General features: G+C 37.8%; 55 protein-coding genes (2 of these 55 running past the window's edge). 3 read left to right on the forward strand and 52 right to left on the reverse strand.

All coding sequences use genetic code 11. The annotated features are described in order from the left end of the window. The 3 genes from lysS to mrdA form a co-directional block, all read right to left on the reverse strand. A protein-coding gene (gene lysS / locus WCW66_01265) for a lysine--tRNA ligase (protein MFA6391369.1) crosses the window boundary here: on the reverse strand, positions 1 to 786 show its 5' portion. The gene continues 687 nt to the left of window position 1, outside the view; the window shows 786 of its 1,473 coding nt (coding positions 1-786); it begins with the start codon at positions 784 to 786; its stop codon lies beyond the left edge, outside the window. A gap of 106 nt (positions 787 to 892) precedes the next feature. Beyond that, positions 893 to 1,357, reverse strand: coding sequence for a transcription elongation factor GreA (gene greA, locus WCW66_01270; protein ID MFA6391370.1), 465 nt, complete (start codon positions 1,355 to 1,357; stop codon positions 893 to 895). A gap of 94 nt (positions 1,358 to 1,451) precedes the next feature. Next, the gene (mrdA, locus tag WCW66_01275; protein ID MFA6391371.1) at positions 1,452 to 3,377 is read right to left on the reverse strand and encodes a penicillin-binding protein 2; all 1,926 of its coding nucleotides are present in this window, start codon (positions 3,375 to 3,377) and stop codon (positions 1,452 to 1,454) included. Positions 3,378 to 3,580: 203 nt separating this feature from the next. Here mrdA and WCW66_01280 point away from each other — a divergent pair, with 203 nt between their 5' ends. Beyond that, complete coding sequence (locus tag WCW66_01280) at positions 3,581 to 3,856, forward strand: hypothetical protein (protein MFA6391372.1); 276 nt, start codon at positions 3,581 to 3,583, stop codon at positions 3,854 to 3,856. Positions 3,857 to 3,907: 51 nt separating this feature from the next. On the opposite strand, the gene mreC is transcribed toward WCW66_01280, so the two are convergent. The 22 genes from mreC to WCW66_01390 all read right to left on the reverse strand — a co-directional run bounded on the left by mreC (position 3,908) and on the right by WCW66_01390 (position 28,418). Further along, the gene (gene mreC, locus WCW66_01285) at positions 3,908 to 4,714 is read right to left on the reverse strand and encodes a rod shape-determining protein MreC (GenBank protein MFA6391373.1); all 807 of its coding nucleotides are present in this window, start codon (positions 4,712 to 4,714) and stop codon (positions 3,908 to 3,910) included. 11 nt (positions 4,715 to 4,725) lie between these two features. Then, positions 4,726 to 5,781, reverse strand: coding sequence for a rod shape-determining protein (locus WCW66_01290; GenBank protein MFA6391374.1), 1,056 nt, complete (start codon positions 5,779 to 5,781; stop codon positions 4,726 to 4,728). Further along, positions 5,774 to 7,003 carry an aminoacyl--tRNA ligase-related protein gene (locus tag WCW66_01295; GenBank protein ID MFA6391375.1) on the reverse strand — a complete coding sequence of 410 codons (1,230 nt, stop codon included), beginning with the start codon at positions 7,001 to 7,003 and terminating at the stop codon, positions 5,774 to 5,776. The genes WCW66_01290 and WCW66_01295 overlap by 8 nt, the downstream gene beginning before the upstream one ends. A gap of 4 nt (positions 7,004 to 7,007) precedes the next feature. After that, a complete protein-coding gene (gene rseP, locus WCW66_01300) occupies positions 7,008 to 8,117 on the reverse strand; it encodes an RIP metalloprotease RseP (protein ID MFA6391376.1) in 1,110 nt (369 codons plus the stop codon). Between the two features lie 3 nt (positions 8,118 to 8,120). Next, positions 8,121 to 8,672, reverse strand: a complete 552-nt coding sequence (gene frr / locus WCW66_01305; protein MFA6391377.1) for a ribosome recycling factor — start codon at positions 8,670 to 8,672, stop codon at positions 8,121 to 8,123. A 20-nt stretch (positions 8,673 to 8,692) separates the two neighbouring features. After that, positions 8,693 to 9,760: a hypothetical protein gene (locus WCW66_01310; GenBank protein MFA6391378.1), complete on the reverse strand. Its 1,068-nt coding sequence runs from the start codon at positions 9,758 to 9,760 to the stop codon at positions 8,693 to 8,695. Then, a complete protein-coding gene (locus WCW66_01315; GenBank protein MFA6391379.1) occupies positions 9,753 to 10,766 on the reverse strand; it encodes a DNA polymerase III subunit delta' C-terminal domain-containing protein in 1,014 nt (337 codons plus the stop codon). The genes WCW66_01310 and WCW66_01315 overlap by 8 nt, the downstream gene beginning before the upstream one ends. 101 nt (positions 10,767 to 10,867) lie before the next feature. Then, complete coding sequence (locus WCW66_01320) at positions 10,868 to 12,076, reverse strand: glycosyltransferase family 1 protein (GenBank protein ID MFA6391380.1); 1,209 nt, start codon at positions 12,074 to 12,076, stop codon at positions 10,868 to 10,870. Positions 12,077 to 12,092: 16 nt separating this feature from the next. Then, on the reverse strand, positions 12,093 to 13,097 hold the full coding sequence (locus WCW66_01325) for a rod shape-determining protein (protein ID MFA6391381.1): 1,005 nt from the start codon (positions 13,095 to 13,097) through the stop codon (positions 12,093 to 12,095). Next, positions 13,097 to 15,070 carry a DUF4012 domain-containing protein gene (locus tag WCW66_01330; protein ID MFA6391382.1) on the reverse strand — a complete coding sequence of 658 codons (1,974 nt, stop codon included), beginning with the start codon at positions 15,068 to 15,070 and terminating at the stop codon, positions 13,097 to 13,099. The genes WCW66_01325 and WCW66_01330 overlap by 1 nt, the downstream gene beginning before the upstream one ends. Position 15,071: 1 nt before the next feature. Continuing rightward, positions 15,072 to 15,878: a glycosyltransferase family 2 protein gene (locus WCW66_01335; GenBank protein ID MFA6391383.1), complete on the reverse strand. Its 807-nt coding sequence runs from the start codon at positions 15,876 to 15,878 to the stop codon at positions 15,072 to 15,074. After that, positions 15,875 to 16,885: a glycosyltransferase family 2 protein gene (locus WCW66_01340; protein MFA6391384.1), complete on the reverse strand. Its 1,011-nt coding sequence runs from the start codon at positions 16,883 to 16,885 to the stop codon at positions 15,875 to 15,877. The genes WCW66_01335 and WCW66_01340 overlap by 4 nt, the downstream gene beginning before the upstream one ends. Beyond that, complete coding sequence (locus WCW66_01345; GenBank protein ID MFA6391385.1) at positions 16,875 to 18,404, reverse strand: hypothetical protein; 1,530 nt, start codon at positions 18,402 to 18,404, stop codon at positions 16,875 to 16,877. Before WCW66_01345 ends, WCW66_01340 begins: the two co-directional genes overlap by 11 nt. After that, a complete protein-coding gene (locus WCW66_01350; GenBank protein MFA6391386.1) occupies positions 18,401 to 19,285 on the reverse strand; it encodes a glycosyltransferase family 2 protein in 885 nt (294 codons plus the stop codon). Before WCW66_01350 ends, WCW66_01345 begins: the two co-directional genes overlap by 4 nt. 117 nt (positions 19,286 to 19,402) lie before the next feature. Next, positions 19,403 to 21,118 carry a DUF2207 domain-containing protein gene (locus WCW66_01355; GenBank protein ID MFA6391387.1) on the reverse strand — a complete coding sequence of 572 codons (1,716 nt, stop codon included), beginning with the start codon at positions 21,116 to 21,118 and terminating at the stop codon, positions 19,403 to 19,405. 12 nt (positions 21,119 to 21,130) lie between these two features. Then, complete coding sequence (locus WCW66_01360; GenBank protein ID MFA6391388.1) at positions 21,131 to 21,400, reverse strand: hypothetical protein; 270 nt, start codon at positions 21,398 to 21,400, stop codon at positions 21,131 to 21,133. A gap of 8 nt (positions 21,401 to 21,408) precedes the next feature. Then, positions 21,409 to 22,149: a hypothetical protein gene (locus WCW66_01365; GenBank protein MFA6391389.1), complete on the reverse strand. Its 741-nt coding sequence runs from the start codon at positions 22,147 to 22,149 to the stop codon at positions 21,409 to 21,411. A gap of 20 nt (positions 22,150 to 22,169) precedes the next feature. Beyond that, entirely contained in the window at positions 22,170 to 22,973 is an 804-nt protein-coding gene (locus tag WCW66_01370) for an ABC transporter permease subunit (protein ID MFA6391390.1), read from the reverse strand. 1 nt (position 22,974) lies between these two features. After that, on the reverse strand, positions 22,975 to 23,844 hold the full coding sequence (locus WCW66_01375; GenBank protein MFA6391391.1) for an ABC transporter ATP-binding protein: 870 nt from the start codon (positions 23,842 to 23,844) through the stop codon (positions 22,975 to 22,977). A gap of 10 nt (positions 23,845 to 23,854) precedes the next feature. Beyond that, complete coding sequence (locus tag WCW66_01380; protein ID MFA6391392.1) at positions 23,855 to 24,739, reverse strand: hypothetical protein; 885 nt, start codon at positions 24,737 to 24,739, stop codon at positions 23,855 to 23,857. A gap of 78 nt (positions 24,740 to 24,817) precedes the next feature. Beyond that, positions 24,818 to 25,648, reverse strand: a complete 831-nt coding sequence (locus WCW66_01385) for a PD-(D/E)XK nuclease family protein (GenBank protein MFA6391393.1) — start codon at positions 25,646 to 25,648, stop codon at positions 24,818 to 24,820. Between the two features lies 1 nt (position 25,649). Continuing rightward, positions 25,650 to 28,418 (reverse strand): UPF0182 family protein, encoded by a 2,769-nt coding sequence (locus WCW66_01390; protein MFA6391394.1) that lies wholly within the window; start codon positions 28,416 to 28,418, stop codon positions 25,650 to 25,652. A gap of 283 nt (positions 28,419 to 28,701) precedes the next feature. Between WCW66_01390 and WCW66_01395 the strand changes: the two genes are divergently transcribed. Further along, entirely contained in the window at positions 28,702 to 29,676 is a 975-nt protein-coding gene (locus WCW66_01395) for a tRNA-dihydrouridine synthase (GenBank protein ID MFA6391395.1), read from the forward strand. Here the strand turns inward: WCW66_01395 and WCW66_01400 are convergent. From WCW66_01400 to WCW66_01510, 23 genes are all read right to left on the reverse strand, one after another. After that, the gene (locus tag WCW66_01400) at positions 29,665 to 30,360 is read right to left on the reverse strand and encodes a glycosyltransferase family A protein (protein ID MFA6391396.1); all 696 of its coding nucleotides are present in this window, start codon (positions 30,358 to 30,360) and stop codon (positions 29,665 to 29,667) included. The two genes, WCW66_01395 and WCW66_01400, sit on opposite strands and share 12 nt — an antisense overlap. Before the next feature lie 97 nt (positions 30,361 to 30,457). After that, on the reverse strand, positions 30,458 to 31,588 hold the full coding sequence (locus WCW66_01405) for a glycosyltransferase family 4 protein (GenBank protein MFA6391397.1): 1,131 nt from the start codon (positions 31,586 to 31,588) through the stop codon (positions 30,458 to 30,460). Continuing rightward, on the reverse strand, positions 31,560 to 33,035 hold the full coding sequence (locus WCW66_01410) for a flippase (GenBank protein ID MFA6391398.1): 1,476 nt from the start codon (positions 33,033 to 33,035) through the stop codon (positions 31,560 to 31,562). The genes WCW66_01405 and WCW66_01410 overlap by 29 nt, the downstream gene beginning before the upstream one ends. Positions 33,036 to 33,045: 10 nt before the next feature. Next, entirely contained in the window at positions 33,046 to 33,438 is a 393-nt protein-coding gene (gene rpsI / locus WCW66_01415; protein MFA6391399.1) for a 30S ribosomal protein S9, read from the reverse strand. Between the two features lie 116 nt (positions 33,439 to 33,554). Continuing rightward, entirely contained in the window at positions 33,555 to 33,932 is a 378-nt protein-coding gene (gene rplM, locus WCW66_01420; GenBank protein MFA6391400.1) for a 50S ribosomal protein L13, read from the reverse strand. After that, complete coding sequence (gene rplQ / locus WCW66_01425; protein MFA6391401.1) at positions 33,916 to 34,284, reverse strand: 50S ribosomal protein L17; 369 nt, start codon at positions 34,282 to 34,284, stop codon at positions 33,916 to 33,918. Before rplQ ends, rplM begins: the two co-directional genes overlap by 17 nt. Before the next feature lie 8 nt (positions 34,285 to 34,292). Beyond that, a complete protein-coding gene (locus WCW66_01430) occupies positions 34,293 to 35,063 on the reverse strand; it encodes a DNA-directed RNA polymerase subunit alpha (GenBank protein ID MFA6391402.1) in 771 nt (256 codons plus the stop codon). A 27-nt stretch (positions 35,064 to 35,090) separates the two neighbouring features. Next, positions 35,091 to 35,717 carry a 30S ribosomal protein S4 gene (gene rpsD / locus WCW66_01435; GenBank protein MFA6391403.1) on the reverse strand — a complete coding sequence of 209 codons (627 nt, stop codon included), beginning with the start codon at positions 35,715 to 35,717 and terminating at the stop codon, positions 35,091 to 35,093. A gap of 3 nt (positions 35,718 to 35,720) precedes the next feature. Then, positions 35,721 to 36,110 (reverse strand): 30S ribosomal protein S11, encoded by a 390-nt coding sequence (gene rpsK / locus WCW66_01440; GenBank protein MFA6391404.1) that lies wholly within the window; start codon positions 36,108 to 36,110, stop codon positions 35,721 to 35,723. Positions 36,111 to 36,120: 10 nt separating this feature from the next. Continuing rightward, positions 36,121 to 36,510 (reverse strand): 30S ribosomal protein S13, encoded by a 390-nt coding sequence (rpsM, locus tag WCW66_01445; protein MFA6391405.1) that lies wholly within the window; start codon positions 36,508 to 36,510, stop codon positions 36,121 to 36,123. A gap of 4 nt (positions 36,511 to 36,514) precedes the next feature. Further along, positions 36,515 to 36,628 carry a 50S ribosomal protein L36 gene (gene rpmJ / locus WCW66_01450; GenBank protein ID MFA6391406.1) on the reverse strand — a complete coding sequence of 38 codons (114 nt, stop codon included), beginning with the start codon at positions 36,626 to 36,628 and terminating at the stop codon, positions 36,515 to 36,517. Positions 36,629 to 36,637: 9 nt separating this feature from the next. Then, positions 36,638 to 36,901: a translation initiation factor IF-1 gene (gene infA / locus WCW66_01455; GenBank protein MFA6391407.1), complete on the reverse strand. Its 264-nt coding sequence runs from the start codon at positions 36,899 to 36,901 to the stop codon at positions 36,638 to 36,640. Positions 36,902 to 37,097: 196 nt separating this feature from the next. Beyond that, complete coding sequence (locus tag WCW66_01460; GenBank protein ID MFA6391408.1) at positions 37,098 to 38,861, reverse strand: alanine--tRNA ligase; 1,764 nt, start codon at positions 38,859 to 38,861, stop codon at positions 37,098 to 37,100. Positions 38,862 to 38,892: 31 nt separating this feature from the next. Beyond that, a complete protein-coding gene (mnmA, locus tag WCW66_01465) occupies positions 38,893 to 40,005 on the reverse strand; it encodes a tRNA 2-thiouridine(34) synthase MnmA (protein ID MFA6391409.1) in 1,113 nt (370 codons plus the stop codon). A 76-nt stretch (positions 40,006 to 40,081) separates the two neighbouring features. Beyond that, on the reverse strand, positions 40,082 to 41,836 hold the full coding sequence (locus WCW66_01470; GenBank protein MFA6391410.1) for a type IV secretion system DNA-binding domain-containing protein: 1,755 nt from the start codon (positions 41,834 to 41,836) through the stop codon (positions 40,082 to 40,084). Beyond that, positions 41,820 to 43,283, reverse strand: a complete 1,464-nt coding sequence (locus WCW66_01475; protein MFA6391411.1) for a hypothetical protein — start codon at positions 43,281 to 43,283, stop codon at positions 41,820 to 41,822. Before WCW66_01475 ends, WCW66_01470 begins: the two co-directional genes overlap by 17 nt. 6 nt (positions 43,284 to 43,289) lie before the next feature. Further along, positions 43,290 to 44,447, reverse strand: a complete 1,158-nt coding sequence (locus WCW66_01480) for a sigma factor-like helix-turn-helix DNA-binding protein (protein MFA6391412.1) — start codon at positions 44,445 to 44,447, stop codon at positions 43,290 to 43,292. A gap of 121 nt (positions 44,448 to 44,568) precedes the next feature. After that, the gene (gene secF, locus WCW66_01485) at positions 44,569 to 45,468 is read right to left on the reverse strand and encodes a protein translocase subunit SecF (GenBank protein ID MFA6391413.1); all 900 of its coding nucleotides are present in this window, start codon (positions 45,466 to 45,468) and stop codon (positions 44,569 to 44,571) included. Between the two features lies 1 nt (position 45,469). Continuing rightward, positions 45,470 to 47,137 (reverse strand): protein translocase subunit SecD, encoded by a 1,668-nt coding sequence (gene secD, locus WCW66_01490; protein ID MFA6391414.1) that lies wholly within the window; start codon positions 47,135 to 47,137, stop codon positions 45,470 to 45,472. 74 nt (positions 47,138 to 47,211) lie between these two features. Then, positions 47,212 to 48,621 (reverse strand): L,D-transpeptidase family protein, encoded by a 1,410-nt coding sequence (locus WCW66_01495; protein ID MFA6391415.1) that lies wholly within the window; start codon positions 48,619 to 48,621, stop codon positions 47,212 to 47,214. 68 nt (positions 48,622 to 48,689) lie between these two features. Then, a complete protein-coding gene (locus WCW66_01500; GenBank protein MFA6391416.1) occupies positions 48,690 to 49,028 on the reverse strand; it encodes a hypothetical protein in 339 nt (112 codons plus the stop codon). A 64-nt stretch (positions 49,029 to 49,092) separates the two neighbouring features. Further along, positions 49,093 to 50,520, reverse strand: a complete 1,428-nt coding sequence (locus WCW66_01505; protein MFA6391417.1) for a L,D-transpeptidase family protein — start codon at positions 50,518 to 50,520, stop codon at positions 49,093 to 49,095. Between the two features lie 179 nt (positions 50,521 to 50,699). Then, positions 50,700 to 51,443 (reverse strand): class I SAM-dependent methyltransferase, encoded by a 744-nt coding sequence (locus WCW66_01510; GenBank protein MFA6391418.1) that lies wholly within the window; start codon positions 51,441 to 51,443, stop codon positions 50,700 to 50,702. Between WCW66_01510 and WCW66_01515 the strand changes: the two genes are divergently transcribed. Next, positions 51,444 to 53,105 (forward strand): tRNA uridine(34) 5-carboxymethylaminomethyl modification radical SAM/GNAT enzyme Elp3, encoded by a 1,662-nt coding sequence (locus WCW66_01515; GenBank protein ID MFA6391419.1) that lies wholly within the window; start codon positions 51,444 to 51,446, stop codon positions 53,103 to 53,105. A gap of 53 nt (positions 53,106 to 53,158) precedes the next feature. Here the strand turns inward: WCW66_01515 and WCW66_01520 are convergent, their stop codons facing one another. The 4 genes in view from WCW66_01520 to secA are tightly spaced (at most 4 nt apart) and all read right to left on the reverse strand, a layout consistent with a single transcriptional unit that may run on beyond the window. After that, positions 53,159 to 53,740: a M15 family metallopeptidase gene (locus WCW66_01520; protein ID MFA6391420.1), complete on the reverse strand. Its 582-nt coding sequence runs from the start codon at positions 53,738 to 53,740 to the stop codon at positions 53,159 to 53,161. Then, positions 53,727 to 54,455 (reverse strand): queuosine precursor transporter, encoded by a 729-nt coding sequence (locus tag WCW66_01525; protein ID MFA6391421.1) that lies wholly within the window; start codon positions 54,453 to 54,455, stop codon positions 53,727 to 53,729. Before WCW66_01525 ends, WCW66_01520 begins: the two co-directional genes overlap by 14 nt. Positions 54,456 to 54,459: 4 nt before the next feature. After that, positions 54,460 to 54,936: an NADAR family protein gene (locus WCW66_01530; protein MFA6391422.1), complete on the reverse strand. Its 477-nt coding sequence runs from the start codon at positions 54,934 to 54,936 to the stop codon at positions 54,460 to 54,462. A gap of 3 nt (positions 54,937 to 54,939) precedes the next feature. After that, on the reverse strand, positions 54,940 to 57,671 hold the 3' portion of the coding sequence (secA, locus tag WCW66_01535) for a preprotein translocase subunit SecA (GenBank protein ID MFA6391423.1). Its footprint extends 28 nt past the window's final position; only the last 2,732 of its 2,760 coding nucleotides appear in the window; its start codon lies beyond the right edge, outside the window; it ends in the stop codon at positions 54,940 to 54,942.

Below are 57,671 nucleotides of genomic sequence, written 5' to 3' on the forward strand. Positions count from 1 at the left end.
GAATTCAGGGTTATGTGAATAGTCAATCCCCTCATTGCGGAAACATCGCGCAATTTCAAAAACTTTTTCAAATCCGCCCACAATCAATTCTTTCAAATATATCTCCGGCGCAATCCTTAAATACAAATCAGTGTTCAGGGCGTTGTGATGTGTTTTGAATGGTTTTGCAATTGCGCCTGACGCAACCTGCTGAAGTATCGGAGTATCAACTTCAACAAACCCTTCATTCGTAAAATAATTTCGAATAAACTGAACAACCTTGCTTCTGATTACAAAAATCTTTTTTACTTCGTCGTTAGATAATAAATCCAGATATCTTTTTCGGTATCTTGTCTCAATATCTTTCAGGCCGTGCCATTTTTCCGGTAATGGCATTAGTGCTTTCGAAATTAATTCAAAACTGGAAACAAGTATAGTACTTTCTCCTTTTTTTGTGACAAATGCTGTACCGGTTGCGACAATAAAGTCACCAACATCAACAATGTCTCCAAAAAATGAATAAGGTTTATCACCAACAATATCTTTTCTTAGATAAATTTGAATTTTTCCTGATTCATCTTCCAAATGGGCGAAAGTTGACCCGCCATGCTTTCGTATACTTCTTAAACGTCCGCTGATTACAATCTCCTGTTTTGCTTCTTCAAGCGACTTAAAATCATTCAATACCGACTTAATGATATGTGATCTGTGCACTACCGATGGATAGGGAGTTTCGGTCAGCTCGCGCAGTTTTTCCAGCTTTTGTTTTCTGGTGGTCTCTTCGTCCAGATAATCAATATTTTCCATAAAATCGTGTATTTAATTAGATTATTTGTCCAAACTATTATAACATTGTACACGTGTTTTTTCAAATAAAAAACCCCACAAATGTGGGGTATTTATCAATACGTAATTAGTCTATGGATATTATCTGGAATTTCCTTATTCCCTGGGGTATTTTTACATCAATCAAATCTCCACTTTTTCTGCCTAAGAATGCTTTTCCCATTGGTGACTCATTCGATATCCTGCCGTTTGCCGGATCCGCTTCATTTGATCCGACGATTGTGTATGAAAACTCTTTATCATCAGCGGAAATTTTTATCTTAGAACCAACAGTCACAGTGTCAGAAATCTTGTCAGATTCAATAACCTGGCAATTTTTTATAACATGTTCAATCTCAATTATCTTTCCTTCGGCAAAAGCCTGCTCCTCTTTTGCTTCTGTATACTCTGCGTTTTCAGACAAATCACCCAACTCTTTTGCCTCTCGAATTCGTTCTGCAATCTGCTTTCTTTTGATTGTTTTTAAGTTCTGCAGTTCGAGTTTAAGTCTTTCCAGCCCTTCTTTCGTTATGAATGTATTGTTGTCTTCCATTATATTTCGCTAAAACAGGTTAAATTTGCACTTCTTTTTAAACGTAGTGTTAAAGATACGCAAAATGACTCAGTTTGTCAAGTGAATTCATTATCTACTTTCTAAAGTACCAGTTTAGAGCATCACGAGCGACAGGAAGCGCAACTGAACTGCCCTCCCCGCCCTCTTCAATCAATACAGCAATAACAATTTCAGGAGTTTCGTAAGGTGCAAAACCAACATACCAAGCATGGGTTTTATTACTTACCCCAAACTCAGCTGTTCCGGTTTTACCTGCGGATGATACCGGTAAACTTTGCATTCCGGCCGCACTTCCGCTGGTGACTGCCTGTCGTAAACCCTCTCTGACTATTTTAAGGTTTTGCGGTTTAACAAAGTTGTTTCTTATAATACTCGGCTGGATTTTTGAAGATATATTTGAATCGCTGCTCGTTACGTATTGCAAAAGATATGGTTTGTATAATGTTCCGCCGTTGGCAATGGCTGCCATATAGTTAGCAACCTGCAGGGGGGTTACAAGAATATCTCCCTGACCAATCGCCAAATGGTATGTATCTCCAAGATACCAGCGTTCCCCTTTTGTTTCCAGCTTCCATTCCTCAGTTGGTAGAAATCCGGTCGACTCACCAGGAAGATCAATATTGCTTTTTTCTCCAACTCCAAATAGCTTCGCATAATTGACAATTCTCTCAAGCCCCAATCCATCAATTTCTTCATTCCCACCACCGATAAGATAAAAAAATGTGTTTACAGATTCAGCAATTGCTTTTCTGACATCAGTTTGTCCATGTCCACCCGCCTTCCAATCTGGAAAAAATTGCGGTCCTGCCTCAAACCCACCAACACTTAACACGGATGTTGATCCATCTATAATGCCCTCCTCAAGTGCTGCCGCAGCAATTACCGGCTTAATAGTCGATCCCGAAGGGTATTGACCCGTTATTGTCCTGGTAAATAATGGTCTTGACGGATCATTCAGTAAATTATTGAATTCTTCCGGCAGTAATCCTCTTATAAACGCATTTGAATCATAACTTGGGACGTTAACCAGCGCTAATACTTCTCCGGTACGCGGATCAAGTGCCACCGCCGATCCACCCGGTGCGCCAATGCGGGTGGTAATTTCAGTTATGCTATCAAAAAGAACTTTTTGTAGTCCAATGTCAATAGTTAATGTTAAATTTTCACCTGAATTTGCTTCCTGGCTTGCAACAATCTTTTTTTCTTTACCAAGCGAATCAACCTCAATTCTTTTTTTGCCGTCTATTCCTTTTAATAATTCTTCATAGTAAGTTTCGATACCTGTCTTCCCGACATAATCGGTCAGCAAATATTCTCCCGTTAATGATCCGGCGTATTGCTCTTCAGAAATTTTTCCGGTATATCCGATCAAATGTGCCGCAATTTCAGGGTATGTATATTCTCTGCTATCACGCATCGTTAATGAAATTCCGGCCTTTGATTTACTGATAATTTGAAGCTGCAGTGCTATATTATAATCAATATATTCCTTTAAAGTAACCGGTTCATAAGAAAATGAAGGCGCTTTTTCAACCGCAGTTTGGATTTCATTTACCGGAATATCCAGAACTTGAGCTAAATATTCATACGTCTGCTGTCTTTCTATTTTATCATCCGGAAGATCCGCAGGTATAATATTTAAAGCAAAATTAGGTATGTTTCTAACTAGTAATTCTCCGTTACGGTCATAAATTACTCCCCTCCTAGCTTTAATCGTTTCAATGCGGATACGATTTCCGTCTGATACTTCTCGGTAATATGATCCTCTGAAAATCTGGAACCAGACACTTCTTAAAAGTAAAATAATTATTCCTACAAGAAGAATCAGAAAAAAGACCCGTAATTTGGATAATTCAACGGATACCTTTAATGCAGTTGAACTGTATTTAGAATCGGGTAAGTCATTGCCGAGGGAAGAATTACGGCTGTAGTTGCCGACATGACTGTCCCTTATGTTTTCCGAACTGCCATATATATCAAATGGGTTAAAACGTTTCATTCTATTTTCTTACTAAGAATTGATTTTGAAATCGCTTCGTAAATGAACGGAGTGTTAAAAATAAAATCAAAGCCGAAAGACCGTTTATTACCGACTGGAGAATAATACCTGTCCAGACTCGTGGTATTTGATAAAGTGAGATGCCTTCATAGCCCAAAGAATAGAGAATATATGACGCAAGTAATATTAGCGAGTTGAAGATAATGGTTCCTGCAACAGACATTAGAATAAATGGGAATAATGATTTGTTAGTAAGAAGATTCTTCAATAAAAAATATAGAGTTATTACAGTAATTATAGTAATAACAGAGAATGTTCCAAAAGGAAGAATTGAATTGAGATCCTGCAGAGCTCCGGCCATTAAAGACCACCATAATAGTGGAACTAGATTTAGCCTGAATGCCAATAGAGTTAAAAATAACAGGTTCAAGTTTATTGGAGGAATTCCATTCGTAAATGGATCGATAAAACTGGACTGAATAATTTGTACTGAAACAATTACAAAAAATATAAAAAAGTTTTTCGACATATTATTCAATTATAATTGAAACAATTTGAAGTCGATCCAAGGTCGTTGGAGACTGGATTGTTGCAGTTTGGAATAATTCTTCTGTTTTATTCACAATCGAACTGACCTGACCAACCACCAGTCCCTCCGGTATGTTTTCTTCAATTCCGGATGTTACGACAATCTGATCGACCTCAACTATTTCCGACTGTGGTATCAATTGCATCTCCAAAGATAAACCAAGTTTTCCGACCACGACACCGGGACTGTTCGTACTGTTCTGGACATATCCCCCGATAATACTGTTTGAATCCGTTATTAAGAGCATCTTTGATGAGATGTCACCGACTTCAATAATTTTACCAACCAGAATCCCATCCTTATAGACCACCGGCATACCAATAGAAATATTATCATTAGATCCCCTGTCAAGAATGTATATTTGCGTTCCTTGATGAGGTGACTTACCTATAATCTGAGCTACGCTGAACTTGTGATCATTTTTCTTTAGATACTCTATCTCCTGCTGAAGCATTTCGCTTTTGATAATCAAAGAATGAAGCCGCGCGTTTTCAATAAGAGAGTCACTCAATTTATTCTGTAACTGCTGATTATTACTGCCCAACTGCTCGATTGATTTTATGTTTTCTGATGCAAAAAACCTGAGCCCGGCATTATAGGCTGTTTTTTCCAAAGGTCGTAAGACATAAAAAATTGCATTTTCCACCGGACGTAGGATTCCAACGGAATGCAAAAAAACTAGTAGCACAATGGCTACCGCAATCAGAATAAATATATTTATCCGTATATTAAATATTTTCTGCCTCATTTTTAAAAGTTTTACTTTAGATAAGTATCTGCCTGTGTAGAAAGAACAAACAAGTCTTTAACAGAATCTATATCTTCAAGTATAAGGCCGGTGCCACGGACAACTGCCGTTAAAGGATCGTCAATAATATGCACAGGAATTTTGACTTCTTCTTGTATTGCTTTATCGAGACCTCTTAACAATGCCCCGCCGCCGGAAAGCACAATTCCTCTTTCATAAATGTCCGCTACTAATTCCGGAGGAGTCAGCTCAATAGTTGATTTGATGTTTTCCACGAATAGACGGACAGTTCTGGCCAGCGCTTCCTGTATTTGTGCTGAGTTAACTATTACTTCCTTCGGTAATCCGGTAATTAAATCCCTTCCGCGCATCTTAGCTTCCTTTATTTCTTTATCAGGATATGCTGAACCAATTTCAATTTTAATCTGTTCTGCCGTTCTGTCACCAAGCAGTAAGTTAAACTTGTCTCTTGCGTACTGAATTATATTACTATCAAGCTCGTTTCCGGCAACTCTCAATGATTTCCAGGAGACTATTCCTCCTAATGAGATAACGGCTATTTCTGTAGTACCACCGCCAATATCGACAATAAAATTTCCGGTGGATGTTTGAATCGGCAGTCTTGCTCCTACTGCGGCGGCCATTGGCTCTTCAATCAGAAAAACCTGGCGAGCCCCGGCATTAAGCGCTGCGTCTTCAACTGCCTTTCTTTCCACTTCAGTAACGCTCATTGGAATTCCAATCACAACGCGAGGTCTTGGTAAAATTGAGAATGATTCTCTGTGTACTTTTTCAATAAAGTGCTTCAGCATTTTTTCAGTTACTTCGAAATCGGAGATTACACCGTCGGCCAGTGGCCTGGTCGCGACAATGTGCGCAGGTGTTTTACCGATCATATTTTTTGCCTCATTACCGACCGCTAAAATTTGATCTGTACGGATGTTAATGGCAACTATAGACGGCTCATTAATTACAATTCCTTTATCTTTAACATAAACTAAAGTATTGGCCGTGCCGAGGTCAATCCCGATATCCTGTGAAAACCTGCCAAAAAATGAATTAAACATTACCTTGTTTTATTATATCTATCGCTTTTTTTAATTCGCAGATAACTGTTTCTCCGCCTTTTCTTAACTTAATCTCTACTTGATTTCCTGTTTTTTGACCCACAATCATCCGCGCAGGAATACCAATTAAATCAGCGTCTTTAAGCTTAGAACCCGCTGTTTCTTTACGGTCATCATATAATACTTCAAGTCCATTTTTCTGTAAAGAAGTGTAAATATGGTCCCCTTCAGCGTTATTATTCAGACTGACAAGATGAACGTCAAAGGGGGCGATTTCCTTCGGCCAAATTATACCATTTGAGTCATTATTGATCTCCACAACCGTTCCTAGCGCTCTCCCGAGGCCGATACCATAGCAGCCCATTATAATCTCTTTTCTAATCCCCTTCTCATCTGTATACATTAAGTTAAAAGCTTTTGAGAATTTTGTTTTTAAAGGAAAAATATTTCCAACTTCAATTGATTTTTTTTCAACAAGGTCTTTGTTGTTGCAATTTGGACAAGTTTTCTGTTCAGCTAAAATTTCCCTGTTTACCGCAATTTTGCATTTTTCACATAAGTAAATTAAATCCTCCCCCGAAGGTGTGACAGTCTGGAACTCGTGGGAATATTTTGAAAAAGTTCCGCCGGAGGCAAAGGTAATATAGGTATGTTCTCCGATACCAAGCCTCGTAAAAATATTTCTATAAGCAATCTTTGATTTCTCGTAATATTCCATAAAATCTTTTTCATCCCGATGGAAAGAATACAAATCTTTCATCATAAACTCTCTTCCGCGCAAAATGCCGGACTTTGCTCGAAGCTCATTTCTGAATTTGGTTTGAATCTGATAAAGATAGAGCGGAAGATCTTTATATGAATTTATGTATTGCTTAACCAAGGGAACAACAATTTCTTCATGACTCATACCCAGTACATATTTCTTTCCAGTAGCGGATTCCAGATGAAATAAAATATCAATATTTTCACGACCGGTTGTTACATAATTCTCATACGGGTGTAGTGCCGGCATATAGATTTCCTGGCCTCCAATATTGTTTATTTCCTCGCGGATCACTTTCTCAATTTTTTTCAGGACTCTTAAACCTAAAGGAAGGTATGTGTATACACCCGCTGTCAGTTTGTTGATAAATCCGGCGCGCACCAACAGTTGCGCGTTGGTGCTTATCTCTTCCTTTGGGGCATTTTTAATTGTTTTTGGAAACAATATCGACTGTTTCATAGTTTTATCCTGTTAAATTTCTCATGAATCCGAAAATGTTTTCTTTAAACCTGGAAACATCCCTGATACTTACGAGTAGCACTAATCCGATTAATATGAAGAATCCTATAGTATGGATCATCGATTCAACCTTTTGTGAGATCGGTTTACGCCGGATTTTTTCAATTAGAAGAAAGAATACTCTGCCTCCGTCCAGCGCCGGAAATGGCAAAAAGTTGAGGATCATCAGATTGACTGAAAGCAGCGCGGTAAATTGCAGAAGATAAATGAATCCCATTTTTGCAACTTTAGACGTCATAACTGCTATCCCAATCGGTCCCGAAATATCTGCGGGGACGGTTTGTTTCACGATCAGATTCTTCAGCAATTCATAAAAGGCAACAATGATTTGCCAGGTTACAGAAAACGTAGCTTTAATGCCCTCATAGATTGCCTCATACCAGGGATATGACACAATCGCCGTTTCCACTAAACCGGCGCCCATTTTACCTAATCCTGAATCGTCCAGATCTTTTAACACAATATCTGATGTTTTAGACTCACTCCCCCGAATATATTCAATTTTTACCGTATCATTCAGTTTTGGTGATGTATATTCTATCAGATCATCAACATTTTCGAACGTTTTTCCGTCGATAGTAATAATATTGTCCCCAACCTCAAGTCCTGCTTCAAAAGCAGGTGAACCATCCAAAATAGACAATACCTGGATTTTCTCGTCACTCATTCTATCTTTTGGAAGATTATCCGTTACAACTGAAGGCAGACCAATAAAAAATCCGACGCTAAGCAAAATGAAGGCTAAAACAAAATTCATAAATACACCACTGGAAAGAATTACTGCTCTTTTCCAAATTTTTAAATTTGAGAAACTGTCCGCATCATTTTTGAAATCCCCTCCTTCTCCTTTAATTTTTACGAATCCTCCGAAGGGTATCCAGTTGATGGAATAGATTGTCCCTTTTTTTTTGATACCAAATATTCTGGGTGGAAAACCAAATCCGAATTCTTCTACGGCAGCACCAAGCTTCTTTGCCGCAAAATAATGTCCGGCTTCATGGACAAAAATTATCAAACCCAGTACTACAACTAAAATAAGAATTGTAATTATCATAAATTATACGGTCATTATTTCTTTTTCTTTTTTTTCTGAGATTTCTTTTATTCTTTCAATAAAAGAATCTGTTTCCTGTTGCAATCCCTTTTGAGTTGCGAATAACTCGTCCTCGGATATTGTTTTTTCCTTTTCCTGCGCACGCAGAATTTTTATGGAAGCCTCTCTTGATGCACGTATAGCAATTCGCGCGTCTTCAACTTTTACATTAATTAGTTTCACGAGTTCAAGCCTCTTTTCCTCTGTTAACGTGGGGATACTGACCCTAATATGCGGGCCCTCATTTACCGGTGATAATCCGATTTCTGATGCGTAGATTGCCTTCTCAATTTCCTTCATTACTGATTTATCCCACGGCTGAATAAGAAGCGACCCCTGGTCGGGCGCAGTAATTGTTGCGAGCTGTACGAGTGGTGATTTATTTCCATAGCATTCAACCTGAATGTTTTCTACGAGATTTGGCGTTGCCCGTCCCGATCTTATTTTAGATAATTCTAACCTTAGATGATCTACTGCTTTTTCGGAATTAATTTTAAATTCACTGATTTGATCCATTATAATAGTATTAATGATTATTATTTCCTCGGCGCGTATGTGCCCGTATAGATTGTTCCGGGGTTTTCCGGATCAACTAATATATGTGTAATTGTTCTACCTGATGGAAATGTTTCAATAGTTTTCCAGGTTGAACTGTTGTCAGTTGTTTTGTGAATAACCTTTCCAATAGTAAAATAAATTTCACTCAAGTTTTCGGGATTAACATCAACTGTGCTAATTGGCACTGACCCAAATGGAAAAAGTGTTGTAATCGGCTGCCATGTAACTCCGCCGTCAGGACTTTTTAGTATTCCGTAATTAGTCGCAATGTATAATGTATTGGGGTCTTTTTCAGTGAAAGTAAACCAATTAATGACAGTTGAACCGGGATACGCCAATAAGCCTTCAGCGGTTACTAATGTCCAATTGCTGCCCTTATCAACAGATTTGTAGATTCCTTGATTTACAGAAACAGCATATACGATCCTTGTATCAATTGGATTGATGTACAATCTATTAACAATGACATTTAATGGTGATTCTGAATTCAGAGTTGTCCATGTTTCTCCATAATCGATGCTTTCAATAATCTGACCATCCAGTGTCGATGCAATTAGGCGCGACGGTTCATAATAGTCTACATTAACGGACGCGATGGCTTGACCTCTCGGTTCAAGATATATTGTTTCCCAATTGAGTCCATCATCACTGGTCTTAATTATACTTGAAGCTGTCGCAGTATATACTATTTCAGGTGTTAATGGATCAATACTGATTGTAGAATAGTTTCCTGTAGAAACTCCGAATACCTGCCAGCTTTCCCCTTTATCTTTTGATCTCCAAATCCCGTTACTTTCAGTACCAATATATATCGTATTCTTATCTTTTGGATGAAACATCATTGTTTTCACATTAACATTGCTGATTGTAACTGTTTTCTTAGCATCTTGGCTGACAAAAGTTTTTTGAAGCCATGTTTCAGCACTATCATCAGATCTAAAAATTCCTCCGTCAAAAGATTTTTGAGATGAAATTTTTATACATCCCGCGCCGATTGTAGTAAATGAAACTAATAGTATAAAAATATATAAAAGCGATTTACGCATTGAATTTCATTGTTAAAAAATAATTTTCTAATGCTAATTGCGGGTTAATCCCGTTATTAAATTTTGTCATAATCAGATTGATCATTTTTTGGTGTTTAACCAGCTCGGAGTTACGGAAATTTGATGCCAGTTTTCTAAGAGAAGATACTTCCTGCGTATTAACGATGTATTTTTCAAAATTATTTTTAATTAATACGCAATCATGCAAAACAATATTGATATGATGTAATAGCTGCCTGGCATTGTCTAAGCGTTCCTGGTACTTTTTTGATGAAAGATACTGCTGGACATAATTAAACGCATCCGGAATATTTTTAGAGTAAATATTTATCACATTGCTAATGTCATTAGTATAATCATCCAGTAGAGATGGATTTTCAAATAACTCGACAGCAACCCCGGGTTTTCCCATCGATAAGGATGAAATAATTGACGCATCGGTATTTGCGCATTTATTTCGTAACAGCATTTCTTTTATTTCTGATTTTTGCACCAAAGAAAACGGAATAATCTGACAGCGGGAAATTACTGTTAAGGGAAGTGATTCTGTACTGCTGGAAATAAGTATTATTATGGAATCCCCCGGTGGCTCTTCCAATGTTTTCAAAAGTGCGTTTGATCCTTCAATATTCAGTGCATCTGCCGTGTTAATGATCCCTACCTTTCGATTGCTTACAAAAGTGGTTTTATTAAATTGTCTTTGAAATATTCGAAGTGCTTCAACTGGAATAGTTATTTTATCATCACTCTTTTCTAATACATGAAAGTCGGCATGAACATGTTTATCGAACTGAATGCATGAATTACAATCATTACACGGACCAATAGCTGATTTAATTGATGGATTCAAGCAAAGTGCCGATTTTGCAAATTGGTATGCTAATGTAGATTTTCCTATTTTTTCGGGACCGACAAATAGGTAGGCATGTGAAAAATTCTGTGAATCAATAGCTCTGTTTAAATACTCAACAACTGCCTTATTTCCAATATAATCAACTTTACTCATTTATGAGAATTACCTTATGAATGATTTTAAAATAGCCTCATAATTGAGGATAAGTGTAGTATAACACAATTTAGAACACCATTCAAGCAGTAATTTGTCAACTAATGACTAATTCTTACAATCTCCTTTAATGTTTCAAGCGCCGTTTTCTCCCAACTGAACTGTTTTGCTCTCACATATCCTTTTTTGATTAAATTATCTCGTATAACACCATCATTTAATACGGAATCAATTGATTCTGCAATTATTTCCGGGTTATGCGGATCAACAAGTAATGCGGCATCACCCACTACTTCAGGGATTGCTGAAGTATTAGATGCTACAACAGGGACACCGACAGACATTGCTTCGAGTGGTGGGATGCCAAAACCTTCATAAAAACTCGGGAAAACAAACAGGTCAGCAGATTTAAGCAGGATTATTCTCTCTTGTTCTGTAATCCATCCGGTCTGAATAACGGAATTCTGTAATCCATATTCAATTATTTTAATTTTTGCATTTTCAAATCGGTACCCTTCTTTTCCGATCAGAACTAGCTGGCCTTCATATTTGTATCTGTTTTTTAAAATATAAAAAGCTTCAATCAGGCCGGATATATTTTTCTTCTCTTCCAATCTTCCGGTAAAAAGTAGGTACGATTCATGAACTCGATACTTCTTCATCGTCTGATCAATGTCATAATCTGAACAAACCTTGTTCATCCTTGAATCGTCAAAGCCATTCAGTATAACTCGCAGTTTTTGCTCAAATTTCTTGCCGAATAATTCAATAATCTCACTTTTTGAAAAATTTGAAATTGTTAGTATCCTTTTTGCGTGTTTTAATGCAAACCTTGCTGAAAAACGGTGGTAATCATACTCGTTACTTCCGTATTTGCCGAGAGTGAATGCCTTTATAAATATATTAATTAACCATCTTGAAAACGGAATTTTATGTCCGATTGAACTTTTCGAGTAAAGTTCATGAAACCTCTCAAAACCAACATCATGAAGAGTAGTTATTGTGTTTTTTGGATGGATAAAAGGGATGGTATGGGCAGGTACGAATAATACATCGGGTTTCCGAAAGAACATTTCCCAGGAAAGTCGTAATTGCGTCCATAATAAATTTGGCTTCCAACCAAGCACTTTGCTAACGAAATTTGCCGGTAATTCCGCAAGCTCACCCCTGAGAGGCTCCTTTGAATACAAAATATACTGATCATTAGGATCAGCAATTTTTTTGAATTCTTGAATCAAATAATATGCATACCACTCAGTCCCTGTCTTTCTAATTTCGTTTGCACGAGAAGCGTCAATGCCTATCACCATAGGATTCTGATTGAATTTATTTTGTCTCTAATATACTTCTTTTGTAAGATTCCAGATTTTCCAGCGCGATTCCGGTTCCTCTGACAACAGACAATAACGGTTCATCAGCAATATAAGAAGGTACGCCGGTTGTTCGTGTCAGCAATTTATCAATATTTCTAAGTAGCCCTCCTCCTCCGCTAATTACAATTCCCCGATCAATAATATCAGCAGCAAGCTCCGGTGGAGTATCCTGAAGAACATCTTTTACAGCTAAAACAATTCCGCGCAATTCATCCTGAATAGCTTCCGTCACATCGTCACTTGTTGCTGTTATGGTTCTTGGCAGTCCGGTAACCATATCCCTTCCCCGGATGTCACTGGTTAGCTTGTCTGAAAGCGGAAGTGCTGATCCAATATTAATTTTTAACAGTTCTGCGGTTTTTTCTCCGATCGCCAGGTTATATTTTTTACGAATATATTCCTGGATAGCATAGTCAAAACGATTTCCACCGATCCTGGCCGATGTGTTAGTTACCATTCCGCCTAAGGATATTACGGCAACTTCCGACGTACCGCCACCGATATCAATTATCATATGTCCGGATGCTGATCCAATCGGAATATTTGATCCGATTGCAGCGGCAATCGGCTCTTTAATAATGTACGCTGCTTTTGCGCCTGCCTGCAGTGTGGCATCAATAACTGCTCTGCGTTCAGTTGAAGTGATACCGGCAGGGACAGCGATCATGACTTCTGGTCTAAACATTCTAACACCACCAAGAGCCTTGTTTACAAAGTATCTCAGCATACTCTCGGTTGTTTTATAATCTGCAATTACGCCGTCTTTTAACGGCCTGGAAGCAACTATACTGTCAGGAGTCCGACCTAGCATCTCGTTCGCCTCATTCCCTACCGCCAAGACGCGTTTATCGGATATTGAAATAGCAACAACTGACGGCTCGTTAATTACAATACCGCGCTTTGGTACATATACCAGCGTATTTGCTGTGCCTAGATCTATTCCAATTTTTCTTGACATTACTTAAAGTTTACATTAAATTCCCGATCTTGCCCAAGGTCAGTTGAGAAGGTCACTATATTTTGCCCATCTTGCTCTGCTTTGTCAATAGGCGCATACGATGCAATTTTCTGTCCCAAATCCAATTTTACGTTCAACATGTACGCCGCTGTACCCGCCTGCTTCTGGGCGAATAATGTGTATTCATTATTTTCAATTTTTTCGGATATAGCTTTTGGTAGTTTATAAGTGTAAATAAGCTCCCCCTGCTCCTGCGGTTCTATAGAAATAAATCCGCCGAAAACAGTCTTACCATTTTCTTCTGTTATTTCAACTTCACCGGGTCTACCACCTTTCAGTTTATCATTTTCCATTACACCTTCTGAACTCAATAATTCACTTCCAAGTGGAACATAAACCCGTGTATATGTTCGATACCTTGTTGATTTCCAATCGAAAGTACCCTGGTTGTCGTAATGAATTTTTAGTTTTGCGATATAATCATCCGCTTCATTTTTTTCTACTAAATAATCGACCGTTCTAACTACCCCCGGATCAGATTTGAGACTTGCCATATTTGCATCAATTACGGAGAAATAATCGCCATCAGTCTGCTTAATACTACCGCCCCAGCCTTGTTCAATAATTAAATTTTGAACCACTTTATCTTTTAGATAAAGAAGAATATGCTTGGCGGTAATGTCTTTTTGGAATGTTTCCCACATATCAGGCCATCGATCGGATGGGAGTTCGAGGACTTTGTCCAATAGTTTTGATGACAATACACCGATAATCTCTTTTCTTTCTGATTCGGTTATCCCCTGTCTATAAAATCCCTGTTCCACCTGATATTGCAGTGTTTCGATAAAATTGTCAGCTGTAAATGTTACTCCATTTGCTTCTATATCTCCGGTTAAGGCAATCAGGGATTCAATGAATGTCGGGGTTACAGCAATAACTCCGTCGATTGTATTTTCAGACCCGCCTTCTTTATGATAAAACCACTCTGCTTTTTCAGCTGATGTCGGAAAATCAGGAGACCAGTTGGAGTCACGCATAAACCATTTGTCCGCGCTTAGATACTTTGTTAATTGCCATGGCGGATTAGCAATTAATGTACCATGATTCGGTGAATCCAAATTATAAATGTTGTCAGTGTTAAAACTGTCGATTGCCCCGTTATTTAGTTTCAGGATTCCATAGGTACCGATAAAACCACCAGTCGGTCTTAACTCAGTGTTATTTTGAAGCAAAAATAAATATGTTTTTTTGGTTGGATATCCTGCAATCTGCGGAATAGCTTCTGCTGCAGGGATAGCTATTTCCAGTCCTGATTGAATCGCAGGCAGTTGCTCTTTAAGTGGGGCGACAATTTTATCTATCGATCCGATCAATCCCCGATCAGGAATGCTATTAATCGCTATGACCGCGAGATCAATATCAGCTTTTACGCCCTGCAATAATGGAGGTGACTCATAGATGGCCTTTAGGATTTCCTCGGTCTGCTCCGGTGAAATCTTTGACAGACTAACTGCCGTACCATTCTGCTTCAGCGGTGAAAACACTGAATCGCCTAAATCGGCAAGATCCTGCAAACCGGTTCCCAACTGTATCGTTGCCGTCAAAATACTATCAACTGCTTTAAGCTGCTTTCCTACAAAAGGAATAAATTTAATCGAGTTCAGTTTTTTAAGTTCATCTTTTGATTTATTCATCTTTTCTTCCGCTGTAAGCAGGGCCTTTTTTGCGCCGCTGAAATCTTGCGCGCCGATTGCTCCCTGCGCTTTTACAAAATCTTCCCTGCCGGCAAGCGCATAATTGTAGGCGGATTTAGCCGGCGGATAGTAGATAATTGCGGGAATTGAAACAATTACAACAAATACCAATACACAAATTGAGCACTTTTTTATCAGCTTTTTGCGTTTATCCGACTTGCTAACTGTTTTCGCAAAATTTGTTGAATGTTTTTCTTTTGATATAGGAGTTTTTTTCATTTTAATTTTTTACTGGTAATTTCTTATTTTTAAATTTTTTTGTATAATGATAAAAATCTCTTAAATGGATTCTTGTAACATAATTGAAAACACCTGAGATGCCCGGATTAGCTGCTGATTCACGATGATGATAATGAATCATTTTCGATTCTGCGACATAGTAAACCTTATATCCCTTTTCCCAAAACATTCTGCACCAGTCCGTATCTCCAATATATAAAAAGTATTTTTCATCCAATAAACCAACATCATCTATTGCGGATTTTCTAGCGATTATGCAGGCGCCAAATAGCCAGTCAACTGGAATATTACTATTATGATCGAAATCATGCATAAGGTAGTGCTTCAAATATCTTTGGCCGCTACTAGATTTTCCAAGTGGGCTTCTTCTGTACAATGGCATAATACCGGTTGGAAAACGTAGGCATGAATTCTGGATTGTACCATCAGGGTTTAATAATTTCGGACCGGAACAGCCAACGTCTGAATTTCTGTCCATAAAATCAACCAGTTTTTCAAATGAACCGGGAGATACAACGATATCTGGATTCATTATTGATATATATTTGCCCTTTGCTGCTTTTATACCCGCATTGTTGCCTGCACTAAATCCATTATTTTCTTTAAGCTCAATAAATCGTATTGCCGGGTATTCTATTTTCAGTTTTTCTACACCACCGTTTGGAGATGCATTATCAACAACAATTATTTCATATTCTAAACCGATATTTGATTTCAAAATATTTTTTATACAATATCGAACAAGCCCTTCGGATTTGTAATTTAAAATTATTATGGATAGAATCATCGGAAATATTTTATAATATCTTCTCTTTTTATCTTCATATGTTTTTTAATTTTTCTTCTTTTATTCATTAATTTTGGTAGACTGAAATAAAAATTGATTATTGCGTACAAAGATAATGGTTCTCTGAATAATAAATATATAAACTTCTTAAATTCGTACCATAGAAGAAATGGATTTAAAAATATATTCTTCAAACTTTCATTTTTTGCTAGAAGGAACATATGGTTTCTATAGGACAAATAATTTGCTTTGGGGTTTTTCCCCTTTCTATTCTTAATTGTTCCCCTGTCAGATAGATCGGTTTTTCTAGCGATTCCCCTGGCGTGAAACGCCAAAGCTTCTGAAATATAGACGGATATATACCCCGCTAAACGCAGACGCCAGGCCAGATCGATATCCTCCTTGTATGAAAAAAAACTTTCATCGAGGTACTGACCGTCTTCAGCAACATCTTCAAGTGCAGATTTCCGATACATAACGAGTGCCGCTGAAATACCAAATACTTCTTCACTTCCGTTATATTGTCCGTGGTCCTTTTCATTTTCTCCGCGGTCAGTTGCCCTTCTACTTCTGTTGAATGCGATTCCAGTAGAGTCTATAGTAACAGAATCATTTACACTGTTCAAGTCAGCGTTGATTTTCATCAGTTTACCACCGACGGATCCTATTTTGTCATTTACCATTATTCCGTTATATAAATCCTCTAAAAAGCTTTTCGACATAATAATGTCTGCATTGCAGAGAACAATAAATGGTGCTTTAGCGATTTTTATCCCCTGGTTATTTGCTTTGGCAAATCCTAAATTGGAACTATTCACTACCATTTTTGCGTCCGGATAATTATTCCTGATCCATAAAGCGGAATTATCGCTGGAGCAATTATCAACCACAATAATTTCAAAGTTTCTTTTCGTTTGTATCTGGATGGAATTAAAAAGAGCGGGCAGATATTTTATGCTGTTCCAGGTGGTAATAATAATTGATATCTCAGGTGTATTATTTAACATTTGCAAGATTGGTATGATTTTTTTCTGTCAAAGAATTATTTAATGATACAAAAATTGCCGTCGTCAATAATAAGTATCCTATGCCCAAAGGATGGTTTAAATATGGTGTCGTTGTATTAATAGCGGCTATAACCACAATTCCGGTCAATAAGCCTAAAATAAGTGACTTTTCTAACTGCTGACTGCCGTAGAGATGATATAATCTCAAACCATACCGAAATAATGTAATTAACAGTAATAAATATGTAAGCAGACCAAAGATTCCTATTTCAATCCAGGTATCTAGGTAACCCCATTCAAATGAAAATGTAGTATAAAGTCCGTCCGGATTTGCTTCAAGGGCTCTAGGATCTGATGTCTCATAGGTTACCGACGTGCCGAAACCAGAACCTAAGATAGGGTTCTCGATAATTTTATCTTTCAATGGGGCCAGCAATGTAAACCTGCTTGCTGATGCTGCTTCATCAGCGAAATCCTTTGTCCTTTCTTCAATAAGTCCGCCGGTAAATGGAGAAGGGCTTGGCCACGGGAATTTCACTATTCCCAGAACGGAAATATAAACCAATGCAAATACGAAAAGTAGTGAAATTCCAACTTGAAATGTTTTTTTCATTGAAAGTTTGACAATAAACAGGATTGAATACATTAAAAACAAAATCCCTATAATTCCGCCCAGCCAGAAACTTCTGGAATAACTGGTAAATGTCACCAGTGAAGAGAGAAACCCGATTATCATATATAGTATATAGTCTTTCCATTTAAAATTTTCTCTGCGGACATTTACAATTACCAAAACTACAATGAAAAAACTGATTAAGGCGAAAATGTGACTCTGAAAAAATACACGATAGAAATCATTATCCATCCTGGTTATTTCCCCGACTCCAGTTGTCCGTACCCACCGGTAAATGCTCGGTAAAACAGAATCTACTTGATGAGAGAAAATAAACAATAATCCGATTGTTTTGATTAACATAGCGAGTACTGCAGCGGCAGCAACCTGGAGAACCTGCTGTACTTTCCCGGATGTTGATATGGCATAAATAAATACAGGTAAAAGTGCAAAATACAGCCATCCATTAACATCATAAAAAATATCTTTAAGCGGATTATTATTAAGATAACCGATTAAAATTCCAATAACAACAAAAAATAATAAAACGCCGTACCATTTTACAAGCCCAATATTTACAAATTTAAATTTTCTTCGGAATAATTCACCAATAATCCAAACAAGAAATATTGATAAAAACAGTCCAAGCCTTAAAGAAATTGATACTCCGGATATATTATAAAAAAATAGATAACCTTTTGATCCGATAATCAATTCCGCGAGAATAAAATATACTCCATACTCAATCCGCCAGACAGACAGAAGGGCGGCCAGTAATATCAAGGCAAAAAATACGATCGTATTTGCCATCGGATAAAAGAAGGAAAAGAAAGAGACTACTTCGATAAGTAATATAAAGAGAAGCGTATAGCCGAATGTTCTTCCGATTAATCTCGTTGAGTTCATTTAATTGCTAATTTATTCGATTTATTTTCAAAAATCCCAACAAATGCGGACAATGCAATACTGATGGGAATATAAATATGCAGAATTATATATGCTAAATTTCCATTATGTTTTTTCATATAATACAGAAGGCTCTTATTAAATATTTTCTGCTCTTTTACTGCAAATAGTCTGGCAAAGCTCTGACTCTGATTATGAATGATGGACATCTTTGGAGAATATACAACTTGTAATCCAGCGTTCTTTACTCGTTTGCAGTAATCAACATCTTCAAACCAAATCCAGAAATTTTCATCTAACAAACCAACCTTGTTTAAACATGATCGGCTGATTAACATAAATGCGCCCATAACCTGGTCAACAACCTGATCTTTCGTGTAGTCGAAATTAAGAGCGAAGTATTTTTTTATTGGCCATAAATTGGGAAAAAAATTATGTAATTTACACAGCACTAAGATTTGAGAAACCAAAGTGGGAAATTTTCTCACCGAGAACTGTTGCGACCCGTCCGGATTATGGATTGCGCAACCGAGCACTCCAATCTCGCTATTTTGTTTCATATACTCAATAGAATCTGTTAAGGAATTTTCATTCAAAATTGTGTCAGGATTTAGAATAAGAACATATTCACCTTTTGAAATCGAAATTGCCTGATTATTTGCTTTTGCAAAGCCCGCATTGTTACTGTTTTTAATCATGTTAACTCCGTGGAAATTGCTTTCAACTATACCAACAGTGCCATCAGAAGAACTGTTATCAACAACAAAAACCTCTGCATTGAGGTTTTGTTTAGCTTTTTCAATAGATGATAAACAAGCTGAAATATCTTTTTCAGAGTTCCATGAAACAATGATGATTGATAGATCTATTCCCCTGTTCATAGCCCATATTTTACGATATTTAAGCCCTTTTAGCAATCTTGGCCCACTACTTACTAATAATGCCCATGTAAGGGCTAATTTACACAAATATGACTATCTCAGCATATAGTATTCACTTTACCAACTACCACCACCACCGCCTCCAAATCCGCCACCGGAAAAGCCTCCGCCGGAAAAACCACTACCACCACCTGAAGCGGAGGAAGGTCTTGAAACAAGCGCTGAGTTTGTGCTGGTTTGGAAACTGTTCAAACTGCTGATTAAATAAAGCGTGGTAAAATTTGAACCGGCTGGACCTTCGTACCAGGATGGTTGTTTATTATAGATGTCGGAAAACTGATTTGCCCATTGTTTTTCTACGCCCAGAACCATGGCGTACGGCAATAATTTATCAAATTGCTCAGGATTTTTTTCCGGCGCATTGTGGAATTTGATTCGATCTTTTTCTGCAACTGATAAATAAGTTTTTAACCCGAGGATATGCTCCCTTGCTTGGACACCTTTAATTGTTTTAGACGGCATAAACATACTGAAGATCAAAACAATAATTCCTGATATAATAAATGATAAACTGTAGAAAGCGCCTAAAAATCCGACAAAGAAACCAACTAAAAATAAAGTTACACCCAAACCATTATAAGCAAGTCTTACATTCCTCGGATTTTTTGCAAAATAATTTTTATTCACTGTTTCTTTATATAGTTTGCTCGTAATATCACTGTAAACCTTATAAAACTTGTTTTTCAATTCGGAAAGTTTTACGGAATTCTTGTCGCCAAATATTCCAGTGAACAGGCTTTTTTCAAATTCAGTTTTTAGCACATCCGCTTCGGTAAGTCGTAAAAATGAATAATCAGTTTTTCCCTCTCCCTTTACAATTTTAAGATTTCCATTGACAGCAAACTGAATTATTTGCGACGATATGTCTTTTAACTGAACTTTTTCGTCAATTATTGTTCCTACTTCAGCAGCGGTTATATTATCTGGGGCATCATATTGAGCAATTATTGTTCCTTTTCCGTTGGGATCCCTGCCTTTAGCCCTCCATAAATATATCATCAGTGATAAAACAAGAAGTGGCAGTAAAAGTATCCCGTTATCCCTGAAATATTCAATAAATTTGTCGGAAGCAGTCGGCTCTTGTACTAATCCTTTTGGAAATCCCACAACAATAGTCATGCCTTCATAAGCAAATAAATTATTTGTGCCGAATGACACATCCGAAACAGTTCCGTTTATTACTGTTTTTTCCGGAGATTCATCGCATTCATAATCAGTTCCATCTGAACCAGCGAAACACTTTATTTGCAATTTGTCTTCAGAAAAAGAATTAGGGAAAATTACTTTTACCTTGGCACTGTCTATCGGTATCTCCCAACCATTGCCAGTCGCGTTCCAATACAGCTCATCCCAGTCTTCAAAATAGTTGATTGCCTTTTCAATGGTATAACTGATTATATATGTATGTCTTCCGGTAATAAGAATGTCCGCATCTCCGATTTTTAATTCAATATTTTTTCCGGGGTAAGAAGTTTCATAATTATATGATTGCCCGGCTTCATTTGTAACTGAAATATCTGATATACGGATGTTGTAATTTCCTCCTCTTGCTTTGTAACTGATTGGAATATAACGAAAAATTCCATGTCTTTGCTGATCGGCAAAATCATAAAGTATAGTTTCAGTAACGCTAAAACTTGAATCGTCATGAATTTCGATCTGCGCGGAAAAATCCGTTACGTTTTCAAATTCCGCGCCAATTGCTATAGTTGGTGTCAATAAAAAAATAAATGCAAATATACTTAGCGTAACACTGATGAGTTTAATATACATCGTTATATTTAGTTAGGATTTATTTTTCCAATGGCGTTTTTGAATATATACAACTTTCCATCCCCAGAATCCCATAAACAGACCGCTCAATATTCCAAACAATAATAATCCGTATTGTATCCATGGTGGTAATGCACAGCTATTATTGCCAAAGCTATTATACCAAAATACTTTTTCCGCGGATTTCGTAGAAATGTAACTGAATTCAACTATTGCATGCAGAATAAAACTGAGGATGATTCCTAATATTGTGAAACATGCGATATAAAATATTTTTTTCATAGTCAAAGTTAAAAAATATTTTCCTCGCCCGGCAACATTTGCACTGATGCCGGAGCGGTTCCTTTTAGATAAGAATAACCATCATGATACTCAAGTTGATCTATAGAAATACTATCAATTTTCGCAAAACGATTATTTAAGATGTCTTCAGCGGCTTTTTCAATTTGAGCGTAATATTTTTTTGGAAACGGAATAATACCGACTCTAATGCTTTGTAAATTGATCTCTACTGATTTGTTGGTTAATCTATTTACGCCAACTTTTGCATAAATCGGCGCGTTAATATAGGTTTTGACAAATGCTGATATCTCCATTCCGCCTTCAACGTACTTAACCTGTATGTCTCTGACGTGCGGTGCATTCTGCAAATAATGATCAAGTATGGATGTAATCTCCTCCGACGTATACTGTGCATCAACGCTAATTTTACCATTGAATTCTTTGTTGCCGATTCCTGAAAAGCTATTAGGATCACCTTTGAATTCAACTGGGAATGTTTTCATAATTGATTCAAAAGCCACCTCTGAAGGTTTAATACCTAAGTCCGCGGGTTTATTCGAGCCAAATACATGTGAAATCAACGGAATATTAAACATCCCCGTCGCACCAATTACCATAACTGGTAAAGCAATTATAATTATCAATATAACTAACCAAACTATTCGCTTTTTCGTATGTTTCTTAACTTTTTTTTCTTTCAGCGGTTCTTTTTGTTGAATGGTCTGGTTGCTATTTGTTTCGATTCGCATGATTTAGTATTAATTATCAGTTAGATTGTAACGTCCCTGTGTTTGAAATAATAGGCAGCAATAATAGTAGTAATGACTGCAAATAATGAAAATACCGCAACATTAATCCAGTCTATTGAGTTATTAATAATCGCGGATTCGTAATCATAGTAATAAAAGAATGACAAATACTTTGTATCTGACCATTTATCACTCAATGCCGATATTATTTGTATCACATACATTGAAATATACACACTTCCAAGTACCATATACACTCTGCTTTTTTCCGAAAACAATGCAGATAAAAGCATCGCCAAACTGAAAGTTGCCCAGCCGAACAGAGCAGTAATAAAAAATGTTGAAACATAGTTTGCAAAAACGTAATCAACATTATATATTTCAGCAATTGGCGGAAGTAATATGGTTGCTGAAAGAGAGAATAATACAAGTCCGAATATACCGGCAAAATATCTGCCGAAGAATATTCGCACTCTTGAAACCGGTCTTGCAAGAATAATCTCCGCAGTTCCCTTCTCAATTTCGCCGGCAATACTTAGACCGGCCATTGAAGATAATAAAAATATCATCATAATTGGCACCATAAAACTGTAATTTTCCATTGCCAGAAAATTTTCTATATTAACAAAGCTTGCCTCGCTGATCGGAAACATGGATAAAAATGCTTCCGGGTATCCCTCTAGCAGTTTCATAAAGTCCTCAGACATTCCCTTCATTGATGGGAATAAGGCAATGTACATCCATGCTACAACCAAAGCTGAGATACAGTAGACAAGCAACATTATTCTTTTATCTTTGATTGTTCGTAAAAAAATAGTAATCATTCTATTTATAAAATTCAATAAATATTTCCTCCAAAGATGCGTGTTCAATATGCAGATCCTTCAGATTATACCTGCTCAATTCCCCTACCAATTCATTTAAATCGCCTTTTACCCCCAAAATCAAACCACCGGCAATTTCCTTTTTTATATGTACGCCCTTCAATTCAAATCTGCTTTTATCAAAATCATCGGCAAAATATGCTGTCACGTTGTAGAGACGTTTGTCTTTCAGATTGCGTATGCTTTCAGTTGCTACCATTTTGCCATTTTTAATTATTCCAACTTTATGGCAAATTCGGTCAACCTCGGAAAGGTTGTGTGAAGACAAAAATACGGTTGTTCCTCTTTCTGTGATTTCATCAATCAAATCATACATTGTATTCTGTAATAACGGATCAAGTGCATTGGTCGGCTCATCCATAATCAGTAATTCCGGACTGGTCATGAAAGCCATAATAATTCCTAACTTCTGCTTATTGCCGGAAGAAAGTGATTTCACTTTTTGAGAGGGATCAAAATTGAATTTTTCTATTATTTCATTCGCAATGTCTGTACCGCCATTCAATCTACTGACAAAATCTACGTGGTCCTGCCCGGTCCATTTATCATAGAGGCGCAAATTACCCGAAAGATAACCAATTTTTTTCTTTAATTGCACTGAATCCTTCTGCGCATTCAGTCCCAGGATATTTATATTACCACCGGTCGGTCTTATAAAGTCCATCATACATCGGATGGTGGTTGTTTTGCCCGCACCGTTCGGTCCGAGAAAACCGAAAATTTCACCTTTCTCTACAGAAAAGGATATATTATCAACCGCTCTATTTTTCCTAAAATGTTTAGATAACTGATTAACTTCAATAACACTCATCTGATGTTATTTAGCTGCTGAAATCCCCGTCCTTTTTTCTTTTTAAATGATTGATTTCATTATCATACATGCCAAGCATATTGTTAAACAATTTTTCATACATCATTTCAGTTTTATTGCCAGATAACGGGAGGCGGTAATCAAGCTCGCCATGCGAAACTCTTTGCATCCCGATAGCTAGTGTCTTAAATGGTTTACTGATTTTTTTGGCAATCAGGTATGATAAAAGCATTAATAGTGGTATTAGTACTATATCAATATACAATAGCGGCATTCCAACACTTCTACGTTGAGCGATTATATCTGATGCAGCTATGTCAACACCAAGTACTGCGATTGGTTCACCTTTATCATTCTTAATTGGAGCATATCCTGAAAGCCACTGGCCCCATTTATCTGCTACAATTTCGTTGTCTGAAGAAGGAACGTATAAGCCATTTTTCAGATCTTCCTGATTTGATACATCATATAATTCTCCAATATCTGGTCGAAGCTCAGAATCATCAATATAATTATCATTATTTGCATCCTGAGTCTCCCTTGCAGCTGTTACGAATGTCATGATATTTGGATCGTCTGTAGGCCTTAATGTGTATATATCAAAAATAAGCGGATTACCATGCATTACATTAGTGAAATATTCAATAATTTCTTTATATTCTGATGATTGCTGCTGATCATTTGAAATAATTTTCTCATGAGAAGCATATGAAACATGTTCAGCAGACTTTTCAGCAATTTCTACAAGTGATGTTCTAGCGTTGTTAATTATTACATTGAATTGGGCATAATAGACGGCAAAATTGATGACAATCAGCATAACCAAAAAACTACCAAAAATATTTCTTAAAATCAACTTTTGAAATGGCTTTGAATGCTCGTCAATATGAGGCATATAATATTTTTAATTAGTAATATTGGTATTATTATACAATATGATATGTTATAAGTCGAATACAAAACTGAATAACTACTAAAATAACGTTCCGTTTTTGTGCTTTCGTTCTTTTTTCTTAACAATTTTAGTTTCAACTGGCCTAATATTTGCAACTGGAGTGACCTTGATAGCTGCATCTCTATATCGACAATAATCACAATCCATATTTGCCTCAGGCAAAACTCTTGTGGATAGACACTGGTGAGCTTCTGTAATCGCTGTCTCCACCCACGAGTCATTACCTGTATATGGCAAAAGGAATATTTCAAATTCTAATTTCTGGTCAAATGCCTCCCTGTCAGTTTTACCGTTACAATAAACGAAATAACCGGTCTTAGATACTTTAAAACCGTTTTTTCTTAATAACCATTGGTATATTTCCATCTGCCGTTTATAGCTTTCCTGCCATTCGGCATCAATCGAAATTTCCCCTTCTTTGGATGTCGCTTTATAATCAACAACGATCAACTCATCGCTTGAGTTAATCCATAAATCATCTATTGCTCCTTTTACCATGAAGTTTGTTGGCTCATGAAGATATGCCACACCTCCTCTTAACGCATTACGCCAGTGATCAATATCCTGGTGGGCAAAAGGTATCGCGTCGATCCCATAACTTTTCATTAATGGATGCTGAGTTCCCTTAGCACGGTGCAAATCAAATTCCTTTTTCAGCAGTGTATCAACTGCAGAGTTCAGGTTAAACGGAAATCCCGGTGGTCTACCAACACCCAGTTTGCGATCCAAGTAGAAACAACGCGGGCAGTCAATAAACAAATCGATTTTAGACCGGCTTAGATTAAACGGAATCTTTGAATTTGGATCGAACAGATTCTTCGAGCGTATGGGGTTATAATATTGTGACACTTTATTCTTGCGATAGTTGATTAATTACTTCTCCAAGCTCTTTAATTTTTGTGCCGTATATTGACCAGTCGCCAACCTTTTGAGCTTCAATAGCAGCATTATATAATTGAGATGCCTGTTCGATAAGACTAATATCTGTTATTACAACAGTATCCTCAACTGGTTCACTAACTTCGGGAATTATTTCATTACTATCGTTAAATATTCTGCTCAGTGCCAGATCAAGTGTTTCCTCCATTGCAATTTTATTTTCATGGGCGACTATTACCCGTTTTAATTCCGGAATTTTTCCGCCTTCTGCTCTCAAATAAATAGGCTGGACATAGATTAATGACTCTTCAATGGGAATAACCAGTAGATTTCCTGAAATTACTTCCGATCCCCGCTGATCCCACAATGAAATTTGCCTGGAAATTTCAGGATCCTGGTTTATCCGGTTGATTATCTGGTTTGGTCCATAAACCAATTTCTGTTTCGGGAACCGATAAACAACAATTTTTCCGTAATTTTCATTATCATTTCGAGCGACCATCCATGCTGCAAGATTATCTTTGTCTTTTGGCGTAAAAGGCAACATTAATATGTACTCTTCTTTTTCTTCACCCGGAAGTTTCATTATCATATGTCTCATCATCGGATCTGTTTGATCATGTTCCGGCTGAACTGGAATCTGCCATGCGTCTTCTTTATTGTAAAAATTCTGAGGTTCTTCCATGTGATATATTGAATATACATTGGTTTGAAACGCGAATAAATCTTCCGGATAACGCACATGAGCACGTAAATCATCTGGCATGTCATCCATTGATTTAAATGCCCCATCAAATATTTTTTGATATGACCTGATAATCGGGTCATTTGTATCTGAGACATACATATTGGTTTTCCCTGTATAGGCATTGATAGTAATTTTAACTGAATTTCTGATGTAATTTAAATTGGACGAAATAAATGATGTTTCCAATGCGACATCTTTTAACCGGGAATCAGAAACTTTTTCCGCGTATGGATATAAATCACTTGTTGTGTATGCGTCATAAATCCATTCTAACCCACCGTTTTCAGTTATAACAAGATACGGATCCAAATCAAATTTCAAAAACGGCAATAATTTTCTGACACGTTCATCAATATCCCGATACATCATTAATCGTGATTCGGATGTAATATCATTAGACAGAAAAAGCTTTGAAGATTTAAATCTTAGGGCGAAAAGAAGTTTGTCAAAAATAGATGATATTTTGATGCCTCCATCCCCTGAGTATGTTGAGTAGATGTTATCTTCACCTGATGGATAATTAAACTCCTTGGCATCAGTATTTACGATTACATAGTCATTCGGCATTTCACCGAAGTATATTTCCGGATTAGCTATTTCTGTTTCTGCTAATGATGATTGCGGCGGGAGGTCTTTTACATATAAAACCGGCAAGCCTTCCTTGGTTACCTCATTTACCGGACTGAGTGTTAGACCGTACCCATGAGTAAATGTCAGATGCTCATTAATAAAATTCAATTGCGGGAGGTTGGCTGTATTAAGTTCCCTGGCAGAAAGTAATACTTGTCTTAAGTTTCCACCAATTGTATAGCGGTCATTATCAACGGACAAAAAGTCATAGTATGTCCTTATTTCCTGCAACTGGCTAAATGTATCGAGTAGAGGGTCGCGGTCCCATAAACGGATATTCTGGATTGTTAATTTATTATCTTCAATATCTTTGCTGGTTAATAATGTTTCACCGGTCAAATCCCTTTTTTCAATATTATCAATGCCATACGCTTTTTGTGTTGCACTTATATTGTTTTCAATATAAGGAGTTTCTTTTGCAAATTCATTCGGCAAAACAATAAATTGCTGGACGATCTCCGGCACAACCCAACCGCCGACAATTCCGGTTAACAGATATATGCCGATACTGGTAATCATCATTCTGGTCACACTTTTAAAAGCATGAATGAACAATATTAAACCGACCAGTAATGCAATCACCGCAGAAATTTGCAATACAGGAATAGCTACATGTACATCAGTATAGCTTGCACCGACGAAATTACCGGTTTTACTATATACCAATGACGGTATATCAATTAAATAAGTTTTTAAAGAAATCAACACGAATAACAGTGAAAACAATACTGAAATAAATCTTTTTGCCGAATGGATAACGCCGGTTCTGAAAAAGTTTTTCAAACCGCCTCTGATTTGGATTACTCCCAACATAAAGTAAATCAGCAAAGAACCTGCAATACCGATGAATATTATTGACTCAAACAACTGGATAATGATCCGGATAAACGGAACCGTAAAAATATAATAAGAGATATCTTTCTCAAACAGCGGGTCAACCGAGTTGAAAGGAGTTCTGTTCCAGTATAAAAGAATTGTTTCCCAGCTGTTTGCAATAGTAATCCCAATAATTATTGATATAAAAATAGTAAGCGGGATAGTTATTTTCTTTATTATCGGACCCGCCTCAATAAGTTTTACTTTCGGGCCCTGTGGTGTGTTAATTTTTACATTAAATGACCTGGATGACGGCGAAAACTTCCGTGCCAAAGTAAAAATCAAAGAAAGAACCAAAAATACCAGGATTGCCGTACCGAATCCTAAAATTAGTTTCAAAATCAGCGGGGTTGTAAATAGTTGCTGATAACCCACTTCATTAAACCAGAACCAATCAGTAATTAAATTTACACCACCTAAAAGAATTATGGCAACTATGAAAAGTATGCCGATTGCCAATAGAACGAATTTTTGAAATTTTCCCATTTATTTGTATTTAGCGAAATTATACTGACATTATACACTTATTTCCAATTTCTGTTGATAGTAATGATTATGGGATATTGACAATCCGATATATACATGCTAGCGTGCTGCTTACTGGAGGGATGGTTATACATCCGATTCGGGGGATGCAACTTGATGCTGCGGGTTGGAATTTTCACCAGAAAGTTGTTACAACTTAAAAGTAGTCAAATTCCACCACGGGTACTTAGGTTCATCTCCCTTTTTTATTACATATATAGACAATCTTTGGTATAATCTACTAATGCAAAATAAAAACATTTCAACCAATTTCTGGCAAGGTCTAAAAAGACCATTCTTAGTTATGGCGCCAATGGACGATATTACGGATATTGCCTACAGGCAGATTGTAAAATTGTGCGGTAAGCCTGACGTATTATTCACAGAATTTGTTTCCGTTGACGGATTATGCTCTGCCGGAAAGAATCGTTTATTGCATGATCTGAAATTCATCAAAAATGAAAAACCGATTGTTGCGCAAGTGTTTGGCAGTACTCCGGAAAATTTCACTAAAACTGCAGTTATCATCGATAAACTTGGTTTTGACGGAATTGATATTAATATGGGTTGTCCATTCAAAACAATAGAGAAACAGGGTGCCGGAGCCGCGCTGATTAAAAATCCCGCTTTGGCGCAGAAAATAATTGAGGCAACAAAAAAAGGGGCTGGAAAGATGCCTGTATCTGTTAAAACTAGAATCGGATACGGCAGGGACAGCTCAAAGATTTGGATACCCGAGCTATTGGAAATGAATCCTGCTGCGCTGACAATCCATGCAAGAACACAAAAAGAAAAATCCCGGGTTCCTGCGCATTGGGATATAGTCAAAGAGATTAGCATAAATATCAAACAAAGAAAAAGTAAGACTGTGCTTATCGGGAATGGTGACGTTGAAAGCGTTGAGGATGCTTTATCAAAGGCAGAAACCTATCGTGCAGACGGCATAATGATCGGCAGGGCGGTAATGAATAATCCATGGTTTTTTTCCGGGCGTAAGGATACGGAAATCACACGCGAGGAAAGGATTGATCTGCTTTTAAAACATGCCTTGCTTTATGAAAAATATTTTTCGGGAATAAAGAGGTTCGATAATTTAAAAAAGTTCTATTCTTCATACATTGCCAATTTTGACGAATCAAAAAAACTGCGTATAAAACTTATGAAAGCGCAGAATTCTGCAGAAATGAAAAAAATTATCAATGATTTTCTAGGTGATTGAGTGTTTTGCTTTAATTATCTTTTCTGCCTTTTCATAGCTGTCTAATCTTTTTATTTTAATACCGAATTTCCGCCAGGGTACTTTATAAACAAATGAAGGCAACCAACCGGAGATGCCGGATTTTCTTGGTTTTACAGAAAATAATACCTTTGGAATATAAGTGCCGACATACCCTGATTCAAGCATGGTTAACCAGAGATCCCAGTCCTGTAACCGTGCAATATTTACATCAAATCCCGGAAAGCAGTTTTTTCTGATTAATGAGTTTGTATGAATATAATTCTTTATATATAACTCTCCCTTATTAAAGGGATACAGTTTAAATATTTTTGCACCCCACATAAAATCTGAATAGGCATAAGATGCGTTCTGGTCATGATCCAAGGCATGCTTCATCTCTTCAAGCATGTTTTTATCGGCAATGATATCAGCATCACAAAATAGCAGATAATCTCCTATTGCTGACTTAGAACCATTATTTCTTGCTGCATTCGATCCGGAATTAGCCTGATTAATTACTTTAATTCTATCTTTATAATGCTCCAAAACAATTTTGGTATTGTCTGTCGAGCCGTCATTTACGACAATTATCTCAAAATCTTGATATGTCTGAGCAAATAAAGAGTCCAGGCACTGTTTTAGTGCTTGTCCATGCTGATATGTTGGAATGATAATACTGATCATATATTGATATTTACTGCTTACATCATAAATCGTATTTCTTTATTTGCATAGAGCAAATTAAAAACTGCGAAAAATATTGCGCAGTATTCATTGCTGATTACAAAATATCTCTAAATCTTTGAGCTTTTATTTCCCAATTGAACTCAGCTTTTACACGTGCCATCCCCTGCTCACCAAGCATATTTGCATACAAAGAATCGGTAAGTAAATTTATAACACACTTTGCAATCTCAGCTGGTTTTTTCGGTTCAACCAATACTCCTGTTTTTTTATGTAAGACTGCATCACTGACTCCTCCGGAATTATATGCTACAACCGGCTTGCCGAACGCATTCGCCTCAAGATATACAATACCAAACCCCTCAACATCGTTATTGGCAAGTATTCTTGTCGGCATCACAAATATATCAGCCAACCGGTACAAACTTGGCAAATCATTCCGTTCGACGACACCGGTAAATGTTACATACTGTTGTAATTCATTCTGATTAATGAATCTTTCCAGCTCAGCACGATAAGGCCCATCAGACGAGATGACATAGTTAATGTTCGGGATGTGTTTTACAATTTCTGGCAATGCTTTAAGCACATCCATATGACCTTTCCGCTCAATGATACGCCCGACGGTTAGCAATATTCGTTTTCCGCTCAGGTTGTACCGATCAGATATTTCTCTGCGTGAATCATTCGAATTATTTTCAAGGATATCTGTTCCGGGAGAAATAATAATAATTCTATTATCTTGTATCCCTAAATCTAATATTTTACTTTTTGTATAGTGACTGACTGTAACTATTTTGGTACTCCTGTTCAATATCTTTTTTGCCAGCCATGTTTTTCTTGTTGACGATTCAAGTATTGTAATATCCATGGCGTGGGTTGATACAATATACGGAATTTTAAACAGAAAATTGATCAGTAAAGCCACTGTTCCTACCGGCAGAATTTGCCCGACAAGGATTTGCTGATAATCATTATTTCTCATTATGCTTGATACCGTCTTTAAAAGAAGTAGCCATTTTGGCCAGATTATTCGCCATGTAGTAAAAAATCTGCTTCTTATAATATTATAATTCTGTTTTGCATCAAAAACATCTGAACCACTTTCAATAGTCGTCAGAACAGTAATTTCTTCTCTTGGTAATCGGGAGCATATCTGTGAAAGATACTCAGATACCCCTCCTATTTTTGGGGGAAAATCAGTTGTTATTAGTAGTGTTTTCAGCATTTTTCTTTTTGAATACTGACAATAAAACGGCCTTTAGATCTTTTACCGAAACTGCTTTAATCGCAAATATTAATATAACGTAAATAAGTATTCCAATGGGCATTAACAATAAAATTGATAAATCATCTTTTAACAAATACAGCAGTATTCCCATCGCAACACTCGAAAATAACAGTTTTATAAACTTGGTAAAAAGCAGTTTCTTGTTATATGGAGCAATCTTACCTACCCATGGCATTCCGAGCAGTATTAATACGACTGCGCTTACTACAGCTGCAATGCTTGCGCCAATATAGGTATGCTTCGGAATCAGTATTACATTGAGGATAATATTAATTGCCGTCGCAATCCCCATATTTATAGAGTTTATTTTTTGCTTATTGCAGGCGTTGAGAAAATTACCTATGGGGTAATTCAAGAAAACAAACACCAGTCCGGAAATAATAATCTGAAACGCAATAATTGATGCCGAGAATGCCGGACCGTAAAGTTTTAATATTATTCTTTCAGCAAGCACGAAAGATCCGGTAGCAATCGGCAGACTTACTCCCATCAGATAAATCATCGCTTTTTCAAATGTATGCGCCAGATCATTTTTAGATGTCACAAAATATCTGCTCATGGCAGGATAAAAACTTGTTGCGACCGCACCAGGAATAAATGTCAGCGACATATTGAATTTAGATGCAATTGAATACCAGCCGACATACTTATCACCTGCCATAACGCCGAGCAAAACTTTATCAATTTCATTATTAACTTTAAAAAATATTCCGGCGATTGCAAACGGAATAGCAATTTTCAAAAGCGTACCGACTATTTTTTTATCCCATTTAATCCTCAAATGAAGCTTTGCTTTATAAATAATTAAGCATAGTGAATAAGTAAAATTAAAAATGCTACCCAGTAAAACTGCACCAACAACCCCCCTTATCGATAAACCAAAAACGACTCCGGCGATACCGGCACCAACAATGATTATCTGATATATTGTGAGTCCAATAGCCTCGAAATGCAGCTTCTGATATGCGCGGAATATCGCATAGAACGAGAATGTAAAGGAATCCAGAATAACGATCGCGACAGCCACGTAGATGACCTGCATCGTGAGAGCGTCTCTGCCCATGGCAATTGCTGATAAAATGATAGCCAATGCAACAATACCTGAAAATAATATTTTAATCCCTAAGACTGACGATAAATAATCCTTTGCCTTTTCATAATCCCTTGATATCTCTCTTGTTAAAACAGGGCCAAGACCAAACTCGATAAAAAGCGCGAAGATACCAGCAAAAGACAGCGCCCAAACGTATTTACCGATACTGTCACTGCCAAGCTGGCGTGAAATATACGCAAAATAAAAAAAAGACAGAACCTTTTGAAAAATAAAGGCTCCTGTCAATAATGTCGTATTTCTGGCTATTCTGCCATTTGAAGATATCTCCATTGAAAATAGATTATCTTTTTGCCCATTGTGGGGCTCTTCTTGCTTTCTTTAAACCGTATTTCTTTCTTTCTTTCACTCTTGGATCACGTTTCAGGAAGCCCGCTTTCTTTAACTGTGATCTCAGTTCTGGGTTATACTTTTCCAGTAATCTGGCAATACCCAATCTAACACTTTCAGCTTGACCATGCTTGCCACCACCCAGCACTCTGATAGTGATTTGTCCTGGATTCAGACTAACTAATTCAAGTGGCATTCTGACAATTTTCTGTAAATTTGCAGTCGGAAAATATACCTCCATCTTTTTATCATTAACTTCCATTTCGCCATCTTTTTTCTGATACAGTCTTACTCTGGCAATAGATGCTTTTCTTCTACCAACCGCAAAAAGATAGTCACGTTTAATCACTTTCTTTTTTTCCACTACAACTTCTTTACTCACTGCAGCCTTTTTCTTCGGTCGGCCTCTTTTTTTTGTCACGGGACTTTTTTCAGTTGGCTTCTTGGTAGGTGTCATATTTGCTATTTTTTAAACTGTATATTTTTTAGCATTCTTGGACGTAGCTTGTTCTTCGGTAGCATATTTCTTACAACTTTTATTATAAGCTGTTCCGGATCTTTTTTAAACAATTCATCCATATTTTTTGTGGTAATACCGCCCGGATATCCGCTGTATTTGTGGTAGAGCTTATCGTTCATTTTATTGCCGGTTGTTGAAACTTTACCTGCATTAGAAACAACTACGACAACGTGCGCCAGTTTTTCCGGCGAAAACGAAACAAGTCTCTTTCCTTGAACGGAAAAAGCAATATCAGAAGCAACTCTGCCGATCGATTTTCCTTCAGCGTCTATTCTGTATATGTGTGGCTTTGGTACCACTGTATTATTTTTCTTTTTCATTTTGTAATACTAATTCAATTCTTACTGTAGGAGCATTATCTCCCTTTCTGTTGCCAATTTTCGATATTCTGGTATATCCGCCCGGTCTCTCCTTAAATCTTGCACCTAGCAGAAAAAGCTTTTTCACTGCCTTTTCCGTATCCAATGACTTCATTATAGTTCTCCTATTAACAACATTTTCTGTTTTAGCTAATGTAATCATTTTTTCTACGTAAGATCTAAGCAGTTTTGCCTTGGTTGCTGTAATTGTCAGCTTTTCATGCAAAATCAAACTCTGAGCCATGCTATTCATTAAAGCTTTGCGTGGTGACTTTTTACGATCTAAAATTCCTTTTGCTTTTTTATGTCTCATAAATTCATCTATTTCTTTACTTCTTCTTTTTCCTCAACCGGCTTTTCCTCCGAACTCTCCGATTCATTTTCCTCTTTTTTCGACTCCTTTTTCTTATCGTATGATTTCAAAAATTCAAAGTGATCAACAAGGATGCTGGATGCACTTTTGAATACCTCTAAGGGAGTCAACGTTCCATCTGTCTCAATTTCCAGTGTTAGTTTATCGTAATTAGTCATTTTACCAACACGGACATTTTCTATATCAAATCTTGCTTTTAAAACCGGTGTAAATATTGCGTCAATTGCAATTACACCTATCTCATACTTTTCTTTGCCTCGTGCTTCCACCGGAGAATAGCCGAGCCCGTTTTCTACAGTCAATTCCATATCAAGCTCTGCTGTCTTATCGGTAAGTGTTGCGATCACTAAATCCTTATTTGCAACCTTTACCTCTGCTGATTCTTTTATATCTGCAGCTGTAACTACTTTTTCACCCTTTACTTTCAGATGAACAACTCCGGTATCACCAGAAACAAGTTTGAGGCGTAGCTGTTTGATATTTAATATGATATCAACCACGTCTTCCTTCACATGTTTGATAGTGGAAAACTCATGATCGACACCTTTTATTTTGATACCGGTGACCGCTGACCCGGAAAGTGACGAAATAAGCACTCTCCGCAGGGCATTTCCGACAGTCAGACCATAACCAGGGTATAGTGGCTCTACCACGATAATCCCTGATTTATCATCTTTCTCAGTATACTTTATTTGTTGTGGTAGTTGGATTTCTGTCATGTTTCTAGAAATTTAGTTATCAATTATTTACCTAGAATAAAATTCTATAATTAAAGGAATATTTAAAGTTTGTTTCACCTGGTCATAAACAGGTTTCCCCATAACTTTTGCCTTTAGCTCCTTTAAATCACATTCCAGCCAAGATGGCGTATCATTTTTTTGTGTTTTTTTATCAAGATTTTCAAATATCTTTTTACTGGAACTTTTAATTGATATTGTATCACCGACGCTTATGTTATATGAAGGAATATTTACCTTTTTATCATTAACCAAGATATGATTATGAGATACCAGTTGTCTGGCGACACCTCTGGATTGTGCAAAACCAAGTCTGTAAACTACATTATCCAGTCTTGATTCAAGCAATGTCATAAGGTTTTCTCCACTATCCCCCGGATTCCTCATTGCTTTCTGGACGTAATTCCTGAATTGCTTTTCAAGAATTGCATAGATGGTTTTAACCTTCTGCTTTTCTCTCAATTGAATTCCATACTGACTCTTACGTGATTGCTGTTGCTTCGGGCCGTGCATTCCCGGTGGATAATTTCTTTTCAGCATAGGGCATTTTGGCGAAAAACACTTTTCTCCCTTAAGAAACAGTTTTTCACCTTCTCTTCTACATCTTTTGCATTTTGGATCAAGATTTCTTGCCATTTTTTATACTCTCCTTGGTTTACGTGATCTTGGACCGTTGTGAGGAATTGGTGTAACATCTTTGATCGACAATATTGTGATACCCTGCGCACTAAATGCACGGATAGCTGCTTCCCGCCCGTTACCCACTCCTTTTACATAGACATCAACTTCTCTCAATCCGCAATCTGCTACTTTTTCCAGTAAACTACGGACGATTACACCCGCAGCATACGGAGTCGCTTTTTTTGGACCCTTGAAACCGGAAAGTCCGGATGAAGCCCAAGCAACTACAGCACCCGCAGGATCAGTTAATGTGATAATTGTATTATTATAAGTAGCCTGAATATGTACTTTTCCGGTGGTTAGTACTCTGTTCTTTTTCTTTCGTTTTATAGGTTTTGCAGTTGCCATTGTATTTTAATTATGTTTTTTGATCCGCAACTTTTCTACCGCTTCCGACTGTTTTTCTTACATTTCCACGAACAGTCCTGGTGTTAGTCTTTGTTCTCTGTCCGCGTACAGGAAGCCCCTTTGCGTGCCTGGAACCACGATAGCTGCCGGTTTCTTTCAGTCTTTTAATATTTGTTAAAACTTCTCTTTTTAAATCACCTTCAACTCTGTAATTTTTCTCAATAATTTCTCTGAGTACATTCGCCTGGTCATCGGTTAATTCATGAGTGCGCATTCCCGGCTTTATGTTTGCCTGTTTTAATATTTTTCTTGACAACACTCTGCCAATACCAAAAATATATGTTAGTGATATTTCGATTACTTTTTCCTTTGGTAGTGTAACCCCGGCTATTCTTGCCATATTTTTATCCTTGTCGTTGTTTATGTTTAGGATTTTCGCATTTAACAACCACTCTACCTTTTCGGCGAGTTACCTTGCATTTCATGCACATTTTTTTTACTGAAGCGCGTACTTTCATGTATTTAAACTATTTTCTGTAAGTTATTCTTCCTTTTGTTAGGTCGTATGGTGTAAGTTCAACGGTAACTTCATCACCCGGTAAAATTCTTATCCGATGCATTCGCATTTTTCCGGACAAATGAGCCAGAATTTCATGACCATTCTCAAGTTTTACCTTGAATGTTGTGCTCGGCAGCAGTTCTTCTACAACTCCGGATACTTCAATAAAACCTTTTTTATTTGCCGAAGAATTTTTTCTGACCCTATCGTCAGAAGTATTTGCGTTCTGAATTGTATCAGGCATATTATATTTTAGACCTAAAATAAAATTCTTTGTCCCTGCACATAGGACAAGAAATAATACAACTGTATTGAATTTGCCTTGTTCTGCAGTAACTCATCTATATTCATAAGCAGATTTCATTATAACATGAGTTATAATACTGTCAAGGAAGTTCACAAAATGGCTAATATTAGTATTAATTAAGCTATTCAACCTTGGCTTTTATTCTTCTAATTCCAGCTGATACAGCCTGCTCGCTAATTATTTTAAAGTTACCCAACTCTTTTGTATTGTTTACGTGCGGTCCACCACATACTTCCATACTAAAATCACCCACTTCATATACTTTGACTCTTTCCCCATATTTTGACTCAAACAGACCGATTGCATTCTTCTTTTTTGCTTCTTCTAAAGTTATTTCAGTGAATTTTACCGGCAATTCTCGCTTAATTTGTTCATTTACTAGATTTTCAACCTGAACAATTTCTTCCGGCAAAAGCTTCTGGGAATGGGAAAAATCAAATCTCAGGCGCTCTGGAGTTATATTACTGCCTTTTTGTGCTACATGATCACCTAAAATGAGGCGAAGTGCCTTATGTAATAAGTGAGTTGCAGTGTGAAGCTTCACAGTTTCCTCTGAATGGTCTATTAATCCACCGGCAAATTTTTTTTCCGCACCTTTCCTGGAAAGCTGCTGATGTTTACGGTATTCCATATCGAACTGATCTTGGTCAATTTCAATATTATGCTCTTTCAATTCCTCTGCGATCATTTCAATCGGAAAACCGTATGTTTGGTATAGATAAAAAGCGGTTTTTCCTGAGAACTTTTTTTTCTTTTGATCCGAAATGCTAAAAATACCCAGCTCCTTTTCAAAGACTTTTAATCCGTTTTGCAGCGTTTTAGCAAAATTTTCCTCTTCTCTCTGTAGTTCCTCTAAAATAAATTTAGAATTTTCAACAATCTCCGGATATGCATCTTTGTGTGATTCAATAATTGTTTCAGCCAGTTGTCTTGTAAAATAATTTTCTATTCCCAATTTTCTTGCCTGCCTGATCGCTCGTCTGATCAGTCTGCGCAAGACATAACCCTGATCAATATTGGAAGGCACAATTCCCTCATGCAGAATGAAACAGGCGGATCTAATATGGTCAGCTATTATCCGTTCTGATGTATTACTCGATTTTTTCGATAATTTTCGGATATCCTCAAGTACCCGGGCAAACATATCAATTTCAAATACAGTTTCCTTTCCGCTATAGATTGCGACCATCCTTTCCATACCCATCCCGGTGTCAACATTTTTCTGGGCCATTGGTTCATATTCGCCACTAGTATTTTTATTGTATTCCATGAATACGTTATTCCAAATCTCAGCATATTTCCCGCAGCTACAGCTCGGCTGACAATTTTCACCACAAGGCTTGCGGTCAGTTATATAAAATATTTCTGTATCCGGTCCGCATGGTCCTGTTGTGCCGGCGGGACCCCACCAGTTTTCTTCCTTTCCGTACATATAAATATTCTTTTCATCAATACCGCACTTTTTCCATAATTCATAACTGTCATTATCAAGGGGAGCATCTTCATCACCTTTAAACACGGTAACAGCCAATTTATTCACCGGAATACTAAGATTTTTCACCAGAAATTCAAAACTCCACTTTATCGCGTCATCTTTGAAATAATCACCTAATGACCAGTTGCCAAGCATCTCAAAAAAAGTAAGATGCCAGTCATCACCAACTTCATCAATGTCTACAGTCCGAATGCATTTTTGAAAATTAACCAGGCGCTTGCCTTCAGGGTGTGATTGACCAAGTAAATAGGGCACTAAAGGATGCATACCGGCAGTTGTGAACAATACAGACGGGTCATTTTCCGGAATCAAAGAAGCCGGACTAATAATCGCATGGTTTTTGTCCTTGAAATACTCTAAGAATTTATTACGCAGTTGCTGTTCTTTCATATGATGATTGTACAATATGTCATAGTCAGTATCAAGTTATCACAGCGCTTCCAATTAGAACGTTGCGATCGTAAAATACAATTGATTGGCCGGGGGTTATTGCCCTCTGCTTTTCATTAAATTCAGCGAACAAAACATTTTTACCTACTTTTGTAATTGTAACCTTTTGGTCTGTCTGCCGGTATCTTATTTTTGCCGTGCATTTGTAAGGGTATTTTGGCTCACGATCGATCCAATGAATGTTATCCGCTGTTAGTGTCCTGCAAAATAATTTCGGATTAAGACTACCTTTTGCAACAATCAGTTCATTTGCGTTTGAATCTTTTGCCACAACATAATACGGAATACCGCCCCCAATATTTATTCCTTTTCTTTGCCCAATGGTGTAAAACGGCAATCCGATGTGTTTGCCGATAATTTCACCGGTTGTTGTTCTAATTTCACCGGGATTTTCTTTTATGCGGATTTTTAGAAATTCTCTCAAATCAACTTCACCGATAAAACAAATACCCTGACTGTCTTTCTTATCATGAGTCGATAGCCCAATCTTTTTTGCAATGGACCGAATATTTGTCTTAGAATAACTTCCGACTGGAAAAAGTGTTTTTGAAAGCTGAAACTGATTTAGCGTGCATAAAAAGTATGATTGGTCTTTATTACTATCTTTGCTCTTAAGCAATTGAAATTTTTCTCCTGTTTCAGCGGACGGAACATTCCGAATTTGAGCATAGTGCCCAGTTGCAATATAGTCAGCACCCAGCTGGAAACATTTTTCTAAAAATATTTTAAATTTAATCTCTTTGTTGCACATGATATCAGGATTCGGTGTTATACCTTTCCTGTAGCTGTCATAAAAATATTCAATTACTTTATCCTTATATTCTTTTTCAAAATCAAAAGTATAAAAAGGGATGTTTAATTTGGCACAGACTTTTCTCATATCCCTTTGATCAGCTATCCAAGGGCAAAGATTTTCATTCGTATTTATCAAATTTGCATCGCTAACCATAGTTTCGGTCCAGTTCTTCATAAATACGCCAACTACATCATGACCGGCCTTTTTAAGCAAATAGGCGGCAACTGATGAGTCAACGCCTCCACTCATTCCGACAAATACTCTATACTTTTTAGATAGCTTTTTCATAATTATGGTTATATTGTATGAACTAAGATATACCAAAAACCCAAGTGTTTTGCAAATGGGTTCTCAATACTTAAACCTAGTCCAATTTTATACTTTGCCCCTGTTTCATCACATGTTCAGTTGATGTATTCTGACTTTTCTGACCATCCTGTCCTTTCAGTTCAATATGGGGCATCGGTTTATTAACAGACGGCGGATTGAAATTTTTTCTTTTTTTCTTTTTGCGATTATTACTATTTCTATGATTTGCATTCTGATTTGGTTCTGTATTTCGTTTCATAGCATCACTGAAGGATATCGGGCCCTGCTGAAGCGCATCATTTAAGTTAATCTCAGTAGGTGGAATATCAATCTCCGGCTCAACTTTTGGATCGACCAATACCTTCTCAGGCACCTGAACATTTACAACGGGCTCGGACGGCTTCTCCGTTATTCTGACTACTGATTTAATCTTAGGGGTTTCGGTTTTGGCAACAGGTGCGATTTGAGCACTTGTTGATTGCCTGGGTTTCTGAATTTCACTTTCATTTTCTGCAGATGCTTTATACATTTCTTCAACACCGCTCCATCTTAATATTTTTTCTTCAACTACTGCCACAGGTCTTGCATATCTTTCACGCGAGGAAACAATAATCTTGTTCAAATTTCCGGTCTCACCCTCAATTGGTGGCAGTATCGTTGCGCTAAAAGGCGCTGAAGCGACTCCATCAATCATTAATTTCAGGTAAACATTATATTTTGGCAGGTTTACCAGATCGTTTAGTAGAAAATACGGCTCAAATTCCTTTTCCAAAAATTCCGCATCCTCAGCTCCGACCCTGAAGCAGATTATAGTTCCTACGTTGCCGAATACCGCGGCTTTAACCACATCACCCAGCTGTTCTATGTACTGATGAGCAATAGTTAAATTCAATCGGTATTTTCTTGCTTCTGAAAGTATATTTGCAAAGCTTTCCGTAGAAAAGTTCTGGAATTCGTCAACATACAAATAAAAATCTTCCCTTGTCTCTTCAGCAATATCCACCCTGCTCATTGCCGCCAGTTGAAGTTTTGTTATCATCATTGCGCCAAGTAAAGCTGAGTTTTCTTCACCAATTCTTCCTTTCGCAAGATTCATAAGCAGGATTTTTTTTGTGTCCATAATGACTCTCATATCGATAGTACTTTTTGGCTGTCCAACAATATTCCGAATGATTGAACTGGAAAGAAATTGTCCTACCTTGTTTTGAATCGGTGAAATCGCTTCTGTTCTAAACCGTTCATTATAGTTTGCATATTCATCAACCCAAAATGCTTTGACGATCGGGTCGGTCAGATTTGATATAATCTTTTTACGATAATTTTTATCAACCAGTAATCTGGTTATACCCAGTAGCGTACTTCCCGGATTTTCCAGCAAAGCCAGGATGGTATTCATTAAAATGTATTCTAGTCTTGGCCCCCATGAATCCGCCCATATCTTCTTGAAAACACCAACCAGCCCGGATGCTATCAAATTTTTATATTGTGGATTTACTTCTTCAAGTATATTAAAAGCAATCGGATGTTCTGTATCAGATGGATTGAAGTAAACAACATCATTAATTCTATTGGACGGAATAAATTTAATTACTTTTTCAACCGATTCTCCGTGCGGATCCACGAGCGCAACTCCCCTGCCTCGGTGAATATCAGAAATCACCATGTTTTCAATACAGTTTGATTTACCGACACCGGTTTTTCCGATCAGATAGACGTGGCGCCTCCGGTCATCTTCTTTGATACCAAAACGGACTCTTTTATTACGAAAGTTCGTCTCCGCAAAAACTGTTATATCATTGTGATTCGGCATTTGTTGGTTCCTCGTCATTAATAATCTCTATCGGCAAATTGCCCGGTACCCCGGCTCTAGACATTGGTCGGGTAGCTGTATATCCAACTTCAGATTTTTGATTTGGCAAAGTTGGAATCCCGGTTGTAGACATTGATTCACGCGGTAATGTTGTTGGGGCACCACCTTTTCTAACATCGGTCCTCTGTACCGGCGGGACTGTGATTGTTGCAATTGGAAAATGATAGATACTCGCCAGTTCCTCAATATTTAAAATAAATCCGAGTCCCATTCCCAAATGATTCGCACGTTGTTTATATGCTCTCAAAATCTTTCTTTGTTTATGGGCCAAACGCTTTTCCACCCTGATATAGTCTGCCTTGGTCCTTGTCCTTTTATGTGGCTTAAAGGCGTTAAGATTCAGAGTATTGTACTGCATTAGTCCACCAATAACAGGATTAACTCCCCTTTTCCGATCAAATATTTCCTTTTTTGCCACGTATATCAGCCTAATTTTAGTGCGGAATGCGATTTTTGACATTTTTTCCTGGATTGCTTCTACCGCCCCTCTTGCTCCAGGGGTTAGAAACTGCATCTGGCTTTTTGGCTGTTTATCTGGCTCGCTTTTAACGGTACTTGTACCTCCGCCCAGAATCTGGTTTGATGCTTCGTCACCAAAACCTTTCAAGGTATCCGTGATAGGTGAAAGAACACCAAATGCGCTTTTCTTCGGTGCCACCTTCTCTCCAACCAACTTCTTAACGACACGATCTGCGCTTTCCGTCCATGAAGAGCTGACCGGAGTGATAACAATTTGGATCCATGTTTGCTCACCGGGCTGTAATCTTGATAGTCCTTCAAGAATCGACGCCATCGGATCGGCAAATGTCTGACTTAATGTGTGCTCAAAGTTTTTATAGGTCCGAATCGGGTATGCTTCTTTTTTTTCTAGTGTGAATTCAGTTCCCCATAAATCAAACACATCGCTTGGAAATACTGTCGGTATTGAATCCGTGTAGTCGCCGACTTCAGTTATTTCAGCATCTGGATACTGCGCGTAAATCGCTGATTCGATAAGATCACGATTATCTTTGTCAGATCTTATTAAATACTGTATATAACCGTCAATACTTACCAATTCCAACGAAAATCTTTCCTGCACTTTTCCTTTCCAGTATCGCTCGTATTTATTCCCTTTTGAGTGAATTGCATAAAGTTGGGCAAATATTTGTTCCACGGCAACCAGAGTCTGCTCATGCATTCTTGGTATATCCAGGGCAAGCAGAATTTGTTCCTTTGAATTGCGGTACTTATGCCTCGCCATTTCAAGTTTCGCGATATATAGACCGACTATAAAAAGTATCAATATTGCTATCCACCCACCATTCAGAAAAATCCACCATGCAATTGCAAGCGGATTCTGTAGACCACCACCAAGCACCGATGTTGTATCTATCGTGATTTCCATACTAAATTATAGATTAGAAGATGTTTCTGATTCGTTCTTTTTTGGAGATTCACCAATTAATACATATCGTTTATCAGGAAGCTTTTTGAACTTTGATTTATCTGTTAACGCTAAATGGATTGTATTTTTTCTGACGACTCTCTGATCAAGCACGCGCCGTACTAATTCGTCTCTGGATAATGGTTCAGTGGATTTTTCCAGAATCTTTATTAACACATCAGAAACTACGCCTGGTTTATACCCCCATTCCTGAAGCGCATAGATTCCCCTACCAACCAATACAAAGTCGCTGTTTAAAATAAGTTCATTGTGAACAGTCGGAGGATATGCTTTCCGCCGGTCAAACTTTACCTTGTTAATAAGTTCTGTAATATCATTGAAATGCAACGGCTTACCTTCCTTTTTCAGTACAAGATATATTTTGTCTTTCATCCGTTTCGGATTAATTGTGCCCCATTTTGCCAATCCATACTCATCAAATGGATTGCTGTCTATTTTTTTGCACAATGTAATGTATGAATGAATACCTTCATCAGTCAGCACTTCGCTTTTATTGACAAAATATTCTGTTTTGTGAAACTTATACAGCAATTCATCCAATTTCATCGGTTTATTTTCTTTTTCAAGAATCTGAACCAATTGATTTACCGCTTCATAAACGAAATCGAGCGATATCTGAGGAAGACTCCATGATTTATTTATAACATTTGATTCCGGAAAACGAATTATTTTTTTTGATATCAGTTCTTCAAGGATAAATACCGCGCAATTGTTATTAATCGGATTATCTGACGCAAAATTCAACAGCTCTCTCAGCAGCGAGTTTTCGTCCATTATTCCCCCATTGCGGTTAAGTACATTTGAAATTGTGTGCTCAAATTCAGTTGAAACACGCGTAAACTCTCTCAAACTTTTTATTTTCTTAATAGCTGAATTTTCAATTTGTCTGATCCGCTCTCTTGTAACATTATAGGCCTTTCCAATTGCCTCTAGAGTTTCCTTTGCCTGTCCGCTTAAACCAAAACGACGTCTTAAGACGTCTTCTTCTTTGTTTGTAAGGTATTTTAACAATGATGAAACCGTATCACTCGGGCTAAAACCTTCGATTTCTGCTTCTTGTTTTGAGCTTATTACCTTGTCTAATATTGAATTTTGATCTGTCATAATTGTTGTTAACTAACTGTAATACCTTTAGTATAGCATAAGGTTGAATATGTGTCAAGAAAGTGGTCCTAACAAAAAACCGACCAGCTAATAGATCAGTTTGATTTCATTTAATGCAATTCTATTTCCTTTTTGAAATATACTTCTGCCAGATTAATAAAAATGGGCTGGCAACGAATATAGACGAATAAGTCCCGACTACTATACCTATGATTAACGCCAGAACAAAGAATTTAATAGATTCTCCACCGAATAAGTACAAGGCAACCAAAACCAGCAAGGTGGTAAATGAAGTGTTGATGGACCTGACTATTGTTTCATTTATTGCTATATTTATTGATGTTTCAAAATCATTATTGGAAAACTTAATCAAACGTTCTCTTATTCGATCATAAACAACTATCGTATCATGGACAGAGAAACCAAGAATTGTAAGTAAGGCAGTTACGAATAGCGCATCTACCTGCACATCCAGGAAGTAACCGAGAGCAGCAAATACCCCAGTCACAATTATAATATCATGTGCAAGCGCGATGATTGCGCAGATGCCAAATACATACGCCGGCACCGGACCGCCGGAAATCTTTCTGAATGCCCAGGATAAATATACAATAATAGCGCCCATTACTATCAGTAGTGCGATAATCGATTTCTGCCGTAATTCTTTTCCAATAGTTGGTCCAATTGATTCAAATGATATCTCCTCAACTGCCCCAAATTTTTCATTTAAAGATACCAGAATTTCCTCTCTTTGACTGTTTTCAATCGTTTTCATCCGGATCAAAACCTCTTGATCTTTCACCGGTTGAACTACTAATTCACCCAAATCAAACCCCTGCAGATTTCCCTGAATATCCTGAATAGTTGGCCTATCACCTTCGAATTTCACCTGCAATAACGATCCCCCATTAAAATCAATTCCGAGTTTCAAACCACCCATAGACAGAAATACAATACTTGCAGCGACTAATATCCCTGATATCGCGAACCAAATTTTTCTTGTTCCTATTATGTTGTACATATTATTCCTGATTTTTAACTCCAAATAACCAAAGTCTTTTCCATTTTTTGATTGCAACTATTCTTAAAAATGTTCTGCTTACTGTTATTGCGGAAAACATACTAAGCAATATTCCGATCGCCAAGGTTATCGCAAATCCTTTTATTGAGCTGGTTCCAAACCAAATCAGAATCAAGCAGGTTATGAGCGATGATACATTGGAATCCCGGATTGATGGCCATGCGCGTTTGAAACCGTCCTCAATTGCGCTTAATATCGGCTTACCTGCCCTCAATTCTTCTTTCATACGTTCAAATATTAAAACATTTGCGTCTACTGCCATGCCGATAGAAAGTATAAACCCGGCAATACCAGCAAGGGTCAGTGTTACGGGCCACAATTTAAAAGTTGCCAGAACAAGTAACGCATAAACCCCTAGAGCAAGGACTGATAATAAACCCGGCAATCGATAATATATAATCATAAACAATGCCACCAATAATATTCCGAGTATCCCCGCAAACATACTCCGTTCAACTGAGGTCTGTCCCAAGGTAGCGCCAATATTTTGCTGGTTTAACAAGGATATCGGTATCGGCAAAGCACCGGAATTTAGTCTTCGGGTTAAGATTTTTGCTTCCTCCAGGGTAAAACTGCCGGATATTACAGCCTCGCCGGATGTTATTTCCGCCTGAACGACCGGGATACTGATCGGAGCATTATCTAAATATATCGCAACCGGTTTCCCTAAATTGCGCTTTGTTATTTCTGCGAATAATGTTTTTCCCTCATCATTAAATTTAAGGCTGATTTCCGGTTCGGCCGTGGACTGGTTGAACTGAACCTGCGCGGAAGCTAAATGTTTTCCTGATAAACCGGTATTTTCGTAATTTGACGCTGCCGCCGCCTCTTCAGATTGTGTTAATATCAGAATATGACGTGCTTTAGCTTTTTCTTCTTCAAGACCTTCTGCGTTAACGCTCGATGTGAGACTTTCAACCTTGATTATATGATAGCCGTACTGGGTTTTAACCAATTCCGGATAAACCTTACCGACCTCAGCCTTACCGAATACAACTTCATCAAATTCCGGTACCATCGCTCCACGACCAAATTCACCTAAATCCCCGCCATTCTTTGAAGATGATCCCTCGCTTTTTTCATCCGCAAGTGTTGCAAAATCATTGGCATCATCTAAAGCGGACAACAGTACTTCTTCTGCCCTGATTTTTGCATCGGCATTATATGCTTCCATTGCCTGAGTTTGCTCTTCGTTCAGTTCCGGTGTTTTTTGCTCTCTAAATTCAAGCAGTGGCGTCTCCCCAATCATTTGAATTGCCTGTGATACATCGGTTACACCGGGAAGTTCAACGATTACGCGGTACTCGTCTCCAGATTTATTGGTTTGCACAACCGGTTCCGAAACACCAAAGGAATTCACCCTTCGCTCTATAACATCACGAACCCCTTCAATTGCATCTGGTCTTTCTGCGGACGGAATATCAGATGTATCAGCTTTATATACTAAATGAGTTCCACCCTGCAAATCTAAGCCAAGGTGAACTTTAATCTCTTTAAAATAGTTTCCAATTCTTATATTCGGACCTTTTGGCCAATCTGTGAAACCAGCTAATACTGCCAAAACGACAATAAGGAGTAGATTCAGCCACAGTTTTTTTCGAATTGCCATATTAATCGCACTAATGCTAATTAAACGATGTAGAGATTATACACAAAAATACTATAATCATCAACTAAATATCATTAGTCATGAATAATCACCGAAATTCCTAGATTTGCCCATTGATAAAGCCACGCTGAATCCTTACGTGACATATTTACACAGCCGTGGCTCATTCGATGGCCAAAATTGTTATGCCAGTACGTACCGTGAATTGTATAAGCACCGTTAAATGACAAAACGTACGGAACATCTTCAAGATCATAATTGTCCGGATTATCAGGGCCATAAAACCAGCTCATATCCGTGGATTCCCGCTTTCGGAAAACCTTGAATTCACCGGTCGGTGTATCAAATTTCCCTTTTAATCCGGATGAAATTAAAAATGATTTAATTAATTTGTCATTTTCGTATGCATACAATTTCTGATCGGTAAGATTGACCTCGATATATTTATACAAGTCCATTCTACTTTCGTATGTCCACGTGCTCGGGACTGTAATAATATCATCTTCGCCATCACCTGTTATATCGCCGCTTGCGAGGTTTACACCTCCTCTAAAATCTTTTTCATATGCAAAAAAATCACCGGATAGCAATTTCCCATACGCTTCAAATATTCTGATGTGCGGACCGCCGGCTCTGGTTGGTGCAACTATTACTTCATCAAACCCGTCATTATCGATATCACCGGCCGATACTCTTACCCCGCCTTTATAATTATCCGGGAATGCTTCAAAATCCCCCAACACTGATCTTTGCTTATTGTATTTATAAACCTTGGTCCATGCTTTACCAAATTTTTCCACAGCCATGACGATTTCTTCTTCCGGACCACCGTCAAAGTTACCGACTGCAATTGACACACCCCCTCTATCATTTGACCTGAACGGAAAGAAATCAATTCCCTCAAAATCGCCCTTAAAATTAAACACGCGCACGTGAGCTCCTCCTGAGGATCCCGGCGCCGCGACTATCTCATCCTTTCCATCGCCATCGACATCACCAACAGCTACGTTTACACCGCCAAGCATATTGTTAGCAAAAGCAAAAAAACCGGATGTAAACTTAGGTTTCCCAGAAATATCAAATATTCTGACATGCGGTCCTCCTCCCGCTCCGGTTCCTGTTACAATCTCTATCGAACCATCTCCGTTTAAATCACCGCATGCCACTGTTATCCCGCTTCTGAATGTATCCGCATAAGCGAGGAAACTGGTAACTTTAGTAGAATAAGGCCAGATAATTTTAACATTTGGCTCTGCCCCCGGACCGGAACCTACTATTATCTCATTTTTACCGTTATCATCTACATCACATGAAGCCACGGATAAACCCCCGGCATAATCGTTCGAATACATATTTAAGTTTCTTTTCATCTGTCCACTGGCATCAAAAACACGTATTTCAGGTAACCGTGTTTTGGTATAAGCAAGGGATATTGATGGAATTGTTATGAATACAACTGCAATGAATAATATTTTCTTTATCATGCCTACATTGTATCAAAACCTTTCAAAATAAAAAAGGAGTGTCTTACACCCCTTTTTTTTAGATCAAATTATTCCATCCATTCCTTTGTTGCATCTCTGTATGGATCCTTTGCCTCAAGTTTGTCCTTAATTCTTAATAAAAGACTTGTCACCCCCTCATCATCAAACATCCCATACGCTCCATTTACTGCCTCAACAAGCTCAGGATTAAGCTCAGCTGATATATCAGCTTCTAGCACTTGCTCTAATTGGGGCACTAGTGCCGCCTCAAGTCTCCTTAACTCAGGTTCATTCCTTTGCAACGGATCCTCAATAGCCCAACGATCCGTAATTTCATTTAACTTGTCACTTACTTCATGTATATCAACCCGTGGATTTGATATATCTAGTCTTGGTTCTCCCGGCATTGTTTTAGAGATTAATTATTAGCTTATAATTTCATACTACTTTCAAAGAATAAATATTGCAAATTTAGTCTTTAACTACCACTGTCGTCCCGACGTCCGCCCAGTTATACAATTTTTCTGCCGGACCAACGCCCAGTCTTACACAGCCATGGGAAACTCTGATACCAAGATGATTCTGACCTTCCTTATATCCATTTGCCCACTCAGGAAGCTCATGTAGACCGTAACCTCGTGCATCAAACTGCATCCAGAAAGGCATGTACAAATTATATTTGCCGGAATACGCTCTACGGTTCTTATTTTGAATTTTAAATGTCCCAAGTGGTGTTGGCATTGACCACTTTCCTGTCGACACTACTGCAGTATCAACTAAATATCCTCTCTCATAATATTTCAATGTTTGTTCTGAAATATCAATTTCAATATATTTTTCAATATCTGTTCTGCCCTCAGTTGATCTTTTACTAGGCGCTACAATAATCTCATCTGACAAATCGTTGTTTAAGTCGCCGGCAGCAACGAATACACCCCCACGAAATTCGTCTTCATATGCAAAAATTGAATCTGAATGCGGTGCGCCATATGCTTCGTAAATTCTCACATGCGATCCGCCACCTGTGTTCGCGGCGGCAATAACTTCATCAAACCCGTCTCCGTCAACATCTCCACTCGCGAGATTAATCCCACGTTTGAATGTTTCAGGAAAAGCTTTAAAATTTCCAATGACAGTTTTATTATCATTCATTTTATAAACTTTGACCCAAGCGTCATCTGATGACTGAACACCAAATATTAATTCTTCTTTTGCACCACCGTCAACATTTCCACAGGCGACACTCAGTCCTCCCCGATAATCTGCTGTAAAAGGAAAAAAATCCATACCAGTAAAAGCACCGTCCTTTTCAAATACTCTCGCATGCGGTCCTCCCCCGGGTCCTGCACCGGTGACTATTTCTTTATCACCGTCTCCATCCACATCGCAGGTTGTGACATTTACACCTCCTCTGAAATCACCTTTGTAGGCAAAGAAACCCATTGTAAATTTTGGATTACCATTGCCGTCAAAAACTCGAACGTGCGGAGTTGCTCCTGATCTTGTACCGACAATTATTTCATCCTTACCATTTCCATCCAAATCTCCAGTTGTAATATTGATCCCTTTTTTATATTCGGCATCATACGCAAGAAAGCTGAAAATCATATTTCCGTTGGAATCAAATATTTTCACATGAGGACCGCCGCCAACACCCGGCGCAACGATAATTTCTTCTTCTTTATCTCCCCTAACATCACCGACGGCAACAGATGCACCGCCTTGGAATGATTCATCATATGCCATGAATGCTTTGTCTTCAGAATAGTCATCAGTTGAATACACCTTTACTTCCGGAGATCTTGATTCCGTTGCAAAGACAATTCTGGGAATCAAAAAAACAGTACTTGCGAGTACTGCCAATACGAATAGATTGATTCTAATTTTTTGTTTTGTCATTTTGTTTTTTGTTTTGGCTACTTCAATAATATAGAAATAGGCCAGAGATGGCCCGATATTTTCGATTTTTGTTTTCGAAATATATATTATTTTGAGGTCATCTCCGGCCTCTGTTTTTTATTTTTCTTTTTGTTTTGTAATGAACTATATATCTATATTAGCACATTTTTTGGCTTCTGTCAATGCTTTTTTCCGATATATACACCATTAAAGCCTTTACTGAAGCTGACTCGCTCCCCTTTTTTCAAGTAATATCTTTCTTGTGTTTCAAAATTATAATGCTTAGCTAAATTCTCTATTTCACTTAATCTGAACGCGTGACAATACCGGTTTACAATTACTTTGCCATCGGGATTTTTCCACGGCTTTTCTGTGTCCAGGAAATCCAGTTTCGACTTACCTGCTATTTTTTTTATTATATTATTTACAATCAAATTTCTTCTGCTTTTTTCCCACATATTCCAATATGTCATTATGAACACTCCACCCTCTTTCAATACCCGTGCTATTTCTTTCACCGATTGCTTACGCAATTCGCGCGATGGAATGTGATACAAACTTGCGACCGCAAAAACTATATCAAATGACTGATCAGCAAATGGCAATTCTGTTGCTGATGCTTTCATAAAACTATAGCTTGAAAGTGAACTGGTAATTTTTTCATCAGCATTTTCTTTGGCAATTTGAACCAGATTAGCAGAGGCATCTATTCCCACATAACTTACTCCGTATTTTGCCAGAAAATTTAGCAGCCTGCCATTTCCGCATCCGACATCCAATACAGAAGACCCTGTTTTTAAGTATTTCTCGAAATCATAAAACTCGTCCCAGTCTCGATAACGGGTTTGGGAGAAACGCTCAGCTATGCTATCATAATCGGACGCCACTTTTTCTAATATCGAATTTGCTGTATTCTTATCCATATGAATCAAAACCTATTAACACAATTTATTAACGAGGCGCTTAAATCAGACCTGAAAGATAAAAGCGATTTTTATCTGTTTAAAAGGCGGTTTTCAAAAACGCATAAAATACCCTTTTATACCAACAATGTCATTCTAGCGCATTACCGCAAATTGGTTAATGACGGGATGTTTAAGGAGAACAACAAATTTGTTCGCCTACTTAGGATACGCGATATCAGAACCTTATCCGGAATAGCATCAATCGGAGTACACACCAAGCCCCTTCCCTGTCCGGGTAAATGCATATACTGTCCCACCGAAAAAGGTATGCCAAAAAGTTATCTTTCGACCCAGCCTGCAGTCATGCGTTCAATGGGACAAATGTTTGATCCGTATCGAATGGTTAAGGCAAGATTGCGTGCATACTATGAAAATGGTCATCCGACTGATAAATGCGAATTAATTGTAATGGGCGGCACATGGTCCTTTCACAGTAAACTTTATCAGATTTGGTACCTGAAAAGATGTATGGATGCATTTAATGACGGCATTAAAAGTTCCCGCAGATCCAAGACTGATATTAATGAAATACTGGAATCAAAAAATTATAAGCAAACAAACATATCCTACAAACTACTGCTGGGGAAATTGAAACGTGCTCAAGTTCTGAATGAAAAAGCTTATAATAGAGTCGTCGGGATTACGCTTGAAACCAGGCCGGATTTTGTCAGTACGAAAGAAGTGCGTATGATGCGAGAGCTCGGTGCAACCCGGGTAGAAATGGGTGTGCAGAGTACTCACGATCACATCCTGGATATTAATAAAAGAGGACATAAGGTAAAAGCAACGATTAGAGCGACACAACTGTACAAAGATGCCGGTTTTAAAATTACCTATCATCTGATGCCGGGACTGTATAAAGCAACTCTAAAAAATGATTTAGATATGTTTCACGAGATATTTGAAAACCAGGACTTTCAGCCGGATCAGATAAAAATTTATCCGACAATTGTGTCTGAGTTTTCAGAGCTTTATGATTTGTGGAAAAGCGGAAAATATAAACCATATTCCGATAAGCAGCTAAAAATACTCCTAAAGGAAATTAAGCTCCTCTGCCCGCCATATATCCGTATCGCGAGACTATTCCGTGATATTCCGAAACAAAGCATAGCGGGTGGGATGCAGATTACCAATATCCGCCAAATTATTCTCAATGAACTCAAGCAGGAGGGTAAATCCTGCCGTTGTATCAGGTGTCGTGAAGCGGGAGGAATCAGTATTTCGCAAAAAGACGTGCGCTTGGTAAAAAGGGTATATAAAGCTTCAGGCGGAACGGAAATATTTTTAAGCTATGAATCAAAGGACTACTCAACAATATTTGCTTTTTGCCGACTGAGGTTTCCAAAAAATAAAAATAAGACCCACTACATCGAAGCACTGCAAAACTCTGCATTAATCAGGGAATTGCACACATACGGCGAGATGATTCCTCTGGCAAATAATAAAGGTAAAACACAGCATATTGGTTTTGGTAAAAAACTGATGCATGAAGCGGAAAAACTTTCATTAAAAAAAGGATATAAAAAAATAGCCGTCATCTCCGGCATCGGAGTTAGGGGCTATTATCAGAAATTGGGTTACCGGCTAAAAGATGAATACATGGTCAGGAATCTGGAATAGTCAGACAAAACGCAATCTAATACTACCACTTTAACAATATTGGAATAAAATATTTATTCCTCCCAATCCCAGTGCCACCACTCAGGATTGTAATTAACAAATCCACTTTTTTCGAGCACCATTTTTAGAAGCCGACGGTTATGTTTCGCTGTTTGCTCAAAATGATTAAGTACGGCCTTTTTTTCATAATAATCAGTTTCCGCGCGTTCGCTAATATCATCATGATCGGTTCCCATGTAAAGCTCTTCACCCTGACCGTTGATAATTGTAAGATCGAACGATCCGCCATTACGATGTGTCCCCAACTTGATAACCTGCTTTGTTGGTTTAGAACAAAAAGTGAAAACCAACTTATCCAGTGCTTGCCTATCCAATTTAGGATTTGCATGTTTTAAACGCAACCTGAAACTTTTAATCATTTGTTTTTGTACTTCAAGTGGCCTTTGAGCATCCCAGATTTTAAAATTATATCCTCTAGGCAACAGTTTCTGGGCACTCAAAAGTGCCTTTATTGCTGATTCACGTGCCAAAATTCTGGAACTGCGAGACCAACCGTAAAAATAGTAGCGTGGCTCTACAGCAAAACCAAACTTCTCAACATCAATAAATTTTATTTTCATTTTATTTGCTTTCATTGTCTTGCCCAATATGTAAGGGGTTAAATTTTGTGTTGATATCGTAATAATCCTCTTGCTCCGATTTTTTCAGGTAATTCACAACTTTGTACGTAGCGGGTGTCAGCACAATCTCAAAAGCAAGTTTAAATACGTAATTTGAAATAATCAGACTAATCAGCAGTTCTTTCGGCAGTATTCCGGAAAAAGCAATCACGATAAACAACAGACTGTCTATTAATTGGCCGATAACTGTAGATGCGATCGTTCTGGACCATAGCCATCTGCCTTTTGTCCGTATTTTGAGTTTGGCAAGGATTATTGCATTAGAAAATTCACCAGCAAAATAAGCAATTAAACTGGCAATTACCAACCTTGGTGTCAGGCCGAGAATTACATCATATGCGTTTTGATTCGTCCAGTTTGGATCAGCGGGCAGTTTGCCAATCAGAATGATAGTCACAGACATTAACAATGCGCAAATGAATCCTAACCAGATCACCTTGCGTGACTGCCGAAAGCCATACACTTCTGTTAGAATGTCGCCAAAAATGTAACTCAAAGGAAAAATCAGCGTACCACCGTCAAATGAAAAAAAACCTAGATCAATAATCTTTGTAGAAACAATATTGGAAATCAGTAATACAGAAACAAATAAAACACTTATCGTTCCCAGATGTTTATAACGCTTATCGATTTTTTCTGATTTGTTTTCCTGATTTACTAGTGTTTGCATAATATCAGACTATCCGTTCATCCTTTCTTATCTCCATCCATATTTTTCCTATCTCATTACGTCCGTTTCCGTCTTTTCCACTGCCCCAGAATGAATCTACGGGTGAATTCTCGATTATCTCTCTGCCAGAAGTTCTATGTAATACTTCTCGAACATCTTTATGCTGGGCTGTTTTTGATTTTAGTATCTCTTTCATAACATCTCTTTTAATATCATGCCAGTCAGCACTCATTTTTGATTTATTTTTATCAGCAACTTGTTTGGCAACTTCTGGACTTGGAGCTAAGTAGATTTTTTCTGCAATATCCATTTCATGCACAAATTTTTTCCAATGATAGGCATGTTCCGCAGTTGGAAATGTTTTATTCCAAATATTTATGGAATGTGCGGAATAGTTATCCAACGGGTAAAAAGCAGAAGTAAAAAAGAAAATCTGCTTTTTCGTTTCTCTGTTTAAATTTTTACTGGAATTAGGATACATACTTTACACTCCGTGGCACTTCTTATATTTCTTCCCTGATCCGCAAGGACACTCATCATTCCGGCCAACTTTTTCACCTGCTACAGTTTTCAATTTACCTCCGGCAGTAACCTTTGTTCCAGGCAAAGCCTGTGTTTTTTGTTCTGAAAATGTGTCATTCGAAGCCTGCGATTGACCCATAGGTAATGTGAAGTGTTGCGTCTGCTCACTCATCGTCTTTGAGGGAGCCTGCATTACTTGCTTTGCCTGCATCATCGACGGAGCTATTTCTTTTGCAATTCCAATTTTATAAATTGTATGAGCAACATCGCTTTGCAGGCTTGCCATCATTGCAATGAATAACTGGTATGCTTCTCTCTTATACTCAATCAGAGGATCCCGCTGTCCATATCCGCGCAAACCGATACCTGTTCTCAGGTGCTCCATTTGCGACAAATGATCAATCCACAACCGGTCAATTACTCTCAAAATAATTCCACGCTCAAGACTGCGCATTAGTTGTTCATCGCCAACTCTGGTTTCCAGATTTTTGTATTCTTTATGCGCCAGACTAATCAAGTATTTAATCAAGTGTGTTCTGCTTTTTGCATCTTCCAGTTTAGTACCCGCCTCTTTATGAATATCCTCCATTTTTACCCTAGCTTCCATTGTAATTGGAAATATTGTATCAACCACCTCATAGATCTCCTCAATATTCCAAGCATTTTCATCTTCGGACGCTGTGTGAAAAGAAACAACTTGTTCAATTTCTGACTCAATAAGTTTTAATACTTCACCTTTGCAACCTTCTTCTTTTTCCTCAGAATAAAGTGCTTCCCTTCTCTTTTTATATATTACTTCTCTGTGCTTATTGATCACATCATCATATTCAACCAGATGTTTTCTGATATCAAAGTTATTTCCCTCCACCTTTTTTTGAGCTGATTCCAGTGACCTGCTGATCATTTTGTTCTGTATCGGCATATCATCAGGAATTCCCAGCCGTTCCATGATTGTTTTCATGCGATCGGATCCAAATATTCTCATTAGATCGTCTTCCATCGAAACAAAAAACTGCGTTTCTCCAGGATCACCCTGTCTGCCCGAGCGACCGCGCAATTGGTTATCGATCCTTCTTGATTCATGGCGTTCAGTACCGATGACAAGCAAACCGCCGTCAGCTGAAACATCGTTTGCTTCAGATTCGCTCGGTGGGTTGCCGCCTAATATAATATCGACGCCTCTACCGGCCATGTTAGTGGCAACAGTTACCGCGCCTTTCTTACCCGCCTGAGCAATAATATTTGCCTCCTGCTCATGTTGTTTCGCATTTAGCATCTTATGGGCTATGCCTTCCATTTCCAGAAGTTGTCCAAGTCTTTCATTTTTCTCGATTGATATAGTACCGATCAATACAGGCTGGCCTTTTTCATTGCGTGATTTAACCTCTCTGACAATTGCATTAAATTTTGCTTCCTCCGTTTTAAATATCTGATCAGTTTTATCTATACGAACCAATTGTTTATTTGTCGGTATGACAACAACCTCCAAGCCGTAAATTTTTGAAAACTCCTCAGCCTCTGTCGCTGCAGTTCCCGTCATTCCTGCTAATTTCTCAAACATTCTGAAATAGTTCTGAAATGTTATTGAGGCCAGTGTTCTGCTTTCTTTCATCACTTCCACATTTTCTTTTGCTTCGATAGCCTGATGTAAACCTTCTGAATACCTTCTGCCCGGCATTAATCTGCCTGTAAATTCATCAACAATGACAATTTCTCCGTCTTTAATTACATAATCACGATCCAGTTTAAACAAAGCCTTAGCTTTCAATGACTGTTCGATGTGGTGCACGAGGTTAATTCCACCCTCAGCATATAAATTTTCTATTCCAAGAGCTTTTTCAACATGAGTTATTCCTAACTCAGTCAATGTAGCTGCCCGCATTTTCTCATCAATATTATAATCCTGATTTTCGTCTAATTTATTGACTAGTTGAGCAAATTTATAATACTGATCGGTTGCTTCTTCGTCCGGCGCTGAAATAATTAACGGCGTTCTGGCTTCGTCGATTAAAATACTATCAACTTCATCAACGATCGCGTATACCAGACCTCTCTGCACCATCTGTGATCTGCTCTGAACCATATTGTCCCTTAGATAATCGAATCCGAATTCATTATTCGTGCCATAGGTTATATCCGCCTGGTATGCCTCTCTCCTTGTGACCGGTCTCAACAGTTCTATATCAACCTGGGTTGTCACCTTTTCTTCGGTCTCTGATTTTACCGTCGGGTCATACAGGAATGCTTCGTCATGCTGAATACAGCCGACAGAAACCCCTAAGAGATTATAAATCTTCCCCATCCAAGCGGTATCTCTTTTTGCCAGATAATCATTAACTGTTACCAGATGAGCACCTTTTCCGGTGAGCGCGTTTAAATAAAGCGGCATTGTTGCTGACAGTGTTTTTCCTTCACCTGTTTTCATTTCTGAAATTCTTCCCTGATGCAATACCAACCCCCCCATCACCTGAGTTTTATACGGAAATTGATTAATTGTTCGCTTTGCTGCTTCTCTTGCCAATGCAAACGCCTCAGGTAGAATATCCTCAACAGTTTTTCCTGATTTCAATCTATTTTTGAATTCCTCGGTTTTTTGGGAAAATGCTTCAAGTGGCAATTTCTCAAATTCATTTTTAAACCTCTCAACATTTTCCGCCTGCTCTTCGAGCTTAGAAATTGTCTTTTTATTCGGAT

Source organism: Patescibacteria group bacterium (genome assembly GCA_041664365.1).
Taxonomy (GTDB): Bacteria; Patescibacteriota; Patescibacteriia; order UM-FILTER-42-10; family UM-FILTER-42-10; genus JAHJEX01.

Bases quoted from the DNA above. Each gene is read 5' to 3' on its own strand.
- greA (MFA6391370.1), bottom strand. From the start codon at position 1,357: ATGGAAGACAACAATACATTCATAACGAAAGAAGGGCTGGAAAGACTT.
- mrdA (MFA6391371.1), bottom strand. From the start codon at position 3,377: ATGAAACGTTTTAACCCATTTGATATATATGGCAGTTCGGAAAACATA.
- WCW66_01280 (MFA6391372.1), top strand. From the start codon at position 3,581: ATGGTTCCTGCAACAGACATTAGAATAAATGGGAATAATGATTTGTTA.
- mreC (MFA6391373.1), bottom strand. From the start codon at position 4,714: ATGAGGCAGAAAATATTTAATATACGGATAAATATATTTATTCTGATT.
- WCW66_01290 (MFA6391374.1), bottom strand. From the start codon at position 5,781: ATGTTTAATTCATTTTTTGGCAGGTTTTCACAGGATATCGGGATTGAC.
- WCW66_01295 (MFA6391375.1), bottom strand. From the start codon at position 7,003: ATGAAACAGTCGATATTGTTTCCAAAAACAATTAAAAATGCCCCAAAG.
- rseP (MFA6391376.1), bottom strand. From the start codon at position 8,117: ATGATAATTACAATTCTTATTTTAGTTGTAGTACTGGGTTTGATAATT.
- frr (MFA6391377.1), bottom strand. From the start codon at position 8,672: ATGGATCAAATCAGTGAATTTAAAATTAATTCCGAAAAAGCAGTAGAT.
- WCW66_01310 (MFA6391378.1), bottom strand. From the start codon at position 9,760: ATGCGTAAATCGCTTTTATATATTTTTATACTATTAGTTTCATTTACT.
- WCW66_01315 (MFA6391379.1), bottom strand. From the start codon at position 10,766: ATGAGTAAAGTTGATTATATTGGAAATAAGGCAGTTGTTGAGTATTTA.
- WCW66_01320 (MFA6391380.1), bottom strand. From the start codon at position 12,076: ATGGTGATAGGCATTGACGCTTCTCGTGCAAACGAAATTAGAAAGACA.
- WCW66_01325 (MFA6391381.1), bottom strand. From the start codon at position 13,097: ATGTCAAGAAAAATTGGAATAGATCTAGGCACAGCAAATACGCTGGTA.
- WCW66_01330 (MFA6391382.1), bottom strand. From the start codon at position 15,070: ATGAAAAAAACTCCTATATCAAAAGAAAAACATTCAACAAATTTTGCG.
- WCW66_01335 (MFA6391383.1), bottom strand. From the start codon at position 15,878: ATGATTCTATCCATAATAATTTTAAATTACAAATCCGAAGGGCTTGTT.
- WCW66_01340 (MFA6391384.1), bottom strand. From the start codon at position 16,885: ATGTTAAATAATACACCTGAGATATCAATTATTATTACCACCTGGAAC.
- WCW66_01345 (MFA6391385.1), bottom strand. From the start codon at position 18,404: ATGAACTCAACGAGATTAATCGGAAGAACATTCGGCTATACGCTTCTC.
- WCW66_01350 (MFA6391386.1), bottom strand. From the start codon at position 19,285: ATGAACAGGGGAATAGATCTATCAATCATCATTGTTTCATGGAACTCT.
- WCW66_01355 (MFA6391387.1), bottom strand. From the start codon at position 21,118: ATGTATATTAAACTCATCAGTGTTACGCTAAGTATATTTGCATTTATT.
- WCW66_01360 (MFA6391388.1), bottom strand. From the start codon at position 21,400: ATGAAAAAAATATTTTATATCGCATGTTTCACAATATTAGGAATCATC.
- WCW66_01365 (MFA6391389.1), bottom strand. From the start codon at position 22,149: ATGCGAATCGAAACAAATAGCAACCAGACCATTCAACAAAAAGAACCG.
- WCW66_01370 (MFA6391390.1), bottom strand. From the start codon at position 22,973: ATGATTACTATTTTTTTACGAACAATCAAAGATAAAAGAATAATGTTG.
- WCW66_01375 (MFA6391391.1), bottom strand. From the start codon at position 23,844: ATGAGTGTTATTGAAGTTAATCAGTTATCTAAACATTTTAGGAAAAAT.
- WCW66_01380 (MFA6391392.1), bottom strand. From the start codon at position 24,739: ATGCCTCATATTGACGAGCATTCAAAGCCATTTCAAAAGTTGATTTTA.
- WCW66_01390 (MFA6391394.1), bottom strand. From the start codon at position 28,418: ATGGGAAAATTTCAAAAATTCGTTCTATTGGCAATCGGCATACTTTTC.
- WCW66_01395 (MFA6391395.1), top strand. From the start codon at position 28,702: ATGCAAAATAAAAACATTTCAACCAATTTCTGGCAAGGTCTAAAAAGA.
- WCW66_01400 (MFA6391396.1), bottom strand. From the start codon at position 30,360: ATGATCAGTATTATCATTCCAACATATCAGCATGGACAAGCACTAAAA.
- WCW66_01405 (MFA6391397.1), bottom strand. From the start codon at position 31,588: ATGCTGAAAACACTACTAATAACAACTGATTTTCCCCCAAAAATAGGA.
- WCW66_01410 (MFA6391398.1), bottom strand. From the start codon at position 33,035: ATGGAGATATCTTCAAATGGCAGAATAGCCAGAAATACGACATTATTG.
- rplM (MFA6391400.1), bottom strand. From the start codon at position 33,932: ATGAAAAAGAAAAATAATACAGTGGTACCAAAGCCACACATATACAGA.
- rplQ (MFA6391401.1), bottom strand. From the start codon at position 34,284: ATGAGACATAAAAAAGCAAAAGGAATTTTAGATCGTAAAAAGTCACCA.
- WCW66_01430 (MFA6391402.1), bottom strand. From the start codon at position 35,063: ATGACAGAAATCCAACTACCACAACAAATAAAGTATACTGAGAAAGAT.
- rpsD (MFA6391403.1), bottom strand. From the start codon at position 35,717: ATGGCAAGAAATCTTGATCCAAAATGCAAAAGATGTAGAAGAGAAGGT.
- rpsK (MFA6391404.1), bottom strand. From the start codon at position 36,110: ATGGCAACTGCAAAACCTATAAAACGAAAGAAAAAGAACAGAGTACTA.
- rpsM (MFA6391405.1), bottom strand. From the start codon at position 36,510: ATGGCAAGAATAGCCGGGGTTACACTACCAAAGGAAAAAGTAATCGAA.
- rpmJ (MFA6391406.1), bottom strand. From the start codon at position 36,628: ATGAAAGTACGCGCTTCAGTAAAAAAAATGTGCATGAAATGCAAGGTA.
- WCW66_01460 (MFA6391408.1), bottom strand. From the start codon at position 38,861: ATGAAAGAACAGCAACTGCGTAATAAATTCTTAGAGTATTTCAAGGAC.
- mnmA (MFA6391409.1), bottom strand. From the start codon at position 40,005: ATGAAAAAGCTATCTAAAAAGTATAGAGTATTTGTCGGAATGAGTGGA.
- WCW66_01470 (MFA6391410.1), bottom strand. From the start codon at position 41,836: ATGCCGAATCACAATGATATAACAGTTTTTGCGGAGACGAACTTTCGT.
- WCW66_01475 (MFA6391411.1), bottom strand. From the start codon at position 43,283: ATGGAAATCACGATAGATACAACATCGGTGCTTGGTGGTGGTCTACAG.
- WCW66_01480 (MFA6391412.1), bottom strand. From the start codon at position 44,447: ATGACAGATCAAAATTCAATATTAGACAAGGTAATAAGCTCAAAACAA.
- secF (MFA6391413.1), bottom strand. From the start codon at position 45,468: ATGTACAACATAATAGGAACAAGAAAAATTTGGTTCGCGATATCAGGG.
- secD (MFA6391414.1), bottom strand. From the start codon at position 47,137: ATGGCAATTCGAAAAAAACTGTGGCTGAATCTACTCCTTATTGTCGTT.
- WCW66_01495 (MFA6391415.1), bottom strand. From the start codon at position 48,621: ATGATAAAGAAAATATTATTCATTGCAGTTGTATTCATAACAATTCCA.
- WCW66_01500 (MFA6391416.1), bottom strand. From the start codon at position 49,028: ATGCCGGGAGAACCAAGACTAGATATATCAAATCCACGGGTTGATATA.
- WCW66_01505 (MFA6391417.1), bottom strand. From the start codon at position 50,520: ATGACAAAACAAAAAATTAGAATCAATCTATTCGTATTGGCAGTACTC.
- WCW66_01510 (MFA6391418.1), bottom strand. From the start codon at position 51,443: ATGGATAAGAATACAGCAAATTCGATATTAGAAAAAGTGGCGTCCGAT.
- WCW66_01515 (MFA6391419.1), top strand. From the start codon at position 51,444: ATGAATCAAAACCTATTAACACAATTTATTAACGAGGCGCTTAAATCA.
- WCW66_01520 (MFA6391420.1), bottom strand. From the start codon at position 53,740: ATGAAAGCAAATAAAATGAAAATAAAATTTATTGATGTTGAGAAGTTT.
- WCW66_01525 (MFA6391421.1), bottom strand. From the start codon at position 54,455: ATGCAAACACTAGTAAATCAGGAAAACAAATCAGAAAAAATCGATAAG.
- WCW66_01530 (MFA6391422.1), bottom strand. From the start codon at position 54,936: ATGTATCCTAATTCCAGTAAAAATTTAAACAGAGAAACGAAAAAGCAG.